Source organism: Paenibacillus sp. FSL E2-8871, assembly GCF_038000345.1.
Lineage (GTDB): Bacteria > Bacillota > Bacilli > Paenibacillales > Paenibacillaceae > Paenibacillus_AQ.
This window is the reverse complement of sequence record NZ_JBBOBV010000001.1, coordinates 3114256-3171508: the sequence shown is the minus strand read 5'-3', so window position 1 is coordinate 3171508 and position 57253 is coordinate 3114256. Positions and strand designations below refer to the sequence as shown.

General features: G+C 43.8%; 70 protein-coding genes (1 of these 70 cut by a window edge). 59 read left to right on the top strand and 11 right to left on the bottom strand.

From position 1 onward, the window contains the following. The first annotated feature begins 190 nt into the window (after window positions 1-190). The 6 genes from NYE25_RS14570 (at window position 191) to NYE25_RS14545 (ending at window position 7574) form a co-directional block, all read left to right on the top strand. Complete coding sequence (locus NYE25_RS14570) at window positions 191-1495, top strand: replication-associated recombination protein A (RefSeq protein WP_341146218.1); 1305 nt, start codon at window positions 191-193, stop codon at window positions 1493-1495. Window positions 1496-1868: 373 nt separating this feature from the next. Continuing rightward, complete coding sequence (locus NYE25_RS14565; RefSeq protein WP_341146217.1) at window positions 1869-2885, top strand: ABC transporter ATP-binding protein; 1017 nt, start codon at window positions 1869-1871, stop codon at window positions 2883-2885. Continuing rightward, window positions 2872-3807 (top strand): ABC transporter ATP-binding protein, encoded by a 936-nt coding sequence (locus NYE25_RS14560; RefSeq protein ID WP_076284832.1) that lies wholly within the window; start codon window positions 2872-2874, stop codon window positions 3805-3807. The genes NYE25_RS14565 and NYE25_RS14560 overlap by 14 nt, the downstream gene beginning before the upstream one ends. A 4-nt stretch (window positions 3808-3811) precedes the next feature. Then, window positions 3812-4774, top strand: coding sequence for an oligopeptide ABC transporter permease (gene opp4B, locus NYE25_RS14555; protein WP_076284831.1), 963 nt, complete (start codon window positions 3812-3814; stop codon window positions 4772-4774). Window positions 4775-4801: 27 nt separating this feature from the next. After that, a complete protein-coding gene (locus NYE25_RS14550) occupies window positions 4802-5707 on the top strand; it encodes an ABC transporter permease (protein ID WP_341146216.1) in 906 nt (301 codons plus the stop codon). 19 nt (window positions 5708-5726) lie between these two features. Continuing rightward, a complete protein-coding gene (locus NYE25_RS14545) occupies window positions 5727-7574 on the top strand; it encodes an oligopeptide ABC transporter substrate-binding protein (protein ID WP_076284829.1) in 1848 nt (615 codons plus the stop codon). A 340-nt stretch (window positions 7575-7914) separates the two neighbouring features. On the opposite strand, the gene mnmA is transcribed toward NYE25_RS14545, so the two are convergent. Beyond that, complete coding sequence (gene mnmA / locus NYE25_RS14540; protein ID WP_341060292.1) at window positions 7915-9036, bottom strand: tRNA 2-thiouridine(34) synthase MnmA; 1122 nt, start codon at window positions 9034-9036, stop codon at window positions 7915-7917. Window positions 9037-9328: 292 nt separating this feature from the next. Here mnmA and cymR point away from each other — a divergent pair, with 292 nt between their 5' ends. Beyond that, complete coding sequence (gene cymR / locus NYE25_RS14535; protein ID WP_042191066.1) at window positions 9329-9748, top strand: cysteine metabolism transcriptional regulator CymR; 420 nt, start codon at window positions 9329-9331, stop codon at window positions 9746-9748. Window positions 9749-9835: 87 nt separating this feature from the next. Here cymR and NYE25_RS14530 read toward each other — a convergent pair whose 3' ends face one another. The 4 genes from NYE25_RS14530 to NYE25_RS14515 form a co-directional block, all read right to left on the bottom strand. Further along, entirely contained in the window at window positions 9836-10591 is a 756-nt protein-coding gene (locus tag NYE25_RS14530; protein ID WP_341146215.1) for a tyrosine-type recombinase/integrase, read from the bottom strand. A gap of 72 nt (window positions 10592-10663) precedes the next feature. Further along, window positions 10664-11056, bottom strand: coding sequence for a hypothetical protein (locus tag NYE25_RS14525; RefSeq protein WP_341146214.1), 393 nt, complete (start codon window positions 11054-11056; stop codon window positions 10664-10666). A 78-nt stretch (window positions 11057-11134) separates the two neighbouring features. After that, window positions 11135-11545 carry an ImmA/IrrE family metallo-endopeptidase gene (locus NYE25_RS14520; RefSeq protein WP_341146213.1) on the bottom strand — a complete coding sequence of 137 codons (411 nt, stop codon included), beginning with the start codon at window positions 11543-11545 and terminating at the stop codon, window positions 11135-11137. 17 nt (window positions 11546-11562) lie between these two features. Then, window positions 11563-11997, bottom strand: coding sequence for a helix-turn-helix domain-containing protein (locus NYE25_RS14515; protein ID WP_341146212.1), 435 nt, complete (start codon window positions 11995-11997; stop codon window positions 11563-11565). 222 nt (window positions 11998-12219) lie between these two features. On the opposite strand from NYE25_RS14515, the gene NYE25_RS14510 reads away from it, so the two are divergent. The 46 genes from NYE25_RS14510 (at window position 12220) to NYE25_RS14285 (ending at window position 46305) form a co-directional block, all read left to right on the top strand. Next, window positions 12220-12429: a helix-turn-helix domain-containing protein gene (locus tag NYE25_RS14510; protein ID WP_341146211.1), complete on the top strand. Its 210-nt coding sequence runs from the start codon at window positions 12220-12222 to the stop codon at window positions 12427-12429. Beyond that, complete coding sequence (locus tag NYE25_RS14505) at window positions 12426-12614, top strand: helix-turn-helix domain-containing protein (protein WP_341146210.1); 189 nt, start codon at window positions 12426-12428, stop codon at window positions 12612-12614. The genes NYE25_RS14510 and NYE25_RS14505 overlap by 4 nt, the downstream gene beginning before the upstream one ends. Window positions 12615-12667: 53 nt before the next feature. Then, window positions 12668-12952 carry a hypothetical protein gene (locus NYE25_RS14500; RefSeq protein WP_341146209.1) on the top strand — a complete coding sequence of 95 codons (285 nt, stop codon included), beginning with the start codon at window positions 12668-12670 and terminating at the stop codon, window positions 12950-12952. Next, the gene (locus tag NYE25_RS14495; RefSeq protein ID WP_341146208.1) at window positions 12909-13130 is read left to right on the top strand and encodes a hypothetical protein; all 222 of its coding nucleotides are present in this window, start codon (window positions 12909-12911) and stop codon (window positions 13128-13130) included. The genes NYE25_RS14500 and NYE25_RS14495 overlap by 44 nt, the downstream gene beginning before the upstream one ends. Further along, a complete protein-coding gene (locus tag NYE25_RS14490; RefSeq protein WP_076106876.1) occupies window positions 13127-13531 on the top strand; it encodes a hypothetical protein in 405 nt (134 codons plus the stop codon). Before NYE25_RS14495 ends, NYE25_RS14490 begins: the two co-directional genes overlap by 4 nt. Continuing rightward, the gene (locus tag NYE25_RS14485; protein ID WP_076106874.1) at window positions 13524-13907 is read left to right on the top strand and encodes a hypothetical protein; all 384 of its coding nucleotides are present in this window, start codon (window positions 13524-13526) and stop codon (window positions 13905-13907) included. Before NYE25_RS14490 ends, NYE25_RS14485 begins: the two co-directional genes overlap by 8 nt. 117 nt (window positions 13908-14024) lie before the next feature. Continuing rightward, window positions 14025-15191: a hypothetical protein gene (locus NYE25_RS14480; protein ID WP_341146207.1), complete on the top strand. Its 1167-nt coding sequence runs from the start codon at window positions 14025-14027 to the stop codon at window positions 15189-15191. A gap of 281 nt (window positions 15192-15472) precedes the next feature. Further along, window positions 15473-15850, top strand: coding sequence for a hypothetical protein (locus tag NYE25_RS14475; RefSeq protein WP_341146206.1), 378 nt, complete (start codon window positions 15473-15475; stop codon window positions 15848-15850). 12 nt (window positions 15851-15862) lie between these two features. After that, entirely contained in the window at window positions 15863-17410 is a 1548-nt protein-coding gene (locus NYE25_RS14470) for a PcfJ domain-containing protein (protein ID WP_341146205.1), read from the top strand. Then, a complete protein-coding gene (locus tag NYE25_RS14465; protein ID WP_341146204.1) occupies window positions 17407-18408 on the top strand; it encodes a DUF3102 domain-containing protein in 1002 nt (333 codons plus the stop codon). The genes NYE25_RS14470 and NYE25_RS14465 overlap by 4 nt, the downstream gene beginning before the upstream one ends. Before the next feature lie 386 nt (window positions 18409-18794). After that, entirely contained in the window at window positions 18795-18989 is a 195-nt protein-coding gene (locus tag NYE25_RS14460; RefSeq protein WP_341146203.1) for a hypothetical protein, read from the top strand. After that, window positions 18986-19369: a hypothetical protein gene (locus NYE25_RS14455; RefSeq protein WP_341146202.1), complete on the top strand. Its 384-nt coding sequence runs from the start codon at window positions 18986-18988 to the stop codon at window positions 19367-19369. Before NYE25_RS14460 ends, NYE25_RS14455 begins: the two co-directional genes overlap by 4 nt. Continuing rightward, window positions 19359-19643, top strand: coding sequence for a hypothetical protein (locus tag NYE25_RS14450; protein ID WP_341146201.1), 285 nt, complete (start codon window positions 19359-19361; stop codon window positions 19641-19643). The genes NYE25_RS14455 and NYE25_RS14450 overlap by 11 nt, the downstream gene beginning before the upstream one ends. Then, window positions 19603-19944 carry a hypothetical protein gene (locus NYE25_RS14445; protein WP_341146200.1) on the top strand — a complete coding sequence of 114 codons (342 nt, stop codon included), beginning with the start codon at window positions 19603-19605 and terminating at the stop codon, window positions 19942-19944. Before NYE25_RS14450 ends, NYE25_RS14445 begins: the two co-directional genes overlap by 41 nt. A 189-nt stretch (window positions 19945-20133) precedes the next feature. Then, complete coding sequence (locus NYE25_RS14440) at window positions 20134-21381, top strand: PIN-like domain-containing protein (RefSeq protein ID WP_341146199.1); 1248 nt, start codon at window positions 20134-20136, stop codon at window positions 21379-21381. Window positions 21382-21810: 429 nt separating this feature from the next. Continuing rightward, on the top strand, window positions 21811-22113 hold the full coding sequence (locus NYE25_RS14435) for a DUF3467 domain-containing protein (RefSeq protein WP_341146198.1): 303 nt from the start codon (window positions 21811-21813) through the stop codon (window positions 22111-22113). Further along, the gene (locus tag NYE25_RS14430; RefSeq protein WP_341146197.1) at window positions 22106-22516 is read left to right on the top strand and encodes a hypothetical protein; all 411 of its coding nucleotides are present in this window, start codon (window positions 22106-22108) and stop codon (window positions 22514-22516) included. Before NYE25_RS14435 ends, NYE25_RS14430 begins: the two co-directional genes overlap by 8 nt. Further along, on the top strand, window positions 22503-22754 hold the full coding sequence (locus NYE25_RS14425; RefSeq protein WP_341146196.1) for a DUF2283 domain-containing protein: 252 nt from the start codon (window positions 22503-22505) through the stop codon (window positions 22752-22754). Before NYE25_RS14430 ends, NYE25_RS14425 begins: the two co-directional genes overlap by 14 nt. Window positions 22755-22826: 72 nt before the next feature. Beyond that, on the top strand, window positions 22827-23054 hold the full coding sequence (locus NYE25_RS14420) for a hypothetical protein (RefSeq protein ID WP_341146195.1): 228 nt from the start codon (window positions 22827-22829) through the stop codon (window positions 23052-23054). An 88-nt stretch (window positions 23055-23142) separates the two neighbouring features. Further along, window positions 23143-23676, top strand: a complete 534-nt coding sequence (locus tag NYE25_RS14415; RefSeq protein ID WP_341146194.1) for a hypothetical protein — start codon at window positions 23143-23145, stop codon at window positions 23674-23676. Then, complete coding sequence (locus tag NYE25_RS14410) at window positions 23654-25477, top strand: phage terminase large subunit family protein (protein ID WP_341146193.1); 1824 nt, start codon at window positions 23654-23656, stop codon at window positions 25475-25477. The genes NYE25_RS14415 and NYE25_RS14410 overlap by 23 nt, the downstream gene beginning before the upstream one ends. After that, the gene (locus tag NYE25_RS14405) at window positions 25468-25701 is read left to right on the top strand and encodes a hypothetical protein (RefSeq protein ID WP_341146192.1); all 234 of its coding nucleotides are present in this window, start codon (window positions 25468-25470) and stop codon (window positions 25699-25701) included. The genes NYE25_RS14410 and NYE25_RS14405 overlap by 10 nt, the downstream gene beginning before the upstream one ends. Then, complete coding sequence (locus tag NYE25_RS14400) at window positions 25698-27218, top strand: phage portal protein (RefSeq protein ID WP_341146191.1); 1521 nt, start codon at window positions 25698-25700, stop codon at window positions 27216-27218. The genes NYE25_RS14405 and NYE25_RS14400 overlap by 4 nt, the downstream gene beginning before the upstream one ends. Next, window positions 27166-29211 (top strand): prohead protease/major capsid protein fusion protein, encoded by a 2046-nt coding sequence (locus NYE25_RS14395; protein ID WP_341146190.1) that lies wholly within the window; start codon window positions 27166-27168, stop codon window positions 29209-29211. The genes NYE25_RS14400 and NYE25_RS14395 overlap by 53 nt, the downstream gene beginning before the upstream one ends. Further along, a complete protein-coding gene (locus NYE25_RS14390; RefSeq protein ID WP_341146189.1) occupies window positions 29211-29414 on the top strand; it encodes a hypothetical protein in 204 nt (67 codons plus the stop codon). The genes NYE25_RS14395 and NYE25_RS14390 overlap by 1 nt, the downstream gene beginning before the upstream one ends. Continuing rightward, complete coding sequence (locus tag NYE25_RS14385; protein WP_341146188.1) at window positions 29407-29721, top strand: head-tail joining protein; 315 nt, start codon at window positions 29407-29409, stop codon at window positions 29719-29721. Before NYE25_RS14390 ends, NYE25_RS14385 begins: the two co-directional genes overlap by 8 nt. Further along, complete coding sequence (locus tag NYE25_RS14380) at window positions 29718-30287, top strand: phage tail protein (RefSeq protein WP_341146187.1); 570 nt, start codon at window positions 29718-29720, stop codon at window positions 30285-30287. The genes NYE25_RS14385 and NYE25_RS14380 overlap by 4 nt, the downstream gene beginning before the upstream one ends. Further along, entirely contained in the window at window positions 30284-30718 is a 435-nt protein-coding gene (locus NYE25_RS14375) for a hypothetical protein (protein ID WP_341146186.1), read from the top strand. The genes NYE25_RS14380 and NYE25_RS14375 overlap by 4 nt, the downstream gene beginning before the upstream one ends. Continuing rightward, entirely contained in the window at window positions 30715-31119 is a 405-nt protein-coding gene (locus tag NYE25_RS14370) for a hypothetical protein (RefSeq protein WP_341146185.1), read from the top strand. Before NYE25_RS14375 ends, NYE25_RS14370 begins: the two co-directional genes overlap by 4 nt. Further along, the gene (locus NYE25_RS14365; protein WP_341146184.1) at window positions 31109-32557 is read left to right on the top strand and encodes a phage tail sheath family protein; all 1449 of its coding nucleotides are present in this window, start codon (window positions 31109-31111) and stop codon (window positions 32555-32557) included. Before NYE25_RS14370 ends, NYE25_RS14365 begins: the two co-directional genes overlap by 11 nt. 15 nt (window positions 32558-32572) lie before the next feature. Continuing rightward, a complete protein-coding gene (locus NYE25_RS14360; protein ID WP_341146183.1) occupies window positions 32573-33091 on the top strand; it encodes a phage major tail tube protein in 519 nt (172 codons plus the stop codon). A 43-nt stretch (window positions 33092-33134) separates the two neighbouring features. Further along, the gene (locus NYE25_RS14355) at window positions 33135-33443 is read left to right on the top strand and encodes a phage tail assembly protein (protein ID WP_341146182.1); all 309 of its coding nucleotides are present in this window, start codon (window positions 33135-33137) and stop codon (window positions 33441-33443) included. A gap of 152 nt (window positions 33444-33595) precedes the next feature. Next, window positions 33596-36544: a phage tail tape measure protein gene (locus NYE25_RS14350; protein ID WP_341146181.1), complete on the top strand. Its 2949-nt coding sequence runs from the start codon at window positions 33596-33598 to the stop codon at window positions 36542-36544. Next, on the top strand, window positions 36541-36753 hold the full coding sequence (locus tag NYE25_RS14345) for a phage tail protein (protein ID WP_341146180.1): 213 nt from the start codon (window positions 36541-36543) through the stop codon (window positions 36751-36753). Before NYE25_RS14350 ends, NYE25_RS14345 begins: the two co-directional genes overlap by 4 nt. A gap of 1 nt (window position 36754) precedes the next feature. After that, window positions 36755-37786, top strand: a complete 1032-nt coding sequence (locus NYE25_RS14340) for a phage late control D family protein (protein ID WP_341146179.1) — start codon at window positions 36755-36757, stop codon at window positions 37784-37786. Window position 37787: 1 nt separating this feature from the next. Then, window positions 37788-38174 carry a phage baseplate assembly protein V gene (locus NYE25_RS14335; protein WP_341146178.1) on the top strand — a complete coding sequence of 129 codons (387 nt, stop codon included), beginning with the start codon at window positions 37788-37790 and terminating at the stop codon, window positions 38172-38174. 3 nt (window positions 38175-38177) lie between these two features. Further along, window positions 38178-38597 (top strand): phage tail protein, encoded by a 420-nt coding sequence (locus NYE25_RS14330; protein WP_341146177.1) that lies wholly within the window; start codon window positions 38178-38180, stop codon window positions 38595-38597. Next, window positions 38594-38926 carry a GPW/gp25 family protein gene (locus tag NYE25_RS14325; RefSeq protein WP_341146176.1) on the top strand — a complete coding sequence of 111 codons (333 nt, stop codon included), beginning with the start codon at window positions 38594-38596 and terminating at the stop codon, window positions 38924-38926. The genes NYE25_RS14330 and NYE25_RS14325 overlap by 4 nt, the downstream gene beginning before the upstream one ends. A gap of 1 nt (window position 38927) precedes the next feature. Beyond that, a complete protein-coding gene (locus tag NYE25_RS14320; protein ID WP_341146175.1) occupies window positions 38928-40055 on the top strand; it encodes a baseplate assembly protein in 1128 nt (375 codons plus the stop codon). Beyond that, the gene (locus NYE25_RS14315) at window positions 40048-40599 is read left to right on the top strand and encodes a phage tail protein I (protein WP_341146174.1); all 552 of its coding nucleotides are present in this window, start codon (window positions 40048-40050) and stop codon (window positions 40597-40599) included. The genes NYE25_RS14320 and NYE25_RS14315 overlap by 8 nt, the downstream gene beginning before the upstream one ends. A gap of 12 nt (window positions 40600-40611) precedes the next feature. Beyond that, entirely contained in the window at window positions 40612-43614 is a 3003-nt protein-coding gene (locus tag NYE25_RS14310; protein ID WP_341146173.1) for a phage tail-collar fiber domain-containing protein, read from the top strand. A 5-nt stretch (window positions 43615-43619) separates the two neighbouring features. After that, entirely contained in the window at window positions 43620-44330 is a 711-nt protein-coding gene (locus tag NYE25_RS14305; protein ID WP_341146172.1) for a hypothetical protein, read from the top strand. A 122-nt stretch (window positions 44331-44452) separates the two neighbouring features. Further along, window positions 44453-44740 carry a hemolysin XhlA family protein gene (locus NYE25_RS14300; protein WP_340977260.1) on the top strand — a complete coding sequence of 96 codons (288 nt, stop codon included), beginning with the start codon at window positions 44453-44455 and terminating at the stop codon, window positions 44738-44740. A 1-nt stretch (window position 44741) separates the two neighbouring features. Next, window positions 44742-45659 (top strand): peptidoglycan recognition protein family protein, encoded by a 918-nt coding sequence (locus tag NYE25_RS14295; protein WP_341146171.1) that lies wholly within the window; start codon window positions 44742-44744, stop codon window positions 45657-45659. A gap of 13 nt (window positions 45660-45672) precedes the next feature. Next, window positions 45673-45951 (top strand): holin, encoded by a 279-nt coding sequence (locus tag NYE25_RS14290; RefSeq protein WP_341146170.1) that lies wholly within the window; start codon window positions 45673-45675, stop codon window positions 45949-45951. Between the two features lie 138 nt (window positions 45952-46089). Then, complete coding sequence (locus tag NYE25_RS14285) at window positions 46090-46305, top strand: hypothetical protein (RefSeq protein WP_341146169.1); 216 nt, start codon at window positions 46090-46092, stop codon at window positions 46303-46305. 53 nt (window positions 46306-46358) lie between these two features. On the opposite strand, the gene NYE25_RS14280 is transcribed toward NYE25_RS14285, so the two are convergent. Further along, the gene (locus NYE25_RS14280) at window positions 46359-47159 is read right to left on the bottom strand and encodes a hypothetical protein (RefSeq protein ID WP_341146168.1); all 801 of its coding nucleotides are present in this window, start codon (window positions 47157-47159) and stop codon (window positions 46359-46361) included. A 206-nt stretch (window positions 47160-47365) separates the two neighbouring features. Between NYE25_RS14280 and NYE25_RS14275 the strand changes: the two genes are divergently transcribed. Then, entirely contained in the window at window positions 47366-47674 is a 309-nt protein-coding gene (locus NYE25_RS14275; protein WP_341146167.1) for a hypothetical protein, read from the top strand. A 114-nt stretch (window positions 47675-47788) separates the two neighbouring features. Here the strand turns inward: NYE25_RS14275 and NYE25_RS14270 are convergent, their stop codons facing one another. From NYE25_RS14270 to NYE25_RS14255, 4 genes are all read right to left on the bottom strand, one after another. Then, window positions 47789-48751, bottom strand: coding sequence for a hypothetical protein (locus NYE25_RS14270; RefSeq protein WP_341146166.1), 963 nt, complete (start codon window positions 48749-48751; stop codon window positions 47789-47791). A 210-nt stretch (window positions 48752-48961) separates the two neighbouring features. Next, window positions 48962-49384, bottom strand: coding sequence for a type II toxin-antitoxin system HicB family antitoxin (locus NYE25_RS14265; RefSeq protein ID WP_341146165.1), 423 nt, complete (start codon window positions 49382-49384; stop codon window positions 48962-48964). A gap of 37 nt (window positions 49385-49421) precedes the next feature. Beyond that, complete coding sequence (locus NYE25_RS14260) at window positions 49422-49610, bottom strand: type II toxin-antitoxin system HicA family toxin (protein WP_341146164.1); 189 nt, start codon at window positions 49608-49610, stop codon at window positions 49422-49424. Between the two features lie 1007 nt (window positions 49611-50617). Beyond that, window positions 50618-51862 (bottom strand): sialidase family protein, encoded by a 1245-nt coding sequence (locus NYE25_RS14255; RefSeq protein ID WP_341146163.1) that lies wholly within the window; start codon window positions 51860-51862, stop codon window positions 50618-50620. Window positions 51863-52031: 169 nt separating this feature from the next. Here NYE25_RS14255 and NYE25_RS14250 point away from each other — a divergent pair, with 169 nt between their 5' ends. The 3 genes from NYE25_RS14250 (at window position 52032) to NYE25_RS14240 (ending at window position 54907) form a co-directional block, all read left to right on the top strand. Next, window positions 52032-52406 carry a hypothetical protein gene (locus NYE25_RS14250; protein ID WP_341128961.1) on the top strand — a complete coding sequence of 125 codons (375 nt, stop codon included), beginning with the start codon at window positions 52032-52034 and terminating at the stop codon, window positions 52404-52406. A 169-nt stretch (window positions 52407-52575) separates the two neighbouring features. Beyond that, window positions 52576-53784, top strand: coding sequence for a glycosyltransferase family 2 protein (locus NYE25_RS14245; RefSeq protein ID WP_341146162.1), 1209 nt, complete (start codon window positions 52576-52578; stop codon window positions 53782-53784). Window positions 53785-53809: 25 nt separating this feature from the next. Continuing rightward, a complete protein-coding gene (locus tag NYE25_RS14240) occupies window positions 53810-54907 on the top strand; it encodes a glycosyltransferase family 4 protein (RefSeq protein ID WP_341146161.1) in 1098 nt (365 codons plus the stop codon). 21 nt (window positions 54908-54928) lie between these two features. On the opposite strand, the gene NYE25_RS14235 is transcribed toward NYE25_RS14240, so the two are convergent. After that, window positions 54929-55609, bottom strand: coding sequence for an SOS response-associated peptidase (locus tag NYE25_RS14235; RefSeq protein WP_341146160.1), 681 nt, complete (start codon window positions 55607-55609; stop codon window positions 54929-54931). Between the two features lie 125 nt (window positions 55610-55734). Here NYE25_RS14235 and NYE25_RS14230 point away from each other — a divergent pair, with 125 nt between their 5' ends. After that, the gene (locus NYE25_RS14230; RefSeq protein ID WP_341129594.1) at window positions 55735-56184 is read left to right on the top strand and encodes a DUF523 domain-containing protein; all 450 of its coding nucleotides are present in this window, start codon (window positions 55735-55737) and stop codon (window positions 56182-56184) included. A gap of 230 nt (window positions 56185-56414) precedes the next feature. Further along, window positions 56415-57253 carry the 5' portion of a cysteine desulfurase family protein gene (locus NYE25_RS14225; RefSeq protein WP_341146159.1) on the top strand. The gene runs 307 nt beyond the window's last position, so only the first 839 of its 1146 coding nucleotides appear in the window; it begins with the start codon at window positions 56415-56417; its stop codon lies off the right edge, out of view.

Sequence of the window (57253 nt, the reverse complement as noted above, 5' to 3'; positions counted from 1 at the left end):
ATGCGAGAAATAATAAGGATAAAGTATAGCGTGGAACCTATACTTTCGTATATTTTGAAAAAAGAGCATGGCTCCCGCCTTTCTAAGACGAGATCATGCTCTTTTTATTTTTTTGTGAAAAATAAGTCTATGGTATGATAATGGGAGATGTACATTGGCTTTTATAAGAATATAGCAAGGAAGTGGAGTTATGGATTTATTTTCTATGGGAGAGGACAACGGGAGCGGACGGTTGCTTGCGGACCGAATGAGACCGGAGAATCTGGATGAATATATTGGTCAAGAACATATCATAGGCCGGGGAAAGCTGTTGCGAAGAGCGATCGAGGCAGACCAGGTCTCTTCGATTTTGCTCTATGGACCTCCTGGATGTGGCAAAACAACATTAGCTCATATCATTTCTCATCACACACAAGGTGAATTCGTACGCCTGAATGCGGTGGAGGCTTCTGTGAAGGATGTACGGGAGGTCATTGAACGAGCTCAAAATAATAAAAGACTTTACGGTTCTAAGACGATTCTTTTTCTGGACGAGGTGCATCGGTTTAACAGTTCACGTCAGGACGCGCTATTGCCAGCAGTAGAAAAAGGTACCATTACATTTATTGGCGCAACTACGGAGAATCCGTTCCATTACGTTAACGGAGCACTTATGAGCCGTTCTACCTTGTTTCAGCTAGAGGCGCTAACGAGTGAACACAGTCTGGTCGCGATGCGTAGAGCTTTAGCAGACAAGGATAGAGGGCTTGGATTTATGGAACTTCAGGTCGATGAAGAAGCATTACTGCATATTGCTACCATGGCTAATGGAGATATCAGGCGGGCTTTAAATGCTCTGGAACTAGCAGCGTTAACTACTGCTCCGGAGGTAGACGGGAGTGTGCATATCACGCTGGAGGTGGCGGAAGAGTCGATTCGGCGCCCCATTGTGAAGGCAGATGAATCGACGCAGTATGATGTTCTATCTGCTTTTCACAAAAGTATTCGAGGTTCTAGTGATGCTGCCTTGTTCTGGTTTCTGTATGCGGTAGAGAAATTGGGGATGGACCCGATGACTTTTATTCGTCGACTAATTGCAGCGAGCAGTGAGGATATTGGCTTAGCTAATCCCCAGGCTATGGTCCAAGCGGTGAGTGCGCTTGAAGCCTATAGAAATAACGGTTGGCCAGAAGCGAAGCTGAACATTGCGCAAGCCATTCTTTTCGCGGTGGAGAGTCCGAAGTCTAATGCCGTCTATACTGCTATTTCAAATGCAATGGCGAGTATGGATGAGATTAAATCCGCCGAGGTACCGCTACATTTACGTGATACACACTATAAAGGTGCTACAGCACTAGGGCATGAAGGGTATCAATATCCGCACAATTTTCCGGGGCATTATGTGAAGCAGGAGTATCTGCCTAAGGAGATTTCTCAGCGTGTCTTTTATCAAGCGACCGAGCAAGGAAATGAAATTAAAATCCGTCACAACCAACGACTCCGACGAGAACAATAGTCCACCAGTGACTGTAGTATCTTCCATTTTAATGCTAATAAGCAAATAAATTTAATGTAACACGAAAAAAAATTATTCAAAAAAAAGGCGGCCTAGAGCCGTTTTTTTGTTGTCTGCGTTACTTTTAATCACATGAACGAATTTTTTTTATAGGAAAAGATTGATAATTTACCATAAGTTAATTAAAATGAACTACAAAGTTACGGAGAAACAAGTTTTTATTCCGATGGAAGTACTTGTTCTATTCTTAATGGTGTTAATAATCATAACAGTCAATGTTTGATATCTTTCATGAAAAGAATGCTGTTATATCAAAATTTACATAATATTTCATTGGGTAAATTTTGAAACTTTTGCCGTTAGGGGGATTAATTTGAGCGAAGAATTACTAGAAATCAAGAATTTGTCCACATCGTTCAGAATCGTAGATGACTATTATGCTGCAGTAGACGATGTTACCCTGTCCGTTCGCAAAAATGAGATTCTTGCCATTGTTGGAGAATCCGGCTCAGGAAAAAGTGCGCTCGCCTTTTCAATTATGGGATTGCACACAAGGGCCAAAATAGACGGACAAATCAAATACAAAGGTCAGGATATCGTTACTATGTCTCCTGCTGCACTCAACAAGCTGCGCGGTCAAGAAATGTCTATGATTTTTCAAGATCCTTTATCCGCATTAAATCCACTCATGATTATCGGTTCACAGATTGAAGAAGTACTCATCCTACATGATTCCAAGCTTTCGAAGAAGCAAAGAAAAGAGAAGGTCATTGATCTTTTGACCAAGGTTGGAATCTCCCGTCCCGAACATACATATCAGCAGTATCCCCACGAATTATCTGGTGGAATGAGGCAGAGGGTTGTGATTGCTATTGCGATTGCCAACGGCCCCAAGCTTTTGATCGCCGATGAGCCGACTACGGCACTAGATGTAACCATCCAATTGCAAATTCTTGAACTTATAAAAAAATTAAAAAACGATATGCAAGCAGGCATTATCTTAATTACCCATGATCTAGGGGTTGTGAGTGAAATGGCTGACCGGGTTGCGGTAATGTACGCCGGGCAAATCGTAGAAATCGCAGATATTTATACATTAACGTCTAATCCAAAACATCCGTATACAAGATCCTTGTTGAACTCCATTCCAACCGTTAAAGAAGAGAAGTCTAGACTTCATGTGATTCAGGGAATTGTCCCACCATTACAGAAACTTCCGCGTAAAGGATGCCGTTTCGCGGCCCGAACACCTTGGATTCCGGAATGGGAGCATGAGGAAAATCCGCAGCTGCATGAAGTAGCCCCAGGGCATTTTGTTCGCTGCACCTGCCATAATAACTTTCATTTCCCGGATACTAACGAGGAGGCAATCTACAATGGGACTTCTTGAGGTTAAAAATTTAGCAGTTCATTTTCCAATCCACGGCGGCGTTTTTCGAAGGGAAATTGGCGTAGTCAAGGCAGTTGATAATGTTAGTTTTACTATTGAAGCAGGCAAAACTTACGGTTTGGTTGGTGAATCCGGATCAGGTAAGACGACTACTGGTCGTGGAATCATTGGACTCAATTCTATTACTAGCGGCAGTGTGATTTTTGAAGGACAGGATTTGGCTTCAAAGGGTGTACGTAAGCAAAAAAATATTCGCAAGGACATTCAGATGATCTTTCAGGATCCGTACTCTTCCTTGAATCCAAAGAAACGTGTGCTGGATATTATTGCTGAACCCTTACGTAATTTCGAAAAGATGTCTCCGGGCGAAGAAAAAAGACGTGTGCAGGAATTGCTTTTGCAGGTTGGATTAAGTCCTGAAAATATTCTTAAATATCCGCATGAATTCTCAGGCGGTCAGCGGCAGCGGATCGGTATTGCAAGAGCTATTGCGCTCAAACCGAAGTTGATTATTGCGGATGAACCTGTCTCTGCGCTGGATGTTTCCGTACAGGCACAGGTGCTCAATTTTATGCAGGATATTCAAAAAGAACTGAATCTTACGTTTCTGTTCATCAGTCATGATCTCGGAATCATTAGGCATATGTGTGATCACATTGGGATTATGTATAAAGGACGTCATGTGGAGCAAGGGACTGCTAAAGATATTTTTGACAATCCTCGCCATATTTATACCAAACGTCTAATTGCTGCCATTCCTGATATTGATCCTAAGCAAAGAGAGAAGCAGACGGAGTTTAGAAAATCAGTAAGTCTGGAATATGAACAAGCGCACCGGAATTATTTTGATGAACAAGGCATGCCTTATCCATTGAAATCCATTTCCGAGACTCATCTGGTAGCCTTGCCTGAGAAAGGTTGAGAATATGTGGAAGATTATTGTTCGTAGAATTCTTATTATGATTCCTCAAATATTTCTATTAAGTATTCTTGTTTTTCTAATGGCGAAGGCGATGCCGGGAGATGCGTTATCAGGGATGCTTGATCCAAATATTGATCCTGCGGCCATCGATGCGATGAGAGAAAAACTAGGCTTAAATGATCCGTGGTACATCCAGTACTGGGATTGGATCACTAAAGCGATTCAAGGTGATTTTGGTCAATCCTTCCGTTTCAAAATGCCTGTATCAGAGCTTATCGGTCAACGCCTCATGAATACACTTTGGCTGGCGATTGTCACGCTGATCCTTACATACCTTATTGCTATTCCACTTGGTATTACTAGTGGTCGTTATAACGATTCATGGCTGGATCGCCTCATTACTGGATACACCTATATTGGCTTTGCCGCACCATTGTTTATTTTCGCTCTCTTAATGGTATGGCTCTTCGGGTTTCATCTTCATTGGTTTCCTACTAGCGGCAGTGTTAGTCCTGGAGAAGTTCCGGGTACGCTAAGCCACTTCTGGAGTAAGTTATACCATTTGCTACTCCCTGCTTTATCAATGGCGCTGATTGCAACGGTAGGAACGGTACAGTATTTGCGAAATGAGATCATTGATACGAAACAAAAGGATTTCATCCTCACGGCAAGAGCCAAAGGCGCTTCAGAGTCTCGTGTATATAATCGCCATATTTTGCGTAATTCCTTACTGCCGATAGCTGCATTTTTCGGGTATGAGATTACTGGGCTCATTGGTGGTACGGTGTTCGTTGAAAGTATCTTCAGCTATCCGGGTATGGGTATGCTGTTCCTCAGCTCGATAACGATCCGGGATTTCAGCGTAGTAACGGCCCTAGTTCTTCTGTATGGGGTTGCTGCTATCGTCGGTGCGTTGTTATCAGACATTATCTTAAGTATTGTAGATCCTCGTATCCGGATTAAATAAGAAGATGAACACTTTGAGGTGAATGAAATGGCAAAAACAAGCGCAGAGATAGCTCTGCTGCAGGAAACAGATAAAAGTCCATCAGGCTTCAGAATTGTTTGGCGAGAGATTATCCGGGATAAATTGGCTTTGGTCTCATTGGTTTTCCTATTTACGATTATCGCCGCTGTTTATGGGATTTCCTTATTTTTAGATCAAAAAGAAATTGTTACGGTTGACTTGTTCGCCCTGTATGAGAAGCCTTCGGCTGTACACTGGCTGGGGACCGATTATGGAGGACGGGATGTATTCGGTCAATTAATTATAGGCACACGAAATTCCATGTCGATTGCTTTTATGGTTACTTTTTTTACGGGAGTCATCGGTATTCTAGTAGGTTTGATCTCAGGTTACTTTGGTGGAACGATAGATAATATTTCGATGCGTGTTGTAGATTTCTTCATGATTTTGCCTTTTATAATGATTGTTATAGCTTTTGTGAGTGCAGTTCCTAAATACAATACGTTAACCTTCTCGTTTATCATGACTGCCTTTCTATGGATGGGGATTGCCAGGTTAATTCGTTCCAAGACGTTACAAGAGAAGGAACTGGATTACGTTCAGGCATCTAAGACCCTAGGCTCCTCCAATCTGAAAATAATGTTCACACAAGTGCTGCCGAACTTAAGCTCAATCATTATCGTCACGATGACTTTAAATTTGGCAGCTAATATTGGATTGGAATCAGGCCTATCCTTTCTAGGTTTTGGTTTTCCAGAAAGTACACCCAGTCTGGGTACTCTTGTAAGCTATGCGAGAAATCCGCAAACGCTTGAGTTCAGATGGTGGATCTGGTTACCCGCATCACTGCTGATCTTGGTACTGATGTTGAGTATAAATAATGTGGGTCAAGCGCTCAAACGTGCGACCGACGCAAGACAAAGAAAAGGATAATAAGGGAGGAAATGATTAAATGAGAAAAGCCATTCGTTCAAAAGCTTTACTAGTTTCATTAATGTTAGTAATGTTGTTCGCTCTTGCGGCTTGCGGCTCCAAGAACAACAACGGAGCGGCTGAGTCAACAGCAGCACCAAGTGCCAGTGCTCCTGCGGAAACCGCAGAAGCGACGGCAGCACCTGAAGCAGAAGACGGACTTTATAACATTAAGGATTTCAGTAACATTAAGACTAATCAAGGTGAAGCTATTGATGGCGGAACAATTACTTTTGGACTCGTTTCCGACAGTCCGTTTGAAGGTACCTTGAACTTGAACTTCTATTCTGGAGCTCCAGATTCTGAAGTGCTGAATTGGTTCGATGAAGGCTTGTTAACTTGGGACAAAGACTATGTGTACACGAATGATGGTGCAGCAACTTATGAAGTAGCAGAAGATGGACGGACCTTTACCTTTACGATTCGCGACAATGTGAACTGGCAGGATGGAAAGCCAGTGACAGCAGAAGATTGGCTGTTCGCGCATGAGGTTATTGGTAATCCGAAATATGATGGTCCACGTTACGGCTCTGACTTTACGAATATTGAAGGTATGGAAGAATACCACTCCGGAAAAGCAAAGACCATTTCTGGTATTAAAGTTCTGGGTGAGAAGAAGCTGCAAATTACTTATCTTAAATCTTCCCCTTCCCTGTTAACGGGTGGCATATGGATTTATCCATTAGCTAAACATATCTTTGGTGGTATGGATGTTGCCAAAATCTCCTCATCCCCTGAAGTTCGTCAAAAGCCAATTGGCTTCGGAGCTTTTAAAGTGGAAAGTATCGTTCCTGGTGAGTCTGTAGTATTCGTTAAGAATGAAGATTACTGGCGCGGCGCACCTAAATTGGATAAAGTAATTTTGAAGGTAATCAACCCTACGACTGTTGTGCAAGAACTGAAGTCTGGTGGAGTTGACTTGGTGGATGCCTTCCCTATCGATCAATTCCCAGATAATGCAAAAATGTCAAATGTCGAGTATCTCGGTGCTGTTGACCGTGCATATACGTATATTGGATTTAAGCTAGGTAAATGGGATGCAGAGAAAAAAGTCGTTGCTACCGATCCTAAAGCTAAAATGGCGGATGTGAACCTGCGTAAAGCTATGTGGGCTGCTGTAGACAATGATACAGTGGGTAAGAAATTCTACAGTGGTCTTCGCTGGAATGCAACAACTTTAATTCCACCTTCCCATCCGGAATTCCATGATGCTTCTAATCCAGGTGTACCTTATGATCCAGAAGCTGCTAAGAAGATCTTGGATGACGCTGGTTACAAACTTAACGGTGAATTTAGAACGAATCCGGATGGCAGTGAGCTGAAGATTAATTTCATCTCGATGACAGGATCGGACATTGCAGAACCATTGGCTCAATATTATGTACAATCCTGGAAAGCGATTGGTCTGAATGTGAATTTGGAGATGGTAGAATTTAATACGTTCTATGATCGTGTTGGACAAAATGGTGAGGATGATCCTTCTGTGGATGTTTACCAAGGTGCTTGGACTGTAGGGATTGATGTTGACCCAACAGGTCTTTATGGTAAAGACGCGATCTTTAACTTCCCGCGTTACTCGAGTGCAGAGAATGATCGTTTGCTCACCGAAGGAGTCTCCGAGGATGCATTCGATGTAAATAAACGTAAAGAGATCTATAAAGAATGGCAACAGTTTATGGTTAACGAGATTCCTGTATTCCCTACGCTTTATCGTGCGGCCCTAGTTCCGGTCAACAACCGTATACTGAATTATGGAATTGGTGATGGAACTGGACTTTACTATAATGACATTGCAGTTTCTGCGGATAAAGCTGCAGTAGCTCAGTAAATAGAAACAACACAGAACAGCAGTTCAGGGAGAGTTTCCTGAACTGCTATTTGTTTGTTTCTATTTGAATCGCTCATTTGGTTATTATTCGCTTCAATGTCGGTTAGTTGTATTTCATGCAACTAAAACCTAAATTTTAGAGCTAAGAATGTAATATAACTGTACTTCATACATCTATTTTCCGGATGTGAAGATAAATAAGGGTTATCGGGTGATTTTAACTGTACATACTACAACTAAATCGAAAAGGGATTCTGAACACAAGAAATAGCTGTATAAAATACAGCTATTTCTTAGGTTCTCGTATATTAGAGTTAATGTTGTAAGTTATAGAATACACTTAAGCTTGCGCTGAAGGAACAACCTTCTCGGCATATTCTATCGTTCCGCCACCGAGACATTGCTCACCGAGATAGAAGACAACGGCTTGGCCAGGCGTTATCGCTTTTTGTGGAACATCAAATTCTACGTTTATCGTTCCGTCTTCCTGTGCTGTAAGGGTCACGCCTTGATCAGGCTGGCGATAGCGGAATTTGGCGGTGCATTTTAGCGGCTCAAGACCTAGCTCTTGCCCGTTAATCCAGTTTACACCGGAGGCAATCAGACTAGTGGAGTACAGGCTGTGGTGCTTGTCTCCTTGAACTACATAAAGAATGTTGCGGCTAAGGTCTTTTTCGGCTACAAACCAAGGTTCACCGTTACCGGAGCCACCAATGCCAAGGCCTTGGCGTTGACCCAATGTATAGTACATAAGTCCATCGTGGCGGCCTTTGATTTCTCCAGTTGTTATATCTACCATATCACCCGATTGTGCTGGAAGATACTGGCTGAGGAATTCACGGAAGTTACGCTCACCGATGAAGCAAACGCCTGTGCTATCTTTTTTCTTGGCAGTATAGAGTCCAGCTTCTTCGGCAATTCTCCGAACTTCCGGTTTCGGAAGATGACCAATCGGGAACATTGCTTTAGAGAGTTGATACTGTCCCAGCGCATTCAAGAAATAGGTCTGGTCTTTATTGTTGTCTACACCGCGGAGTAGCTTGTACACACCATCTTCTTCTATAACTCGTGCATAATGTCCAGTCGCTACATAATCGGCGCCAAGCTGAAGGGCTTTGTTCAGGAACTCTCCGAACTTGATCTCTCGGTTGCACATGACGTCTGGATTCGGCGTCCGGCCGGCCTTATATTCATCGAGGAAATAAGAAAATACTTTGTCGAAGTATTCCTTCTCGAAATTAACGGTATAGTAAGGAATATCAATCTGCTCGCATACGCGGCGAACATCCTCTGCATCGCTTTCGGCCGTACATACTCCGAATTCGTCGGTATCGTCCCAGTTTTTCATGAAGATGCCGATGACGTCATAGCCCTGCTGCTTGAGCAGAAGCGCCGTGACGGAGGAATCGACCCCTCCGGACATGCCGACGACGACACGGGTGTCTTGTTTTGCTTTTGTCATCGTAATCACCATTTCTGTACCCAAAATACCGGTCATTCATGGAACACCCGGCTCAAAATGTATTATAACATACCTGTCTACTGTAAAGCCTAAAATAAGAGGCTGAGAATAGAAAAATGTCCACCAGGGGTGAACATTCTTGCAAAATGTTTCGTTTGCCATTTCATTTGTGACTTCGAATATGATAACATAAACTAAGAGTAATCATCGGAATACCTTGATATGACAAACGCATGACTTACCGAATCAATAGTATACAATAACTAGACACTAAACCGAAAGAGGTGCCCCTTTGAAAATATCAACCAAAGGACGTTACGGACTAACAATTATGATGGAGCTTGCACTGAAATTTGGTGAAGGACCGACCTCACTTAAGAGTATCGCTGAGAAAAATGGACTTTCTGAACACTATCTGGAGCAGCTAATTGCTCCTCTGCGTAACGCAGGACTTGTAAAAAGTATTCGTGGTGCATACGGTGGATACATTCTATCACGTGAGGCTAGTGCGATCACAGCGGGTGACATCATTCGTGTACTAGAGGGTCCAATTTCTCCTGTGGATTTCACTGAAGAAGATGACGCCGCAAAACGCGATTTATGGCTGCGTATTCGTGACAGCATTGCCGATGTACTGGATTCCACAACGCTTCATGACTTGATTAATTATAAAGAAGAGAGCTTGGCAGATAACTATATGTTCTATATTTAACGGGTATCAGAAAACCCGCGTCTTTCAAGGCGATATTAAGCTTTTTCGCAAACCGTTACCCGCATATTACCCGTAACGTGTTTGTTTTTAATTATTTATTGCCCATTCAAAATCATCAGCGATTTCATATTGACGCTGTTTAGTAACGTGGAGATAGATCAGCTCTGTGACCTTAGAATTGCTCTTGTGTCCAATTCGAGCCTGAATTTCTGGCAGGCCTACCCGTGGATTGGACGCAAGGAGTGATACGTGAGTGTGACGAAGACTGTGCGGCGTTAGATTAGTCATTAGGTTTGCTTTCTCCAACACTTTGCTCATAATCTTGCCAACACTAGTGATTGAGATTGGGTAACCTGGTAAAGTTGGACACCAGAATACAAAATTATCATTCGGGTTAAAGTGTTTGGCGGACAATCTTTCTTCATTTTGCCATTCTTTCAATAGTTCAAGCGCTTTGACCACAGTTTCACCAAAGCTTACTAACCGTTCGCTTTGTTCGTTCTTAGGTGGAATGAAAGAGTAGTTCTGAACACTCGTACCGTAAAGCTGCTTGTTTACATCTATCGTTCTTTTCTTCATGTCGATGTCCTCCCACTGTAAGCCGGCAGCTTCACTGATTCTAAGGCCTGTATAAGCCAAAACTACGAACAATGCCCATATATTGGTGGTAAGAACAAATCTACATAATTGAAGAAATGCTTTTAACTCGTCCTTCTCAAGAAATTTGGGAAGGACTTGTCTTTTTTCTCCAGGTCTTCGTGCTTGCTGACGCTCTTTGGGAATTATAGCTTCTGCTGTAGGATCTGATTGAAGCAGTCCTCCTCTCTTAGCATGTTCGAACATCAAGCTTCCAGCAGTATGAGCAGTGGTGATGGTGCTACGACTAAGCCCTCTTTTCTTTAATTCGTACAAAAATTATTGATAGGCACTGGGTGTGACCTCAGAAATAAGAAATCCACCAAATTTCTCATTAATCATTTTTAATCCGTATTGTCTAGATTTAATTGTATTTCCTGTAGGCTCCCTTTCAAGCTTGTATTCTTCTATCCATACTTTCCCCCATGAACTCACGGTAATGTTATACCCAGAAGGGAGGCCTTTTTGTAACTTTCGAGCTTCTAGCAAAGTTCCAAAATCCTTAGCTTCCTGTAAAGTGTCAAATCGAGGAGATTCTGTTTCTTTACTGATTTTCTTTTCGACTCCATCTTCAATGACAGTGGTAGGAATGTAATAACGATAAGTGTACTTACCATTGCGCTCACGGATATTTTTCGGTAACTTTCTTTTGGTGTTCTGTTTCTTTATCATCCTTATTATTCCTTTCTCAGAACAGGTGTTCTGTTTTTTGATATATGTAAACAACCTTTCAGCTGTGAAGCATGGAGGTTAGTAGAAGATATGAAATTGTTCTGGAATTCCGCAACGCATTAAAAATTGATATTTTGTCTCGTTTTGTTCGGGGGTCAAGTCTCCAACTAATAGATGCAAGGCAAATTGATTGGCTTCCCTTTCTATCCTATCCACAGAGAATAGAGTATTTCCTCTTAGAAATGGTGTGTTTACACCATGATGGAGGAAATGATGACCTAATTCATGGGCAACTGCGAAAGGTTGATTGAACCCCTGAAGTAGAGAATTAACATGAATTATAGGTATTCTACAAATGCAAGTGTAATATCCCCATGTGTCTTTTCCAAGTTCTTCGTATAGAACCGCGATACTTCTCTCAGATGCAATTCTTGATGGGTTATTGGTTCCATGGGTTTGAATGAGTTCTCTAATTATGTGTTTTCCCATGCCTTTTCTCCCAGAACTTAATCTCTGAATTTTTTTGGAGTGAACTTTTTCTTTGCCATCTCCTTTGACATCCTTAGTGTGTTTTCGAGTGAGATTCTTAATAATTCACGATCCTCGTCATCCATAGGTTCTCCCATAAAAGCAAAAGAGGCATTGCTGTTGAGATCGTTCATCATCTTTTCCAATTCTTTGGCGATGTCACGCTCGTCTTTTTCTGATAATGCATAATAAGGCTTGTCCTCTTGCTGATCCTTACTTTCCTCTGATACTCCCATCAGGTAATTAACGGTTACTCCGAAATAATCGGCAATTTTTTGAAGCTTTTCACGTTTGGGAGTGTATTTTCCTTGTTTCCAACTAGTGAGCGTCGCTGTAGTGATCCCTGTATCTTTGGCTACTCGATATGCTGTAATGCCATGTTGATTTAAAAGATCCTCAAATTTTTCGTACATAGTTTTCCTCCGCACTTTATCTCACGAAAAATAAGTTAGAAAACAAAGCTATTTACCGTTGACCAGCTTAGAAAACTATGCTAATATACAAACATAGCTTAGATAACTGAGCTAAATAAAACGGGTGATAGCTTAGAAAACTTATTTAACTTAGGTGGTACTTTGATTATATAAGAAATCTTAGCTATCAGTCAATACTTTTATTGGAAGGAGATATATATTGTGTATGAAAAATTTTTTGAGTTGTTAAAGAAATCTGGTAAGACACCATATCAGGTTGCAAAAGATACAGGAGTTTCGACAGCAACTTTAACAAACTGGAAGCAAGGTAACTACAAACCAAAAACAGATAAGCTGAAAATATTAGCAGACTATTTTGATGTAACTGTTGACTTTTTCTTACAAGTAGATGAAACGGCGGTGAGAAAATGAACGCGACAGAGAATTTAAGACCTACGATTGATGTGCTCGAAGCTGCCGCTTACTTGAACGTAAGCATATATACCGTAATCAATCGCATTAAATCAGGTAAATTGAGGGCCTATAAACAGGGAAATCACTGGAAAATCAAACGAGAATGGCTTTTGCAATACGAGACTGAGCTCATTTCGAGCTAACATATATCCATCAAAACATCGTATAAACAATCTATTCATAGGAGGTATTACTTTTGAAACTTACGGTCAACATGCTACGAAATGTATGTGCTATGTACCTGACACTTCGCGATCAGGCAGAAGCAGAAGGATTAAGCCAAGCAGCTGAAAATGCCACAAAGGGATATCGTTTCTATCGAGAATTACTTAACCAGGTATACGAAAAACGGCCATCCGGGGTAGGAGCCGGACAGCCGTCACTTAGTTGGAAAATAACAATTAAGACAAGAATACCACTGCCAGGAGGTGTTGGCAATGGCAAAGAGAGTGCGATCTGTAGATCGGACGGAACTTCGTAAGGAGCTTCGTAATCTTTATCTCGATCAATCGGATTATCTTTTGAATCATAGTAAACCATCTACGGCGATCAATTATAAGATCGACAAAGCAAAAGCCGCACTAGCCAAGGTGGACTGTGCATCTATTCATAAAGATACTCCACAGCGTCCAGGGGTTCGGAAAGCGAGGAAGCTATGAAGGATGAAGAATTAGACTGGCACATCGAACAAAGCAATAAACTGCGGGATCAGGCGAAGGCATACGACGAAGACGCACCAGGTGCAATGGTTGAGATCGTTCGCCTCTTAACGGCAGCTTATGATCTTATGGGTCGGATCTCCGCACAGATGGACGGAGACTATGAAAAAGTCTATACCCTGCGGCAGAACACATTCACGCTAGCCAAATCTCAGGCAAAAAAGGGCGATAAAATCTTGACGGCTGAACTGGCCACAATGGAGCTTCGTAATCTTGAGGCTGAGGCCTACGAACAGAAAATGTTCTGGCGTAACGAAAGGGAATCCGTAAAAGAAAAAATATACGAACTTAGAATGCGTGTCCGAATTGATATGCAAACAGGAGGTATGGCTAATGGGTAGCTTTGATTTTCGCCCGGTTCCCAAACCGGAACATAAGCGTGCTAAGCGTAAGCAGGGCCAGGAGACAGCCATTACAGCTAAGGTAGACAAAGAGATATACCGTCGGGCAAGCGAGGAAGGGTATACCGTCTGTGAGCATTGCGGCTGCAGCGTACCGAGATTTCGGTTTGAGAGGTGTCACATGCTCAATGCCTCCCAATATGGGACAGGCCGGGCTCCCTGGAACGTGGTTATCTTGTGTGGTCCCCGTAATGACAACGGGAGTTGCCATCATTGGGCAGATGAGACCATTGAAGGGCGAGACTGGAAGGCACGGAAGCAAGCAGAGCTTTACCTTTACTACACGGCTGGAGAAGGTCAGCAATATTGGAAATAAGGGCATGCATTGTGTCCGGCGGATGTCCTATGGAAATCCATCGGATAACAACCGGACAACGCGCGGACGTCCGTAGTATGTCCAGGCATTGTCCGTGCAGGAGGCGGTGAATAGCAATTGAGTGAGTCAACAGAAGCCCAAAGGTTATGGATCAAGAGCTATCAAGCGACGGATCGAGACCCCATTACACGACGATTTTGTCGTTCAACTGGTCTTAGTACCCCCGCCGCAGTAGGCACACTACACATGCTCTGGTGGTGGGTGTTGGACTGGGCGCAGGACGGAGATATCAGCAAATATCACGACATCGATATCGCTGATGCAGTTAGTTTCGAAGGTGAACCAGAAGCACTCATGAGAGCTTTGATAGATGCGGGGTATGTCGTTGAAAACCAGTCTGGGCGCGAGATTGCGAACTGGTTCAAAATCGGTGGACAGATCATTGAGTCCAAGAAAAAGGATGCTGAACGCAAGGCCGAAGCTCGGGAAAAGAAGCGGTTAAAGAAGGAGGGGCTTTTGGATGTCCAAGGGACGTCCACCGGACATCCACCGGACAGCACAGGGACATCCAATGGAGTTCCACCAGAAGTCCGCTCTATAGATAAAGAATTAGATTTAGATTTAGAACTAGATATAAATAAAGATTTAAATATAAACGGTGATGCAGATCAAAATCAAAATTCAGATCAAGATCCGAATCAAAAGTCAGAAACGAAGTCCAAACAGACCGCCGACGAATTGAAAGCGACGAACGAGGCGGCTACAAGCGGGAAAAATGGTTCAAAAGGGCGGCAAAAACCCGTCTACGAACCGGACAGCCCGTATATGAAAATGGCCATGTACTTCAAAAGTAAGCTTGACGAGCTGGCAAAAGTTTTAGAAGTAGATGATCTGGCACCGAAAGCGAACATGCAGACGTGGGCGGACGATTTCCGGAAGTTGGTAGAGCTGGACAAGCAATCTGACAAGCGTCTGATCATGGATGTAATGGACTGGCTGCCAAAACATGATTTTTGGCGCAAAAATGTGTTAAGTGCAAGTACATTTCGGGATAAATGGACGACGTTGCTTGTTGAAATGCGCTCTGGTAAAACATCCACGTCCAATAAGGGTTCCGGCGGCGGGGGCCGAGGTTACGGCAATCAAAAGCAAGTGATTCCGATTTCACAAGATGATGGAACGGCCGGAACGCCTACAACATCGGAATTTGATGCCATGATGAAGAAGGCAGCGGACCTGAAGGCTTCAAAAAATCGGGAAAAGGAGGCATTCAATAACCGATGAGCTACCTTTCACGCGCTCCTGGGATGCACCGCTGCATCTGTGGCTGGGAAGGTAAGCCCCAGCGGGATAAGAAGGCTAAAAACCCCGTTGATAAATGTCCGCAATGTTCCGAGAAAACTGTACTTATACCTTTACGGGAGATACCCGGATTCTGCTTCTGTTGTGCTTCCACAAACGGGAAGCTGCAAATTATAGATCATACGATGGTCCGCGAATGCCGCATATGTGGCGCAAAACTCAATTTACACACGGTAAAGCCGTGGATATGGGAGGTCAAAGGGATGGTACAAGCAGTAAATAAGCTTAGAACGGAAATGGAAGCGTCGAAGAATCCCTATGTGAAAGTAGTTGGAGAACATCTACTCAAGGTGTTGGAGATCAATCCTGCTGCAGCTGAGAAGGTACTGGCTGAGGGTAAGACCATTGCGGGAGCGTTAACTGCAATGAAAACTGAAGCTTCCAAGAACAAATTTGATGGCATGGCAATGCTGACGGATGAAGAGGGTTATGCCATTGCGTTGAAGTATTTCGGATTTACCGGAACAATTCCCACTCCTGCAGTAGCACCGGCTCAGGCAGCTCCTGAGCCGCCACCCGCTCCGGTGACTTCACCGCCAACGTTTGGCATTTCTGTTGATGATTTGTTTGGCGATCTGTAAAGGGGGAGCGGGATGGAATACAACGAGTTCAAAGCTCACTTTCCAGCAGGTGAGAGCAAAAAAATGGAAAAGTTTGTAGTCGATATTGTGATGAAGGATAGCAGATATCTATTTTTTAAGCAGAAAAACGGCATTCAATTGGCTTACTGCTCCCATTGCAAACAAACTCACGTCCCTGTCGTGAAGCTCCGGCACAAATCTATTGAACGGATGGTTTGCCCCAAATGTAAATCGAAATGCCGAGTGATAGCTGACTGGATGGGGCGGAAATACATGTCAGACAGAGCGGCTTTCGTGTGGTATGAACGATCGATTGTCGATCCTAATTCTATAACTGCCAAGGTTTACTCTGTCTATTGGGATTTCAGTGGAGAGTTAGGAGCAATCAAGAGAAGCTGTTGCTCCAGTGATGAATATCTCTTCTCTCCCGGAAAGAGTTTGTATTTCCGTTCACCTTCTGGACCAAAAGCAGGAGTTCACAGCGCATTTGATAGGTACTACTCTGGATTTGGAAGCTATCAGAAATTTATGAGTAAGGAGAACATTAAGCGTGCGGTTAGAGGTACGCCGTTTCAATATTCAACATGGGAGCAGTACACACGGTATGAAAATAGAAATTATGTTTCTGATATGACTGAGTTTTTTGATCTGGCTGCAAGGTACCCTTGCATTGAGTATCTGACCAAAAGCGGATTTGGTAGTTTTGTGTGGGCCAAGCTTTACAAAAGTAACACCTGGGGAGCTATAAGCTGGACAGCAAGCACTTTGCCTAAGGTTCTGCGCTTATCAAAATCCGAACTAAAGGAAGTCCGCGCACTCGGTAAGGAGATTACGACGAAGCAATTGAGATTCTATCAGCTTCAGCGTAAAGCGGGGCGGAAAATAACAATTTCCGAAGCGGTTATATTGTCTGAAGTCAGCGATGGTTATTACGAGGGGATATTTAACTCGTTTGTGAACTCGTCAGACGAAACGACTGTCTTGCGATACATCATGAAGCAAATCCGTAATGACCATTTCTCTACAGCTACCTCAATGCTTACTGACTGGAGGGACTACCGGGAGGAATGTAAGCAGTTACGTATGGATTTTAATAAAGAGCAATACATGTACCCAAGTAACCTGAGAGCGGCACATGCTGAGACATCGAAGAAAGTTAAATATAAGCATGATAAGAAAATGGACCAGAGGATAAGAAAACGGGTTCCAGATCTAGAGGAGACTTACGGCTTTGAATCTGCCGATTTGATTCTACGGCCAGCGCAGTCTTCGGAGGAATTGTTTAACGAAGGTGCATATCAAAGTATTTGTATCGGAGGTTATACAGACCGCTACGCTACAGGAACGATCGACCTTTTCTTTATTCGTCGAAAGAAAGAACTGGACAAACCATTTTACGCTGTTGAGATTGTCGATGGAGTGGTACGGCAATGCCGAGGTAAAGGGAACTGTTCTGCTACGAAAGAGGTCGAAGCTTTCATGGAATCATTCAAGCGGGAGAGGCTTTCCAAGAAACGGAATTCTAACAAATCCAATAAAATCCAGGGGGTAGCAGTATGACGCAATTATCTATGAGAACACCAGAAGTTATTGCCATTGAGATAAACAGTATTCGGGACCAGGCACAGCGGATTCTCCTTTCCGCCAGTGTAGAGATCGGCAGAAGGCTGACAGAAGCTAAGGCAATGCTTCCGCATGGAGAGTGGGGCAATTGGCTTGCTGATTCGGTTGATTACAAGCAGAGTACAGCCAACAACCTTATGAACATCTTTGAAAAATATGGCTCTGATCAGCTCAGCCTTTTCGGTGACAACACAAATTCCCAAGCGTTTGCGAATTTGACCTATACACAGGCAGTCGCATTACTCGGTGTTTCGGACGATGAGCGGGAGTCATTTGTCATTGAAAACAATGTTTCTGAAATGACAACCCGAGATCTGCAGGCGGCAATTAAGGAAAAGCAGAAGGCAGAGAAGGAGCGTGCAGCAGCTGAAAAGGCCAAGGAAAAGGCTGAGAAAGACGCCGAGAAGGAACGGAAGGCCCGCGAAAAGCTGGAGAAACAACAAGAGGACCACGCGTCTATTGTGCAGCAGCTGCAGGAACAACTTGACGCTGCACAAGCCGCTTCTGCCGCTGGCGATGATGGTGCAGCTGCCGAAGCAGAAGAAGCCGCTGAACAGCTCCGGGCAAGCTTGTCCAAGTCAGATGAACAATTGATTGAATCTCAGAAGCGTGTCAAGGAGCTAGAAGAGGCTCTGAAGGCGAAGCCTGTAGAGGTAGCTACAGCAACGGAGACGGTATTCGAAACCTCACCGGAAGTACTTGCAGAATTGGAAGCACTCCGGAAGAAAGCCGCTTCAGCTACAGGTGAAGATACTGCAATGTTCAAGGTACATGTCAAGAGCCTACAGGATAGCTTTAACGCAGTTATCGGGGTCATTACAACGTTGAAGGGAAAGGACACTGAGGTTTCAGATAAGTGCGGGACTATCCTAGTCGGAGCAATCGAGCGGATGCAAAAGATGCTGGTTGTCGTTACGCAGAAAGCGTCTGAATAATGTTATTTTTCTTTAGCATCAATGATCCTGAGGTAACCGACATTGAAAACCTCTTAGGCGAGAGCATTCAGATAATGAGGCAATACCATTGCTATCAAACACATGTAGGGCAAATAGCTCATTATTACGCACTGACTGCTAATTCACTGTATGACTTATCCATTGCTGAGGATTCGAATTATAGCCGTATATTTGCTCGTTATGATCGTTCCATCATGGAGCGGGACAATGATTATTTCTGTGGGGCTAAAAACCCGCTCATGAATCGCATATTTCGGAGAGAAGTTTAAGAAAGGGTGAATAACCAGTGGGTAAATGGATGTGGTAGATAGAACGATTCTCCGTCCATTACCTCTGGAAACTAAATGACTCAAGGGGGACATTTCATGAATGACTGGCACTTTGCGAATAAGGATAAGGAAGCAGAGAGGGCAGCAGGTGGACAGGGAGAGATCCGTTGCTCTCAACTCACACCAGAGGAGCTAGAGGTGATCCGAGTGAAGTATCCAGCTCCTACCGGTGTAAATGCTAAAAAGCCAATTCCAATATATGAATTCAAGCCACGGAAGGAGCTTTTATGATTGCTAATGAAATTACGATATCGGAACTGGATATACCCAAGACCTTAAAGACCATAACGCATTTGTTCGAACAATACCGAATAAGAAAGTTCGTAGTTGGTCAGGAGAGGGAAGATGAATTTATCAGTTGTATTGTTCAAACAGTAAACCGATTGCCAGAAGAAGAACGTGTACTAATCGAAGAACGGTATATGAGAAATGACTATATTAAAGATTGCCAAGTATATAATTGTAAGCTGGATTATCCAATAAGCAAGGACACATATGTTAAGCGGCGGAATAGAGCAATCCTGAAGTTAATCCTTGTCTTCTGCGATACCGGGTTTGTAAGGATTGATGAACTACTGAAAAATAGAGAAGGTGATTTTCTTGAAGGTTAAGGAAGTTCAGAAAGCATTAAAGACCGGTAAGCGATTTTTCAAAGATTGGAAGTTTGAAGATCCTGTTGAAGTGATAGCCTGGGGGAATGCATGGGTCAGATATACATCGCCTATCATGACCCACTGGATTTCAACCAACATACGAACGTTCGCTATGGGCTTAGATGGAGTATATAAGCAAGAAGGGGAGTGTTCTTCTGGGGGCGGTGGTACAAATGGAGTTATTCCCAAGGGTGACGAAAGCGGACAGAGAGGCTACCAAAGCTTTACTTAGGGATTACCCCCGGTTATGCCGGACAATCACAGTGTACCAAGCCAAGGAGTCGCTGACGAAGCTGGAGGTGCAAGTGCTCTTGGAATCAAAGAAACAGGTTGAGGAAATGAACGCAGCCTTTGAGCTTATTTTGGATGAGGAGGTTAAGGACATCATCAAGCATCGATATGTGAAGGCTCGTAAGCATAAGCTGACAATAGCAACTTATCGTGCAACATCCAGCGAGGCGACCATTAACAGGCGGATAGACGTTGGCGTGGAATCCATAGCTGAATGTCTCAAACTAGCCGGTATTATCTAACACTAAATAGGATAAGGGACATGGAGCAATAATTGCACTATGTCCTTTTTTTTGTAAAAATACTTAAAGCGTTTTAACTCATAAACTATGTCTATTTGTAGATTGTTTACATCTTTTAGAGGTATTACCTAAGATGTTATTGAATTATATGATTGGTGAAATTGGTGAATATGAAAGGAGCAAACGATAGTGAGGAAAAATTTTGAAATATTCTATGTGGCAAGTGAGGAAAATATAAAGACTCTTTGGGATAATGCTGTTTTTGTTTTAGATGCTAATGTTTTACTGAATTTATATAGGTATTCTTCTGACACTTCACAAACCATCATGAAACTTCTAGAGAATATATCAGACAGACTGTGGATACCACACCAAGTTGCTTTAGAGTATAACTTTAATAGAGTAAAGGTGATTAATGAGCAAATCGCTGCATATAGGAAGGTTCAAAATTCAATTGAAACTGCTTCAAACCAAATGATCGGTTCGATAAGTAAGGACTTGAATACATATAAGAAAAGACATCCGGTTATTAACGTAAGTGCAATTACGGAGAAAATTGAATTGTCTATAAAAGCAATAAAGGATGAGCTGTTAGATCAAGAAAAAACACATCCGGATTTCCTTTATAAAGATGATATTCGTAATTTTTTAGACAAACATTTTGAGGATAAGGTAGGAGGAGCTTATAATCAAGCTCAATTGGATTTAATCTTTAGTGAAGGTGAAGAACGATACAAACAGGAATTCCCACCAGGATACAAAGATTTAGAAGATAAGTTAGGTAAATTCAAACATCATGGGGATATTGTTATTAAGAGTGAGTATGGTGATCTAATTGTTTGGAAGCAAATTATTGATTTTGCAAGAGATCAAGAAAAATCAATAATATTTGTAACAGATGATGCAAAAGAAGATTGGTGGTTAAGAGATCACGGAAGAACCGTAGGCCCAAGAATTGAACTGTTAAATGAGTTTCACCATGAGACTGGGAAACAATTCTACATGTATGAATCTCATCGATTTATAGAATATGGACAAAACTACTTAAACCAGCAGGTCAACAAAGCTGCTGTTGAGGAAATAAAAGAGTTCACAGATATATTTTACGAAGGAAAATCAAAGAAATTAAAAGAGGGAAATCACAGAGGATTTGTTGAGAAGGAGATTCCTTTACATAAAGGGGATAAAAATTCCAAATTAATTCATTATATAACTCTTCTCAATGAAGAAGAAGAAAAGAAACATATTAAATATGGGGATATCGTCAAACATGACGGTTTTGGTATTGGGATAGTCAACTCTATTGATTATGAATATGTATCTAAACAAACAGGCCGTGTAAGAGCAAGAGCAGAAATAATATTTGGTGAGGGTAAAGGCGTAAAAAGGATATTTGTTGACAGGCTTAGAAAAATTGAATTAGATGATGCTGAATAAGTACCACGAATATTGTATAGGCTGATTTTGAGACTAAGCTGAGACTAAAATGAGACAAGAACAGACTTACAGTAGGGACATAGGACGGAACAACGTCCGGGTGTCCCTGCTGCCCCTTATCGCTGCAGGACTCGTCAGAGCTGAGCAGTGATGATGCCCGTTGCAATAGCAACAGATACCAAAGGGGCAGAACTGATAGCACTTGTAGCTAGTAGATGTTGCGGCGGTCTGATGCGGGGGACGAGGGTTTAACAACTACTCTCAACACGCTAAGCCCGAGCGTGAAAAAATACGGGTATTTTTGTAACAATTTAATCATAAGAGTATAAAATAGTAAGATAAAACCGACGATACTAATAATATAGTGTTTATATAATATTCATATTGGTGTAATATGGGTAATATTATAGTGATAAGGAGATTTTAACAATGAATGAAAATTCACAATCACAATCACAATTACCTATTTACACCAACTCAGTATCTGTGAGAATTTCAATGTATGATTTCACTCTAGATGTAGGATATACAGATGATGGGACAACTCAGGATATGCTAACACGTATAGCAATGAGCCCTCAACACTTTAAAGCTATGGTAAAAATGCTTGGAGCAAATTTGCAGGCTTATGAAAGGGTTTATGGTGAAATCAGTACAGCAGAAAATACGGATGTTTTAAAAATGATGGAGCAGGCATATGAAGCGGAGAAAGGCACGTTAATAAATGGATGAGCATGAACGTGAAATTCCAGCTGAGAAAAAGTCATTAAACAATAGCACAGCTGAGGCTCCAATACTGGTATTTTCAACTACCGATCCATTAGGTAATACTGTGCAATTAAAAACATCAACTTGGAATATGCATGTTCTTGATGGGGATCATTACAGACCAGAGTTCATTGGACAAGAGGAAGTTATAAAACGTGTTATTGAGGATCCTCAGTTTATTATTCCAGATGTTAAGGAAAATAGACAACGATATTATGGTCTTGTACATCTGACCACAAATAATAAAATAAAACCTGTTAAGGTTGTAGTTGATCATTCTACTTCTCCTAGTGATATTTGTACCGTTTTTTCAATGTCAAAGATGACTGAAACAGGAGAAAGAGGTATTACATATGCCCGAAAATAAAATAAGATATGATGACGAACATGACGTTATGTATGTCTTTTTCGGCAGACCGCAAATGGGATCTGAGGAAGAAGTTGCACCCGGTATTTATCTGAGAATTTCTGATGAAACAGAAGAAATTATCGGCATTGTGATTACTGACTTCAAATCAAGGACCAAAAAAGATTATTTGGCACTACCATTTTCTATTGACTTGACTTCGATTTTTCCAGAAAACAATAGCAAACACATACAATAAGAGATAAAGAACAAAAAGGGGCGCTGAAAAGCGCCTTTTTTTGTTGTACACCAATAGGAAAGGATGATCTTGGTGGATAAAGCAGCTGTACTTAAAATTGTTTTGAAAACTACATCGGTTGGCCGCACGGAACTTTCTCATCCTATGAAAATTCGTGGTGAACACAACCTAGATGCGTGGGTATATCAAATGAATCTGGATGCAGTCATGCGTGATGCCGTCTCTGTCTTCAGAATCCCTGAGGAATTACTCAAAAGCAATCAAATCCAGCACTTTGGGTCCTTCCCAGGGCCGGGGTAGGGTGCGGGTGCGTGTGAGCCCGATTCCTGGCTATTTTTGATGAAAAAAAATCACTGTGCACTGTGCATTTTGAGGGGGTGTTTATGGCTTGGAAAACGACGTGAAAATGATCGAAGAAACCTTATGTATCAGTGCTTCATACGCTTCTGAGCTATTCGGCGTCCACCGCAACACACTTGCACAGTGGACCAAGCTCGGAATGCCCAAAATGAAAAGTGGTTGGTATCCGTTGAAGGACTGCTATGATTGGGTGATCGATTACAAGTTGGGAGGCGATGACGACGAAGGTGAAGAAGGAGAGCCGAAGACCGATGCAGCCAAAAAACTGAAGCATGAAGCCCGATTGAAGGAGCAGCAGGCGGAAGCTGCCACGTTCAAAAATGCTGTGATCCGAGGGGAATATGTCCGTAGGGATGCAGTGATCAGCGAACTGCAACGTTTTTTCACTTCGCTGAAGCGGTCCATGAGTGGTTATAGCCGGTCGGTCGCCATGGAAGTCGCTCCGTATATTGATCCTGAGCTTGTTCGTCAGATCGAACAGAACATCAGTGATAAGACAAATGCGGTGCTGCTGCAAATGTCTGTCAGGGGTGTGTATCATGCCAAAAAAGGTCGGAAGTAAATGGGCTGATTGGCTGACAGAAGCCCTTGCTGTGTTGAAGCCCCCTGAAAAGCTCACGGTTTCTGAATGGGCCGATAAATACCGGGTTTTAGATAGCAAAACGTCAGCAGAGCCGGGTTTGTGGTCCACGGACCGAACGCCTTATTTACGTGGGATCATGGATTCCTTTACTGATCCAATTGTTGAAGAGGTTGTTTTTCTAAAGCCGACACAGGTCGGGGGAACCGAGTGCTTGAATAATATGCTTGGGTACGTAATATCTCAGGACCCCAACCCTGTAATGGTTGTTTATCCGAATGAAAAACTTGCTCAATTCACTTCTGAAAACCGACTGCAGCCGATGGTGAAATTGAGTCCAGCACTGGAAAGTCGATTTCATGAGAATCAAAGCAAGGATCTGGAGCTCCAGTTTGATGGGATGTATGTTGTTATCGCAGGGGCGGCAAGCCCTGCCGGACTATCAAGTTTGCCAGCTCGATATCTGTTCATGGATGAGGTAGACAAGTATCCGGCGGCAGCGGGGAAGGAAGCTGATCCGCGCTCACTTGCTCGTGAACGTACAAACACCTTTCCGACAAACAAAAAAATCATGCAGACATCGACACCAACGCTTCGGACTGGCCCGATCTGGACCGCGTGGGAATCAGCGCATGTTCAAATGGAATATTACGTGCCATGTCCGCATTGTGGTGAGTATCAAACGTTGACTTTTAAGCGTGTGATTTTTGATTCAAAGCTTGATCCGGAAATCATTCGTTCTGTATCTCATTATGAATGTGTTTTCTGTAATGGGGCTATCCGTGATGCGCACAAGCCAGCAATGATGCGTGCCGGCGAATGGAGAGACAAGAACGGGAAGACGGCGAGAAAAAGAATAACCGGATATTGGTTGAATGCATTATACAGTCCATGGATTCGATTTGGTGACGCTGCTGTTAAGTTCCTGAGCTCCAAGAAAGCCGGAAATGAAGAACTTCAGAACTTTATCAATTCATGGTTGGCTGAACCGTGGGAAAACACACAAATCAAACTGAACAGTGACAAAGTGCTTGAAAAATCGAGCGGTTATGAAGAAGGGGTTGTTCCGGATCGGACAATCATACTGACTGCTGGTGTTGACGTGCAGAAGGATCGAATGTATTACACTATCAGGGCGTGGGGCGAAGATATGACCAGTCATAACATTCGTCATGGTGTAGTGGAAACATGGCCACAAATTGAAGATGTGATGAACATATCTTATCTTTCGCGCGACGGAACGGAATTTTTCGTTAATCTATGCGCCGTGGACTCTGGTTACAATGCAGATGATACATACGACTTCTGCGCCAAAAATGCTGAATGGGCTGTAGCTATTAAAGGTTCTAACAATCCTATGCCTGCCAAGTACAAATTGACCAAGATAGATCGCGAGGACCGCGGTCTTTTTGGTATTTCGCTATATATGGTGGATGGGGGATATTACAAAGACTTCATTGCGGGGCGCTTGGATCGAAAGTCGAATGAACCAGGCGGTTGGTTTGTTTACGAAGACTGTGACGAAGATTATGCCGAACAAGTGACGGCGGAACAGAAAGTTTCTGAGAAGCGGGCCGGTCGCGAAATCGAGGTGTGGCGTCCCAAAACGTCTCATGCGGACAACCATTATCTGGATTGCGAAGTGTATGCTGCTTTTGCTGCCGACTGTGTGGGTATCCGGTACATGCGATATGAACAACCAGGAGAGCCACCGAAGCCACCAGAAGATAAACCAGTAGAGAATAAAAAATATTGGTTGCAAGGAGGTAATTCGTGGTTATGACACCGGAAGAACGTTTAGCACGGTATCGAGAACAATTAGTTGAAGTGGAAAAGGCAATTAGTGCGATCTTGGGCGGCGCTCAAGAATATCGTATTGGCAGTCGTAGTATTAAGCGGCCAGACCTAGGGAAATTGTACGAGGAGCGTAACCGATTGGAACAGGAAATCAGGTCCATTGAAGACGGCGGCGGCATGTTTCGGCTTGCCTATTTCGAAGGGAGGTGAAGAAACTGAACTGGTTAGATAAATCTATTGCAGCAGTCAGTCCGCGTTGGGCATACAAGCGTTTAGCCTGGCGTAATGGTATGGGCGTCTTTGATGCTGGTAGTAGGGGCAGGCTAAATCAAGGGTGGAATCCCTCCTCTGCTCCAAATGAGCAGCGCAAGCAGGCAGAGAGAACCTTGATTCGTGCTCGGGCGCAGGACTTGGAACACAATAGTGATATAGCGGCCGGGATTTTGCAGGCGTTCGATCGTAATGTGGCGGGTACAGGGATAATGTTACAAGCTAAAATTTCTCATGATACTCCTGGCAATCAGGCGGGTGAGATGAATCAGCGAATCGAAACTCTTTGGAAAGAGTATTGTAAAGCCGAAAACATTGATATTACAACGACCCAATCGCTAGAAGAGATCACAGAAATGATTATTCGGCGTTACATTGTGGATGGTGGAATACTCATTGTTAAAGTATATGTACCTAATAGTGAATTCCCGTTCAAACTACAGGTGCGTTCCGTGGATGAACTGAATACTTTGGTTCAGCCTGGTGAGGGAACGCGGATCGTAGAGGGAGTTGAGCTGGACGAGTATAATCGACCAGTAGCGTATCATTTCAAAAAGACAACGGATGGATATTTATTAAATCCGGCCGAAACTGTCCGAATTCCTGCCAAAGACGTTATATACCTGTTTAAAAAGACGAGCCCACAGCAGGTCCGGGAAGTCTCGCAGTTGGTTACAGCGTTGCCACGTATCAAAGATGCTAATCAATTTATTGAAGCTGTGAGCATCAAGGAGCGGGTCTTGGCTTGTATGGCAGTGTTTATCAAAAAAGATATTCCTCAAGGCGGTGTGGGGCGTGGTGTTCGCGGTGGCGGAGATAACACCCAAATTGATTACAGTGGTGTATCTTTGGCTCCTGGTATGATCGGGGAACTTAATCCTGGTGACGAGGTTCAAACGGTTATTCCCGCAGGTCAAGCATCCAATACCAAGGAATTTATTACGACATTAGTTCGTATGATTGCTGCTGGTCTAGGTCTTAGCTATGAGGCTGTATCCCGTGATCTATCACAAGTGAATTACTCGTCAGCCCGTCAAGGATTGATTGAGGATCGTAAGTTGTATAAAAAGCTTCAGAAAATGATCGTTGAACGCGTCCTACGTCCGGTGTACTTGGAATTTTTAGAATCCATGTACCTAAAGGGAAAGCTTGAACTGCCTGGATATTTGCAAGACCGTAACCGTTACACTGCTCATGTATGGGTACCGCCTGGGAGTACATGGATTGATCCTAAAAAGGAAGCAGACGCTAATAAAACGGCATTGGAATCAAACCAGGATACGCTCGCCCGTATTTGTGCAGAGCGAGGTGAGGATTGGCGGGATGTGGTGGTACAGCGTGCCGCAGAGATTAATCTTATTAATGAGCTGATCGGGGAACGGTCAGGAAAGGAGGATCAACCTAATGAGAAAGAGAGCCATGAGGATGAAGAAGAGTCTTCCGACGACGCTGCATAGAGCTGCGGGACCACCTGAGAATCAGTTATCTCGTACGCTGACCTTCAGCAAAGATAGCATTAATGAAGAAGATCGTACTGCTGAGCTTTCGTTTTCGTCGGAAGCACCGTATGAACGCTATTTCGGTAGTGAGATTTTAAGCCATGACCCCGGAGCGATTGACCTACAAAGGTTAACCGACGTCGGGGTTTTGTTATTTGCACATGGTCGAAATTCCAGATACGGTAATATGCCGATTGGTGTTATTCAAAAGGTATGGGTGGACGACAACGAACGTAAGGCAAGGGCATTAGTCCAGTTTGATGATGATGAGGACAGTGACAAGGTATTCCAGAAGGTGAAAAAAGGAATCATCAAGGGAGTATCTGTAGGGTACGAAGTGTCTTCATGGGAGGAAGTTAAAGCCGGAAAAGTGTCTGCCAATGGCCGCCATGCTGGGCCTGCTTACGTGGCACTTAAGTGGCAACCATTTGAAATCAGTATTGAACCAACTCCGGCAGATCCATCCGTTGGTGTTGGGCGTAGTTATAACCAAAATGAGAGCGAGGATGAAAGAATGAAGGGACTTAAAATGTTGGCTTTGGCCGCACAGGGTTTAATGCATGCGCAGGATAATGGAGCAGGAATTGGCGGCGGCGCTGGGACGCCTACACCACCAGAGGGGGATGGGCAACGAGCAGCCGCACCGCCTGGAATTGATCCAGCAATATCTGCACAACAAGGGGCGACAGCAGAACGATCCCGGGTCACAGAAATTAATTCTCTATGTCGTAACTTTGGTATGGACGCAACACCATATATTGAAGACGGCAGCACCGTGGACAAAGTGAAGGATGCAATTCTTCAGAAACAGATCGCGGACAAGGCGCCACAACGGTCAGCCATTCAGGTAGGAGCGGAAGATCAGGACAAGTTCCGAGCAGCCGCAACGGATGCGTTGCTGTTGCGGGCGGCGCGTACAGTTTCAAAACCAGCAGCGGGGGCAATGGAGCTACGTGGTTTGCGCTTGCGTGACCTGGCCGTCGAATGCTTGATTCGTGCTGGTGAATCTGGAGCACATCTGCTGCGTGATGAAGAACTGCTGAAGCGTGCACTGAGCCCAGATACTACTTTCCAAGGCATTATCTCCAATGCCGCCAATAAAACGCTGTCTCAGTCGTACCAAGAAGCCCCAACCACATTCCAGTATTGGACCGGGAAGGGTAGCAACTCCGATTTCAAGGCAGCAGAACATTACCGCATTTCCGAAGCTGGGAACTTGGAGCTGACATCGCAAAATGGAGTTATCCCTTATGATACAGCGATGAAAGACGAAAAGGTCACAAAAGCAGTGCTGACATACTCCAAACGGTGGGGCTTTACCCGGGAAGCGTTTATTAATGATGATTTGAGCATGTTGTCCCGGGTGCCTGCTGCTTACGTAATTGCGGCTAAGCGTGGTGTAAACAAACTTGTTTATCAGCTATTGGCATCCAATCCACTGATTTTTGATAACAAGAACCTATTCCATGCAGATCATAATAACTTGGGGACGGCAAGCGTGATTAATACTGTCTCTATGAGTGAAGCCCGCAGAAAAATGCGTACACAGAAGGATCAGCGGGGCATTTCTACACTCAATATCGCTCCAAAGTATTTACTTTCTCCAGCAGAGTTGGAGACTGCAGCCGTACAATACTTGCGTTCTGAAGCTGATCCGGCGGGAGCTCATAGCGGTGTGGTTAACGTATTCCGGAATTCGTATGAGGTGATTGTGGATGCGGAGCTGGATCAATACTCTTCTACCGCCTGGTATCTAGCTGCTGATGCGAACATTGCGGATACTGTGGAGGTAACTTATCTACGTGGTCAAGAGGAACCGACCCTAGAAACAGACATTCCTTTTGATCGGTTGGGTATGGATTTCCGTATCTATTTTGATTACGGTGTAACGCTACTGGATTCACGAGGTTTGTTTAAAAATGCTGGCGTAGCACCAGGAGGTGGAGAATAATGTTGATTTTAAAGGAACCACTAAACTATGGGGGCAGATTGTTTGAGGTAGGTGAAAATGTTAGGGGACGTTTACCTTTGGAGCTCACTCAGCAGCTACAAGAAATGGGGCATCTGGAAGAGCGGGAGGAAGAAAAATCGGAGGACGAAGTAGATACTTTGTCTGAAGATTCAAAATCACAGCGCGGGTCTAAACGTGGTTAGCTTCAAAGATTTCGTTTCCCAAGATATCGGCGTGTTCCTTAACGATGAAGAATTTGCAGACAAATTTGTAATCGACAAAAAAGAAGTTACTGCTGTGCTTGATCAAGTCATCGACAGCGATCACCCCCTGGCCTATGCCGAGGGGGTATCTTTGGTTACTCATGTGCTACATGTGAGTGAGGCAGAATTAGGGTACGCTCCCAAGCCTAACGAGATGATGGTTATTAACGGACAGCGGTACCGCGTGGACCGCGTAGGAGACGATATGGGCCTGCTTACGATCTCATTGGAGGCGAACATCACATGATAGATGTCCAGGCAGAGGCAAGAGGTATCCGAGAGGCGCTAAGACGGGTGGGGTCATTGGATGCGGATGTACGCAAGTCCTTTTATTCGGCGCTCAACCGGACCTCTCAACGTCTAAAAACTGAGTCTGGTCGCAAAGCAAAGGAAACGTACATCGTGAAGTCCAAGGCGGTTACAGATCAGGTGGTGCTCAAGCGGGGCAGCGTCAGTAATCTATCCAGCGAACTCCGCTGGAAAGGCGGTAACATTCCTCTGATGCAGTTCAAAACAAATCCCAAGGCACTTTCCTCCAAACGTCCGCGTGCCTTAAAAGCTGCGGTTAAGCGTGCAGGAGGTAACAAGAAAGTGGATGGTGCATTTCTCACTCGTATGAGTAATGGGCATATCGGAGTCTTTCGACGCAGCGCACGTCGCCGCCTACCCGTGGAGGAATTATATGGACCAGCGGTACCAGTCATGCTCAATAATTTAGAAGTCACCGAGCACCTGGAGAATGTGGCCATTGAAGAAATGGACAAGCGACTGGAACATGAGCTTAACCGCCGTTTAGGAGGTGGAACGTCATGACGTCAGTTATGTTGATGATGGCAATCAAGGAATTTTTAAAAAAAGAACTGGCCGACGATGCAGCGACGATTCCAGCGGTGCATCTTGGTGCATTGCCGAGCAAGACTGCAGAAAACCGGAATGATCCAGTTTTCCCTCTTATTATTGTTCGTCCCATGGATGGTGATAGTGACGATAAAGAAAGCCGAGCTCAAGTTAAATTATTGTTTGGGACACAATCCGATGATGATTCCGGTTTTATTGATGTGCTGAATCTCATGGAGCGGGTACGTATTTTGCTGATGAGGCAACGGATCATAGATAAAAAATTCCGGATTGAATCGAATTGGAAGTGGCAGTTTTTAGAGGACCAGCCGGAACCGCAATGGATTTGTCAGGCGATAACGACCTGGACACTTCCGCAAATTAGACAGGAGGTTAAGCATATATGACACGAAAAAAAGAAGATCAAATCCAAGTTTTGAGTGAAGGTGTTCAACAAAATACGGATGAATCCACTTCTGATCCGACCCTGACAATAAACCCGTCAGAGAAAGGGGGAGTAGATGTATTCACGGAACAAATAGAATCAGTGAAAGAAAAGGAAACGAACTCCCTTATCTATCTGGGCCCAAACCTACCAGGCGGACGTTTGCTTCAGTCCACAGTATTTCGTGAGGGGATTCCAGCCTACTTGGAACCCTTGCTTACTGAAAGACCAGAAGTCAAAGAACTGATTTTTCAGCTAAATGAAATGATCAACGCTCAGAAGCTGATCCTCCAAACTGGCACCGCGCAGTATGTAGCATATCAAGCCCTAATGAAAGGAGAAGTGAATAATAGTGGCATTTAAACATGGTGTAAGCATTATTGAACAAGCAACATCTGTACTCGCTCCAACACAGGCGAGCAGTGGTATTCCGTTTGCAGTAGGTACAGCACCGGTAAACATGGCATCAGCAGCAGTGCCGGTGAATACTCCAGTGTTGGTTCATACGTACGCGGAAGCAGTATCTGCGCTTGGTTACTCAGACAATTGGAAGGATTACACGTTATGCGAACTTGTTTACTCGCATTTTGCGTTGTATGCCATGGCTCCGATGATTTTGGTTAACGTGCTTGACCCATCCACGCATAAGACAAAGGTGGATCCGGCTGCATTGACTGTTACAAACCGAGTGGCTACATTAGCTGTCAGCGGTGTAATACTTCCAACTCTGACTGTTAAGTCCTCGGACGGGACTACACCCTACGTTAAAGATAAAGACTATACAGCTGCTTTTGACGATGATGGTCATGTAGTTATTACAACTAAGGCCAGTGGCGCTATTGGGGCAGCAACTGCATCACTTCAAGTGGGATATGACAAACTCAACCCTGCAGCTGTTGATGAGGATGACGTTATTGGTGGGGTAACTCTGGAAGGTGCATATACTGGTTTTGAATTAGTGAATCAGGTTTACCCGCGTTTTGGTATTCTCCCTGACTTGCTGGTGGCTCCGGGCTGGTCACATAAACCAACGGTGGCAGCAGTGATGAAGGCAAAGGCTGGGAATATCAATGGTAATTTCAAGGCAATGCCTTTGACTGACATTGATCCAGCACAGCCGTACACTGACGCAGGAGTCTGGAAGTCGGACAACAATTATACTGGTTCATTACAAATTGCAACCTATCCTCTACTTACACTGGGAGATAAGGTGTTTCACTATTCTACTCAACTTGCCGGACTAATTACGGCGACGGACGCGGCAAATGGTGGTATTCCGTTTGCCTCTCCCTCTAATAAATCACTTCAAGCGGATGGAACGGCACTAGCTAGTGGAAAAGACATTTTTCTGGGGATTGATCAAGCTAGTTATCTTAACAGTCTAGGCATAATGACTGCCTTGAATCTTGGAGTAAACGGCTGGAAGTCTTGGGGGAACTATACCGGAGCGTTTCCAGGCGTGACGGATCCGAAGGATAGTATCATCCCGATTCGCCGCATGTTTAATTGGGTTGGAAATAGCCTGATTTTGACTTACATGCAGAAGGTCGATGATCCTATGAATAAACGTTTGATCGCCGCTGTTACGGATTCCGTTAATATTTGGCTAAACGGTCTTACGGCATCTGGGGCGTTACTAGGTGGACGCGTGGAATTCTTAGAATCCGAGAATCCTGTAACAAGCCTGATGTCCGGAAAAATCGCTTTTCATGTATATATCACGCCGCCAGGACCAGCACAGGAAATTGATTTCTTGCTTGAATACGACACAACTTACCTAGCTGCAATGTACGCGGCGTAGAAAGGAGAAGCACACATGCCAAAAAGATCTGAACGGGTTATAGACTATTCCGTATTTTTGAGCGGAACGGAATACTTGGGGACAGCTACGGCTGACCTTCCTGAAATTGCGTTCCTGTCTGAAACGATAAAGGGAGTCGGAATTTCGGGGGAAATCGACGCCCCATCCCCAGGACAGACAAGCGCAATGACGCTTACGCTGAACTGGAATGTCGTGGAGAGAGCTTCTTTAAAACTCTTAGCTCCGGTCGTTCATGCTCTTGACCTTCGAGCCTCCATTCAACAATTCGATACTGCCACGAATGAGTATAAGGAATCGGCACTTAAAATTACTGTTCGCGGACGTCCGTTGAGTGGTGGATTAGGGGGGCTTGAAGCTGCAACGGCTATGAGTTCAACAACCGCGTTCTCCATTAGTTATCTTAAAGTTTTGATTGATGGCGAGGAAGTACTTGAAGTCGATAAATTAAATTACATCTTCAAGGTGCTGGGACGAGATTATCAGGCCCAAACACGAGCCAATCTTGCGTTGTAAAATATAAATCCCAAACGCTTGGGAATTTGAGGAGGAAAATGGAATGTCAGAAGAAACACAAGGTGCAGCAGAGGTATATACCTTTGCCAAGCCTTTTACATTTGAAGGGCAAGAGATTAAGGAGCTTACACTAAATTTCGATGATTTATCAGGAGAAGACATTATCGCCTGTGATCGGCTGTATCGCGCGGAACAGAGAGGTGGAATATCCCTTGCTCCTGAAATGGATAAAGCATACCAGGCATATGTAGTTGCCAAAGCGGCAGGAGTGCACGTTGGATTGATTCGTGCAGCCAAGGCTAAAGACTTTACTTCATTGACATTGAGGGCTAGAAATTTTTTGCTGCTGTAGGCTGTGGAGACGGTGAGGGAATTAAAGACCTCGCTGTCTCTTTAGCCATGATTACCTATACACCAGTCTCTTACTATTTGAGCTTACCTCTTGAAGAACTCAGGGAAGCTGTGGAGCGGGTGAATCGATTGCGGAAGAGGGGGACGTAGAACGTGGCGGGAAGAAGTAGAGAATATGATATTGCCTTTCGGTTAAATGGGCTCATGGATCCCTCGTTCCGTCAATCCATGGGCAACGCGGAACGTCATATAGAGGAATTAGAACGTGCATTGAGAGAAATGTCTAGACGCGGAGATTTGGACGATGTACGGCGTGACGCAGACCGTACAGATGATTCACTCCGTAATCTGAGGGACAGTGCTGGCGGCTTTGGCGATACACTGCGACAAGTAGCAGAATATACTGGGGCTTTTGCTTTAATCCAAGGTGCTGCTGGTGGTATGCAAAATATCGTAGGTGTTATCGCTGATCAGTCCGATGCTATGGCTCAACTACAGGCCGCAACAGGTGTAACTGCCGAAGAAATGCTTGCGATGAGGGACAGCGCTGAATCCCTATATAATGACCGTCTTGGCGAGGATTTCAATGACCTAGGCTCTGCACTGGCGACAGTTCGGCAGGTATCGCAGGCTTCTGGTGCTGAACTTGAGAAAATGACTAAAAACGCCATAGTATTCCGTGACGTGTTTGGAGAAGACATCACTCAATCAATCAAGGCTTCGGATACAATGATGAGAAATTTCAGGATTACATCCGAGCAATCATATAACCTGCTTGCTCAAGGTGCTCAAAAAGGCCTTAACAAGTCAGATGAGTTGATTGATACAGCCAATGAATACAGTGTCTACTTTGATACTCTCGGATATTCAGCAGAGGAAATGTTCAACCAATTTAGCGCCGGGCTGGATGCAGGCGCTTTTAATTTGGATAAAGTAGGTGATGCGGTAAAAGAATTCGGTATCCGGATTAAAGATGGCAGTGCAAGTACACAAACCGCTATGGCCATGTTGTTTGCACCGGATGATATCGAAGAATTTACACAAAAGCTAACAAAAGGTTCTTCTAAATCTGCTGAGTACATGGAATTACTGAAACACGTATCCAAAGATACTGCTGCTGAATTAGTCAAGAACTTAAAATCAGGTGGAACTAAATCAGCAAAAGCATATGAAGCCTTGCAGGGTATCATGGGTAAAGGTAATGATATCTTAGGCGGTCTAGCTGACGGATCTGTTAAGGGCAAGGACGCCATGCAACAAATCATCGATAAGCTGGGTGAAATTCAAGATCCAATCCAAAAAAGTACGATCGGTGTTGCTCTATTTGGTACTCAGTTTGAGGATATGGAATCTGGTGTTATTGCCGCTTTAGGCACTGCGCGTGAGCAGTTTGATATGACCAAAGCGACGATGGAAGAGGTAGCCAAGGTCAAATACGATACCTTGAGTAAAGATTTCCAGGCAGTAGGGCGGCAGCTCATGACCGAGCTTGTGATCCCGATTGGTGAGGACTTAATGCCAGCGCTTCAAAATTTTGCTGACTGGATGGGTGATAATACCGAAATATTAAAAGCTATTGCACTTGCAGCACCAGCGGCGTTGATTGGTAAATCTGTAACCAAAATCGTTAAGGGGTTTGGGACGATTACGACAGCGGCTGACGGAGCTGGAGGGGCTGCAGGCGGCTTCACAAAAGCGTTGGCGCTATTAACTAATCCTGTTGGACTTGCTGTCACTGGTGTAGCCGCCCTTACTTTGGGAGTTATGGCTTATAAGAAGCATCAGGAAGATGCGAGACAAGAACTGATTCACATGGGAGATGAGTTAAAAGAGTCATCCAAGCAGTATGAGGAAGCTTCTAGCAAAGCAAAACTTACTAATAACTTATTGTGGGAGTATGACCAACTTAGTAAAAAAATTGCGGATAGTGCCTCTAGCTCCGAAGATTTAGCAGGTAGTTCCGCAGAGTTGACGGCACAACAGGAGCGGCTGAAAGAAATTACCCAGCAGTTACAAGATATGTTCCCTGAGACTATAAGCCAACACGATATAGAGATTGGGAAACTTCGTGAAAAGGCTGGTCTTGCGAAGGAAATGGCAAGTGCTGATGAAAAAATAGCAAAATTACAACTCGAAAAAAATGTTACAGAAGGTAAGCAAAAGTTACCTGAAACTGTAGCAGAAATTCAGAGGCTTCAGGAACAAACGGAGGCTACTCAAGCTCAAAAAGATGCGTTGGATGTTGCTATTCCCGCCTTAAAAGAATATGCAGCTGAATTTGAGAATCTTAAAAACGCTGATCCTTCTGATGAATTAAGCACCCGACTTACTGAACTTGTCCAAAAAGTCAATGAAGTAGGCTCTACTGTAGGATATAACTTTGCAGGGGCCTTTCAACTCGACGGATTGGATAAAGCAATTGAAGATTTGACTAACAGACAAATTGATTCAATAGACACTCAAATTACAAAGCTTGGTGATCTTGACGCAGCCCAGCAAACTTACCAGGAACTTTATGAGCAACAATTAAAACTCATTGAGTTAAATCTTGGCGGTACTCTAGAAGTGCAATCCAAGAAGTTCATTGATCTATCCGACGAAGAAAAGAAACGTTTCGGAGCGTCTTTGGCCGATGTACAGGAGCTAAATGAACAAATGCTGCTGTTACCTACAGAAAAACAAATCAATATTGAGTTGCTTTATTCTCAAACCGGTCTTTATACACCAAAGGCACCTAATACTGTAACAGAAATAACGAACTCACTATTGCCGAAACAATTTCGAATGGATCAATATGCAGACGGTGGCATAGCAACAAAGCCCTCTATCTTTGGTGAAGCTGGTCCAGAGATTGCAATCCCAATTAACAATAAGCCTCGATCTCGATCCTTACTCGACATGGCTAATGACATGATGGGTTACACCAAAAACGAGAACCGTGAAGGGGATATTATAATCCATAATGCACCTGTTATTACGCTTCCAGGGGCAGATCCTTCCGTTATGAAATTAGTGAAAGAGGCTTTAAAGCAGTCAGAAGATAATTTAGAGCGCAAGCTTAAGGCGATAGTTGAACAACAAAGGCGGGTGAGTTTTCAATGACAACATCCTCATATAGAACTCTACAAGGCGATACCTGGGATGGTATCGCCTTTAAGTTGTACAAGAGTGAGCATTTGATGACATTGCTTATTAACGCGAACCCAGACCATGTAAGAACCGTTGTATTTTCTGGAAATGTAATTCTAATTGTACCAGAGAAGCCTGTAGATGCCTCTGAGACGCTTCCGCCATGGCGAAGGGAGCAATAATATGGAGCTAATGCAAGACGCTCGCAGAGCGGTGCTAGTGTTATCATACAACGGCAAAGACGTCACAAAGGATATCGCTGAAGCATTAACGGATTTCCAATTTAATGACGCAGCCCCAGGGACACTTGATAATCTCTCTATTACTTTGGAAGACGGGGAGCGGAACTGGCAAGGCCCTTGGTCACCGACAGAAGGAGATCGGATTAAAGGAGAGATTCGCACTATTAATTGGGATGGACCAGGAGAGATTAAAAAGCTACCCCTTGGCTCATTTGAAGTTGACTCATTTGATTTTAATGGACCACCGGATACAGTAGCTATTAAAGCTATATCATTGCCTGTAAGATCTGATATTCGACAGGAAAGACGCTCAAAGTCTTGGGAAAAGGTGACCCTTAAAACGGTAGCTGGGGAAATCGCCAAACGTGGGAGTTTAAAATTACTATATGAAGCGACAGACAATCCTTCCTATGATCGCCTTGAACAGTCTCAACTTTCTGATCTTGCTTTTCTGCTGGAAACAGCAACCAAGGAAGGTGTTGCTATAAAAGTATCAAACGGATCTCTCGTACTCTTCGACGAGTCTGTTTATGAGAAAAAACCAGTTATTGCAACGATTACACGTGGAGAAGATAACGTAAAAGGTTATGGATTCTCCTGGGGAACAGCTTATACAGCCTATCGAGCATGTGAAGTGTCTTATACAAACAATAAAACGAAAAAGACTGTAAAGGTGACCTATACACCGCCGGGAGCTCCCAAAAGTGGACCTATACTAAAAATTAACGAGCAGGCAGATTCTCAGGCAGCGGCACTTAAACTAGGCCGAAAAAGACTGCGAGAGAAGAACAAGGAGGCGGGTAGAGGGACATTAAGCCTTATGGGTGATATTCGCATGGCTGCGGGACTGACGATTAATATAAAGGGTTGGGGACGATTTGATGGTAAATATATTATCGTCTCTGCCAATCACGCTATAGGAGGTAGCGGGTTTGCGACTGACTTAGAAATTAGAAGGGTATTGGGGTGGTAGTATGATTGTAATTGGTCAAGTTTCAACGTCAAATAAAGTAACAGGTAGTGTGCGGGTCGCCTTTCCAGATCGTGATGATTTGGTATCTGGTGAGCTACCTGTTATTACGCAGGGAGGCTGGGGGAAAGAGAACGCCGTGCTACAGCCTGGAGAAACTGTGCTATGTGTCTTTTTGGATAACAGTCGTAGTTCAGGCTATTGTCTAGGTACTTATTACGGTTCAGAGGATAAGATGCCCGGAACAGCTGATCAGCGTGGTATATGGTTCGAGGATGGTAGCTATGTCTATTATGATCGCGCTACTAAGACTATTAACCTCAAAGCGGCCAGCGGCGTACAGATTGATGGCAATCTAAACGTAACTGGCAAGATAACGAGCGGAGGGTAAGAGATGGGAAACCAAAATTATGTTATGTCTAAGATTGGTAGCCTTGGGCCAGTGACTTTCGTCGTTTCAGAAGGAGCTACGCGAACGATTGACGAGTTCACTCGTAATACTGCTGGACGTTGGGCACAGCATGATATCATCGGTAAAAAGCCTAAAAAGGAGTGGCTAGGACCGGGAATTGACTCGGTGTCGTTTTCGGTGCAGTTAGATGCGCGGCTCGGACTGAATCCCCGAAAAGAGCTGGACCGACTTACTGAGTTGGAGAGGGCAGGCAAGGCACTACCGTTGATTATTGGACGTAAGGGTGTAGGAACTGGGCTCTGGATAATCACAGACATGTCTCAAGCTTGGGAGACCATGGACAACATTGGGAATGTTCTCACATCAAAAGTGAACATTACACTGGAGGAGTATGTTAAATGATCTATACCGTTGATATGACTCAGCCATCGACAATCAATTTTGCACCAATGAATAAAGCCGAGGAAGTGGCTCAGAACATTAGAACAATATTAACTACTCCTCTCGGCAGTTCGCCACTTGCCCGCGACATCGGGATAGATTACTCCATTATTGATGAACCAGGACCGATTGCTGAGGCTAGAACTGCAGCAGAGGTAACGACAGCAATAGTTATGCAAGAGCCACGAGCGCAAGTAGTACAAGTATCATTTAATGGAACGTTGTCTGATGCTCTGACAGGACACTTAAAGCCTGTGATTAAGTTTTCACTGGCAGAAGGAGTGGAGTAACTTGGAATATGTTGATTTGCCAGAAATACAGTTTGTTCCAGAGGATACGGCGGGAATACAACAAAACATCATAACTGTATACGAGGGATTAACCTCACGTACACTACAGCCTGCTGATCCGGTAAGGCTTTTTTTGTCTTCCCTGGCTTCGGTAATCGTGCAGCAGCGCGTTATGATCAACCGGACAGCCAAGGGTAATTTGCTGCGTTATGCTTCCTCCGTTGTATTGGACCACATGGCGGCGTTTCAGGGATCCGAGCGGTTGGATGCAGCACCGGCTATTACATCAGTTAAATTCACGTTATCGATGCCGTTGCCTTCAGCGACATTGATCCCAGCTGGGACGCGTGTCGGTGCTCAGGGTGGGGACGGGTCAATTTATTTTGCTACTACTCAGGTACTGGAAATTCCAGCCGGAGAAGTTGTTGGATCTGTGTTGGCTGCGTGTAGTAATCCTGGTCCTGCTGGGAATGGTTTTCTGCCTGGGCAGGTCAATGTGTTAATGGACCCCTTGCCCTTTGTGATCTCAGCCATTAATCAGACTGAGAGCGGTGGCGGTGCAGCTGCAGAAACAGATGATGCGTTTAAGGAGCGAATCAGGACAGCGCCAGAGTCGTACAGCACGGCGGGTCCGCGTGGGGCTTACGAGTTTTGGGCAAAATCAGCATCATCAGCCATATTGGATGTCTATGCGTACTCTCCAGCAGATGGAGAGGTGACGGTGCTGCCTCTCTTGACTGGCGGTCAAATCCCCAGTGCAGATACCATAGAAGCGGTAGCGGCAGTATTTGAGAATCGTGGAGTTCGTCCGCTGACAGATAAAGTGACGGTTAAACCTCCCCAAGCTGTTAGCTACAATACTGGACTAACTTATTACATTAGCCGCAGTAGAGCAATTGAAGCACCAGCAATTCAGGCGGCTGTAGCTGCAGCAGTAAGCGCCTATCAGCTATGGCAAAGGTCTCGTCTTGGCAGAGACATTAATCCATCTGAGTTGATATCGCGTGTAATGGCTGCTGGTGCTCTTAGGTTATCTGTTACAGCACCGACCTACACACCTATTGAGGCGACCCAAGTAGCGCACGAAGGTTCCACGACAATCACCTATGGAGGTTTGGTAGATGATTGATCTTAAAAGCATCAGTTTACGAGATATTCTGCCGCCAAATTTAGCTAGAGACCCAGCAATAGCAGCAGCAGCTACCGCATTGGATTTTGAATTACAGCAGACGGCCATTCTCATCGAGCGATTAGACATCTTTGGCAGAGCAAACGAATGGACTGAAGAAGAGGTTATAGAGCTGGCGTGGCAGTTCAAGCCGCCTTATTATGATCCTGATTTACCTATCGAGCAGCGTCGCGAGCTGGTGCGCACTGCGATTCCATTCTATCGTCGAAAGGGTACACCAGGAGCGGTTGAAGATCTGATTGCGCTACTCTTTGGTGAAGGCAGGGTTGAAGAATGGTGGGAATACGGCGGAGATCCATATCACTTTCGTGTCCTCACAAATAACGCTGATGTGACCACCACGCGGGCGCACGAATTTATCCGGGCAGTAGATGCGGTAAAGCGCCTGTCTGCTGTGCTGGATAGTGTGACAATTACACAGTCTGAGCCGTTGCAGCTCTATTTTGGTGGCGTGATTCACTTCGGCGAAACGATACGAATTTAAGGAGGGTTTGCATTGGCTGTTTTTGGAGGCATGACAATTACAATAAAAGGCTTGGCTCTACAAGGTAAGGCGCAGGCAGGCGCAAAGCTTGAATATACCCGGGTAGCAATTGGGGATGGATCGCTTAACGGTCAGTCCATGCCTGCGCTTAATGGATTGATATCACAGAAAATGGTTCTGCCTATTACACGTATCCGGGCGCAGCCGCCGAATAAGGCTACAATTGGATCAGTGTTAGATAACTCTGGCGTCACATCAGGCTTCTATTTTCGAGAAATAGGCTTGTTTGCTACTGATCCGGACATCGGAGAAATCCTATATGCTTATGCGAACTCAGGTGTGACTGCTGATTACATCCCACCGGGTGGCGGCTCAGATATTATTGAGAAGGTTTTTGATATTGATGTTGTTATAGGTACAGCCGCAAATATCTCAGCTAAGATCGACGATTCGCTTGTCTTCACTCAAAAGAAAGAATTTCTTGCTCATGTAGACAACGCTACAGCTCACATCACAGCTGCAGAGCGTACTGCGTGGAATACATCTATTCCTAGAGCAGAAAAGGGTGCTGTAAGTGGTGTTGCTTCACTAGACGCGAACGCCGACGTTTACGACGAGCAGATTCCTCCTAACATTGCACGTAAGGCCACTGAGATTACCAAAAGTGCTACAGACCTTAATACTATTACCACAGAGGGAGAATACCTTTGCACCAGTAATGCACTAGCAGTGACGTTCCTTAATATGCCGCCTACTAAAACGGCGTTCCATTTGAAAGTCTCCAAACACGCCGGATTTAATCAGACGTTTACCACATTCAATACTGTGGCAACTGGCGGTGATCGGCTTAGAATGTATACCCGTAACTTCTATGGCTCCACTTGGGGAGAATGGGTAGAGATTGAGAACACCAATAGTAAGAACGTTGCTAACGGATATGCGGGTGTAGATGCCAATGTCAAAGTACCAAGAGCAAACACATACAACTCCTTAGGTGGTATCTCTGCATTGTCTAACTTAGACACAGCGTACACAGCGGGTACTTACAGCGTAAATGCAAATGCCACTGGTACTCCTTCTTCTGGAGAATATGGACAAGTAATGATCAATGTAAGCCAAGGAGAGACACATAATGACGTTAACTGGATATGGCAGATGTTCTTCGGGACAGCAGGAAATACTTTTGTACGCCGTAAGGTAAACAACGGTGCTTGGTTCCCGTGGGTTCCTACATGGACAGGGAATAATGATTCCGTGTTACTCATGACGAAAAGTGCACTTACTAGTGGCACAGACTTTAATACACTAACAGCAAACGGAATTTATTCCATGAGTACCTATACTGGACTTGTAAATGCACCGTCTAATATAGAGTATGGTGTATTAATCGTAATGAAAACGGACGGAGCCAGTCCCTACGTAAAACAGGAAGCAACAAATGTAGTAACTGGTGTTACACAAACACGATTCAGAACTGGATCACTTACTTGGTCTGCATGGAAAACCAATGAGACAACCAATAATAAGAACGTAGCTGGTGGGTATGTGGGACTAGACTCAGTAGGAGCAATTAACGTAGACAAGGTAGTAGCACCTAAAGTTAGAACGGGGAGCTTCTTTAGAAAGTATCTTGGCTCTTTCACTACAACACCGGATGTAGGTAACGAGAAGCTGGACATTATCTTCCCTGATGTTCTGTCTGGATATGTAGACGTGGTACTATCCAGCAACTACGGGTACCAGCCAGCCTTTGGGCAATTGCGTAAAAGGTTTAGTTTCCACGCTGGAGACATAAACACGGGGACAATACATTTTCAAGAAACTATGTATGTAGAGACAATTGGTGCAATAAGTACAGCTTATGCTATGTCTGACCTTTTCTATGACTCTGCGTCTAAAACATTCCGTATCAGAATCTCTAAGCTACAAGTAAGTAATGGTAACCCAATTCAAGTCTACATTGAGGGAATGGGTGGAACCAATACCTTTGCTGACAACTTCGATAAAGCAACACTTAATAGTAATGTAATTACGACAGACTCTACCGTATATCCGTTACCAGTTCGAACCTTTGTTAAACCTACAACGTTTAAAGACCCAGTTACAACAGAGACAGGTTCTGTAAGGAATTATGCGGGAATTCAGTACAAGTACCATAATGTCGTCGGATATTCTACCACTGGTGGACTTACTGGTACAGTTAAAATAACGATGCCGAAGACATGGAGCAGTACCATGCTGAGGATCAAGATTAACGGGTATGATTACACTGCTGGAAAGGGTGCATGGGAGCTTACAATCGGTGCTTATAACTACGTTAGTACACCAGCGTGGACAAGTGCGAATGCATTTGCAGAGGGGAACCTACCTTTCACTTCTGTTCGTTTAGCACACGACGGTACTAATAACTGCATACTATTGGGTGGACTAACTACGGTATGGGGAATAACTTCTCTAGAGGTTTCAGAGGTATTAGCGTCATTTGGTGGGCTTACCGGATGGGAAAAGGGATGGCAAGCGGCACTTATAACGTCAGAGACTGGAATTACAAACGTTCTTTCACCTGCTATATCTTATGGTAACGCCAATACTCTAAATGGGTACACAACATCAACCACAGCTACCCCTAATACAGTAGCACTACGTGATTCTAAAGGAGAACTTGCGGGAGTAAGTAGTACATTAGTGAAAGCCAACGATATGCCTATAGAGTACTCTGCTAGTGGAATTACAGTGCTTGAGTATAATGTTACTGCAACGGATCAGACGCTCACGGTATCTGTGTACTTGACCCTACTAAAAGCTTCGAATATTACAATATACCTCCAGTACACCGATCCAAGACTAGGTATGTACGACTATGAAATTTGTCCGTCTAAACTTTTAGCTAGGGACGCGCATGTGTTTGTCCCCGCTTTCATAAGAGCAAAGTCGGGCACAACGGTTAGGCTTTATGTAGTGCATAGTGAAGAGACTAATCCAGCATATGTAACAGCTTCTATCGGAAAGGGGTAAACATAATGACACAGTTAGTTTTGCCGGGGACTGCTAAGGCTTCCCAAGTTCTTGAAGGGCTTGGATTCAGTGCTGGCTCCATTTACAACGGAAAAGGAACCATGAAAAACATGGGTGACCAAGAAATGAGCGCCGTGGGCGCTTATATGCAAGAAGGGTATCTGTCCTTGTCAGTCGGCGGAATTGGGGGAAACAACTATCAAGCTGTGAATGACGGCACACAGCTAACATACGTTGACCCTGTGCATTGCTCCGCTAAGAACATCATCATGGGGGTTGAAATGTTAGGGCTGGACGGAACAGCAACCTCAGACGCTACCGCAACAGCGGCGGATATCGCGGTGGGTAAAATAGCATACAGCCAAGGAGTTAAACTTACAGGTACCAACAACGCTTCGCCACCTATAGTAGACAGCGTATACCCTTGCTATAAAAACACCGTGTATAATTACCCTCCGGCCATACTGGCAGCAATCAATAACTTGGGTTTATGGCAGTCGCTATATATACAGCTCACTGAGAGCTACTTCGGGTCTTCGCCAGATTTTATTGTTTTTGTAAAGACAACAACTGGTGTGGCACCTCTCAGTTTTATAACTAACCAGGCGACCTGGTTAACAATATTATCGGCTTCTACATTTCAGCGAACCTCTGCTGCCGGGCTGAATAACAACAGAGTTTCTTTTAGGGCTTATCTAATTAATGGGTCTGCATAACAGCCACGAGCGACGAGAATTACCTTAACTAATCGAAAAAATATTCCAATTTATTACGCCCATATAGGCGTTTTTATTTTGCCCTCGGATCACCGGGGGCTATTTATATTGAGGGGGGAACGATGATGTCGGGAGGTGGCGGGGTTATGGGTACCGAGGATAAATTAGTAGAAATTCAAATTCAGTTGGCCAGAATTGAAAAAACGCTTGAAGTAGTACCGACATTGGCATCGACAATTGAAGCCACGCGAGATTTAGCGCGTGAAGCTATGCAATCTACTAAATCAGCGCACCACAGGCTGGATCGAATCGAGGATGCACAACGTTGGCTTTGGCGAACAGTTGGAGGGGCAATCATTACAGTTATTATAGGGGCCATTGTCGTGGCGATCAGAATGGGAGGAAACTAAGTTGATTAGAGATAAATACACGATCGAACGGCGTTATATCAACAAGCGCCAAAATGTACGGCCCGGCACCCGTTTAACATCGCGAACACCGGGCTTTTTAGTTGCTCATGATACAGGTAATCCAGGAGCAACCGCTGATAACCACTATACTTATTTTCAAAACCTCAAGGACCGCTCAGCCTCAGCTCAGACATTCATTGACGATAAAAAAATCCTAGAGATCATCCCAGCAGGTACTGGCTCAGATCCAGCAGAAAAGGCTTGGCATGTCCTCTACAGTGTTACAACAGACAATAAGCTTTATGGAGATGATGCTAATGATATCGCTCTAGGTGTGGAGTTATGTTATGGCGGAAAGATAAATACCATTGAAGCATACAAGCGCTTTGTATGGTATATGGCTTATTGCTGTGACAAGTGGGGTCTGAACCCACTGACACACATCCCGAGTCATAAGCAATTAGATCCTGCTCGTAAAAGTGATATTGATCAGGCGTTGGCTACAGTTGGTAAAACACTTAAGGATCTACTTTATGACGTGGTAGCTGAGATTAAAGAGCAACCAGTGACGATTGCACCGCCAGTCGCAGTGCAAATGCCTGCCAGTGTAGCTCAAAGGCTAATCGATGATTATGTATCCCCAGCATGGTTTGTGGCTCATAAGGAAAAGGATCAGGTGGGTTTATCGCATTTTCACAACCTTGCTGATAATCTTAGAATGGCTTCGGGTATCCCCTTACAGCCAGGTTCAACAGCGCCATTTAAGCTATTGCATAAAAGTAATGCCCAAGAAATTATTTTCCGTTGGCTCTCGCCTGAATGGTATACTGCCAAGTCTAATGGGGATAAATCGGGGATGGTTCTCTTTAATAATTTTGCAAATCACTTGCGTAGAGCAGCTGGCATGCCAGTAGAATAAGGGGGATTTATATATGGGAAATCAAAACTTAACAGATGTTCTAGCGTTCGCCTCGGTGATCGCTGTTTTTGTATTAGCAGGGGTGCAGTTTGTAAAGAAAACTTTTAATGTTCCTAACAACGTGCTTCCTGCAATCGGTTTAGTCATTGGTTTGTTGATCGGGGTTGTAGCTTATCCATTTACGGACTTATCTTTAGTGTTACGTTTATGGTCTGGTGGCCTTGCGGGATTGTCAGCTACTGGGTTGTTTGAACTTGCATTTAGTAAACGAGATGGGACTACAAAGGAGTAAACCAATTCACCCACTGGCTTCGGCTGGTGGGCTTTTTGTCGTTTACAGATTATTTCAGCATCGAGTAATATAGAGGCATCCGAAGCACCGTGTCCTGCCAGCATTAGAGGGATACATTAGTACATAGGGGTGATCGTGTTGAGCGATATATATAAAGTCTTGAAGACGGATGCAGAATTTCTAACAGCGGCCTTAAAACAGTCTCAAGTGGATATAATTGAACGCCGTGGGGATCTGGCTGGGTGTACAGTGGATTGTTGTGGTCCAGTCCGAAAATGGAGTCCTGTGAGTGTAAAGATAGATGGATCGTATTATATGAGAAGTGAATTTGAGTTTAGGATGGTTTTGGCATAATTGGTATAATAAATACCCCGTCAACCTTAAGTGGTTGGCGGGGCTATTTTTGTTTATTGTGCTGTATACTCACTTACTTCAAAGGTCAGAATCTTATCGTGAACTACGTATTCAGTGCGTTTGCTGAATGGGCCTTTATTGTTGTCATGCTTGTCGATTCCGTATCGAGTTGATCCGGTAGCTGTGTCAAACCAGCCAAGGAATGTATTGACTTCAGACATTGGGAGATCAAATTCTTTTTCGATCCCTGTTGTTAGAGTGACAGTTAGTATTGCTCGATCACCAGATGGTAGTTCAGGTGTTGGTGTTGGTTCTGGTGTTGGTTCTGGTGTCGGTGATGGCGTTGGTTGTGTGGATAAGTAACCATAAACATTGATCTCATAAACTTTTAGATCATAATCTGCTTTACCTAAAAAGATATAGGACACATTGTCAATATCCACGGTTAGCTCTTGTTCAGTTAATATTTGACCGCCAAAGACACGTTGCCCTATTTTAGAACCTTGTTCGTTATAGAAATAAGCGGAAAACCCTTGATTTCCGGGGTTTTCAAATTTTACTTTAAGTTTAGATATGTAGTTCGCTTCAGATAACTTTATCCAAAATCCTGTAAGTGAAGCTTTATAGTTTCCGACTTTTTCGAATGTAACCAGACTACCATCTGTTAATTTATCAGTAGTTGTGTTTCCTGTATTAATATCATTTCCGATCGTAAATAATTTGCCAAAAACAATATCCGTAGCTGTTGGTGTAGATTTAATATTTGGTGTCGTTGTCGCATTAGCACTTAGGGAAGAAATAGGGATGATAGCTAAAACAAGCAAGAATATTAATAATATCTTAATCTTTTTCATTTGATACACTCCTCATTATGTTTATGAATTTTTACTTTACAAAATAAAACAAGGGTTGTCCAAATAAAAATGTCTATATATGTAATAAAGTGAGCGAATATGATTAAATAGTTTTATATCCCAATTGGTGAATAAGTTACTTGTTATTTTGGGAACGTTTGTTCGATTATAATACAAACAAACGTTCTTATTTTTGGAGGATGAATATGCTTAGCGATACTGCACGTAAATTATTAATGATCATGACCCACTCAGCAAATCATCACGCGCATATGCCAAGTTTACCGGAGTTAGAACGGCTAAGTGGACGTATGCCAGTCCCTATAAAAGCAGCTTTACGGGAACTGGTTAAGGAAAATTACATCGAGTGGAATCCAAACACACCGCCTGAGACAGCGATCATAATAGAGGGATGGGAACGCCCTGACCCACGGTTTAAAAGACACGAGTCAGTGCCACAGGATATCCAGTGGGGCATTAATGGTAGCAACATCGAATACTGGACTAAGTACTAGGAGGGTTACGACTGGATTAAAATAGAGGATGTAGTAGATCTGAGCACATAGTAAATTACCAAGCGTTTGGGAATATGAAAGCCCTACTAACCTATATGGTCGGTAGGGCTTTTTTTATTTGATGTCAACACTCCATTGTCCGTCTGATTTTATCGTAAGAGGGTAAGGTCCTTTTTCTTTAATTGACAAGGCTTTTGACCCTGAGTAATTACCGTTCTCTACGCCCAACAATCTCCCATCCAGTTCAGCCATGAACATTTTTGTTCCCTTGTTTTCGAGATTAAATGTTCTATTACCTGTTTCTAAATTCACGAAAAAAACGTCATCTCCTGATCCTGAAATGGAAGCGGGAGAAGAGTATGTTTTCCCTGCGTAGCTTTGAGTCACATTCACGGACCAGGTTCCGTCGGCTGTTATGTTTATTAGGTAAGAGCCATGTTCAGAGATTTCCTTATATATCCTGCCCGTATATTTCCCGTGATTTGCGACAAGTAACATTTCATCACCTGAAGGACTTAACAAATTCGCGTAGAAATTGGCGTCTCCTGTATAATCAATTTCAAATATGGCATAGCCTGACTCAAGATCGAAAGCGTCAGTGGCTTTTGTACCTGTACCTTTTAAGTGAATAGAAGGAGTTTGTACGTGTGATGAGGTGGCATTTTCCGCGAGGTTATCGATTTCTGGCTCTGTAGTGTAAACGGGAGCGCTGGAGAGTGTCCCACTTGACTCTGGAATGCTGAATGAAGTAACATCCCCTCCAATATCTTCATAAATATTCTTAACCTCTTTTGCGTTCCCCTCTTCTATTGCTTTGGCAATCAAAGAAAAACTATCTGTATTTGGCCCTTCATAATATGACATGATCGAATTAATACCATTGACGGCACTTTCCTTTTCTTCGGAAGTTATTCCCCAAACGCTACTGGCTTGAATTAAGTAAAGTTCTGTTTGTTTCATTAATGCGGTGTTGTCTTTTGTCCAGGAGTGATCATCTTTTTTTCCACAACTCGACAACAGAAGAGCTATTAAAACACCGCCGATCACAAGTTTAGGAATAGATCGGTTTTTGCTCATTTCCATCCTCCAATCCAATAAATATAGATAGTTTATCAGAATTGGATTAATTTTACTATGTTTGTATTTAACAAAGAACATTATATGTAACGGTTAGCTTTGCAAAGCTAGCTCGTAGCGGGTTCCCGCGACCATCCTGCGCTGTAGCGCAAAATGGTTTCGGCCAGTTCCCTTCCGGCCATCATCAGGCGAGATGTACTTTCTTTGGCATTAAAAGCGTTTGTTGTCGATTCCAAGACTTCGTTTCAATCCCTCTTGCAATACTTGGCTAAAGTTCAGATGCTGTTTTTCTGCCTCATCGTTTAACCACTTCGGCACCGTCAGTGTTTTTTTTACAGCCTTGGCTTCCATTGCATCCCTAACAGTTGGCATATAGACTTGGACTTCACAGGCGGCCTCTGTCGGATCTGCTTGCTTCAAGATATCACCGAGCACAGATGGTGAAGGAATAGGGTCATTGTCTTGCTCCATCACATACATAAACCCCTCAAGAGCTTCACGTGCTGCGGTGTGTGCTTCTTCAGCTGTATCACCGGAAGTCAGACATCCGGGCAGATCGGGAAAACGAACAGAGATTCCTTCGTCTGCCGTGTCTAGCAACGCCCAGTAGCGATAAACATCTTTCTTACTCATTTATATTAACCTCCTTGGGGAAGAGGGGCTTGCGCCCCTACAACCCTGCTGATTTTAGGATACTCTTTTGTGTCTTAGGAGGAAAGCTACTTCTAGGATGCGGGACTGTTATTTTCCCTGCCTTCGTTGGATGTTTGAAGTAATGGTGGCTACCATGTACTCCAACTATGTACCAACCGTCTTCTTCGATAATTTTTATGATTTCCCTTGAACTATACGACTTCATCTCAACCCTCCTTATACTTTTTATTATACACGTATATATAATACGTGTCAACGTGTAAATAACACGTGCTATATAAATGGTGCCTCTTTTGTAATGACATAAGATTGATTTGAATACTACTCGAAAAGTAGCGCCATAGGGTTAACTTGGACGGATCCTTTGATGTTTTTCGTTACCCGTAAACTACCCGCAGGCGGCCATGTAAGTTGTACTTTTTGCTTGTAGATTAATGTAGGTGCTAAATTGAAAAGATCCTTGTACAGCACGGGTTTAAACTGTTTATTCTAATCTCTTGTAGATACCCTTAAATATATGTTTTATATCTAACAGGAATCAGAAAACCAGCACGACGAAGTCTGCCTGCTGATTTAATAAAAGCATTCTTAAAAAGTCCTTCCCAAGTTTCTTGGAAAGGACTTTTTTTGAGGTTTACGGGCTGGTTAATAATCTTTGGGATACTGCGTTGGGGTGCTACGGATAGAATGTTTATTCTTTGAATAAATGATGAATGCGGCAGGGGGAATTCAATTGTTTTTAAGTTAGAAGGTCTGACATGTATCCGAAGATTTAATGTTAGGGTTTATTGAATACATTACTGAATGTCACAGTGTTGTCTTTGCTATCGATTATCGGCACATGGGTTGGGACGAAACAAATAAGCTTAGAGCCGCTTAAAAACTTTCTTCACATCTGGCTTAGAAACCTTGGTATTACTTTTTGGATTGAACTGTTGAGATTTGAAGTGAAAGCATTACAGGCAAGACAGGATCGTAAAACAGAAACTGTGAACACATAGCTAGCTGTAACGGTGTAGATGAATAAATAAATTTAGGGAACATCCATGGGGGCGTTCTTTTCTGTTGCAACTCGGACGATACTCTCAATTGCTTGCCTGCGGTATTTGGTATTAGGAGATCATTTCAAAAGACTATGCGTTGTTGGAATATAATACTCATATCATTTTCTCAAGTTGATAAGGTAAACATTATAGAGAATAAGATCTCCGATCAAGTAATAACGATATCAGAGTACCCTGCAAATATTGTCTGCGTACCAGGGCTAGTGTCCGTCCACACGCCGATATATCCTCCCGGCGGAACGGAAGTAATATCAATATAATCTCCAATTAAGGTAACCGGGGTAACACTGCCGGCATTCGGATCAAAGGAAACGTTCGTTATTCTTGTGTTCGTAAATGTCTGACCACCGTTGATAGACCGTGCGACATATACATCTAGTAAGAATCCGTTAACTTGGTTACTGTAATAGATCACATTTACTACACCAGTCAAAGGATCAACATCGATCGCAGGGAAGAAGTTCTGGGATCCTGCGGGTGCACCGGTAATGCTTACAGGGCTGGTCCAAGATATTCCGAGGTCATCTGAGGTCGACATGAATACATCGGAATACCCTTGTCGGAAATCTTGCCAGATGGCATAGGCACGGTTGGTATTAGGACCAACCGAGCGATCCGTTGAAATATTCGCAAACGTCAAGACACGGAAAGCATAACCAGGAACGGGCAGAACTATGGGTACAGGCACGATTAAGGACACGAGGACAGGTGCACCAAACGTTGTTCCACCATCCAGAGAGGTCCTGATCACAAATCGGAATTCTGGATTTGTTGTAATCCATGCGCCGTACACCGTGCCTACCAAATCCACCGCAACATCGGGACGTTCTACCTGATTAGCTTCACTGGATAGTAGAATTGGTGTATCCCATGTCGCTCCATTATCTCGGGACCGGCTTAGGAATGCTGTTGAATTACCGCCGTTGGCTACATTGAACTGATGATTGTAGGAAACATAGATATTTCCTAAATATGGGCTGGATTGCCCTACATCGATTGTGATATTCGTTTCATCATTATTAATGTAGGTTCCATATCCCATATTCACTATTACTGGACTACTGAAGGTAGTGCCGTTGTCGGTAGAAATATAGAATACAGTCGTTCCATCAGAAGCGCCGGGAAATACATGTGCAGCAATGGCAAATGTATTGGGAAAGGAATAGGCAACAGCAGGCGCTTCCGCTCCTGTAAATCCTGGTGGCAGAGGTAGTAAACTTTGCGACCAGTTTGCACCTCCATCTAGAGAGCGATACATCCCTATTAATGGAACTCCGGTCGTAGTGTCGACAGCTACTGCGATCATAATTCCTGGAATAAGCAGATTCACAGCAATATAAGGTTCGAACTTTGGCGGCAAACCTGTTGTGACCTGAAAATTGAAGTTTGTCATTGTCACCTCTCCTTTTTCCTCTTTCATTCTATGTTATGTGATATGGGGAAAGTGAACTGTGTACATGTCTAATTAGCTATTTATCCACGCTTTTCCCATTCCTCTTGCCTCACAACTTCCAAATTATTCCTGAATATATTGATAGAAAATGAGGGAAGGAGTGATGGAAATGCCTTATACCACTGGTCTTATTACGAATACAAGAGCAACAGGAACTGCAGCAAGTTATGTGGCTGTTAGTGTTCGTAATACTAGTAATGCGAACGCAATGATCATCGTCGAAATCTTCGGTGTTCCGTATTCAACGCTTGTACTAACACCGCTTTATGTCACAGGATATTATGTTCCAGCAATGAGTTCTGATATCAGAGAGTTCTTCATTGCGGGGAATGTATCCTACGAGGTTCAGATAAGTACCCCTTTTCCATTAGCAAATGTAGTATGCTCTACGTACGGTTTGGATGAGTTCGGAAATCTTGTTACCGATCAGAGAGTGCTTCAATCGGAATTAACGGAGATTACCGCCCTTTCTATACCTGTATAGAGTAATTGTTTAGACAATCATGCAGTAATCAAGAAGCAACCACCGATAGAAACAGGGTGGTTGCTTCTTTTTTTAGGCGCAATAAATCTCATAAAGGCATTCACACAGGCACAAAGGTGGAATTTAAATATACTAATTTTATACTCCAATGTAGAAAGAGGTAAAAATCATGACGGATGTAGGAGTAGTTATGCCTTTGTATACCCAAAAACCGGAATTCCTCCGGCAAGCTCTGGAGTCTGTTCTGCGCCAAACCTTCACCGAATTTCGACTGATCATTGTAATTGATGGTGCGCCAGATATGGAACCGCTTGTGAGATCAATAATTGCCGAGGATCCAAGGGTAACTATTATCTCTTATGTACAGAACAGGGGTATTGCACATGCGCTGAATACGGGCTTTGATCTTTTATTTAGCGAACCCAGTATTCAGTATTTGAGCTGGGTCTCCAGCGATAATGTTTATGAACCCCGTTTTCTCGAAATCCTTCGAGGGGCACTAGTGAAGGGGCCGCAGGAGCTAGGAATCGTGTACAGTTCTTTTCAAAGTATAGATAACGAGGGAAACCTACTTCATAACGAGCATCAGCTAGCTACTCAGCGAAATTACCAGTCACAGCCCAAAGAGAGATTGCTGGATTACTCGCTTATTGGTGTTTCTTTCATGTACAAATCGCAGGTTGCGAAGCTTGTTGGGGGGTACGGAATGGAGCCGGTGGAGGATTATGATTACTGGCTGAGACTTGCTGAACATTGTGATATTCGCTTTATCCCCGTGGAGCTGGTGAATTATCGTGTGGACTCTACCTTTAGTGTATCTGTACAGTTACATTCCACTGAAAATCATCGGAGATGGAGATATACGTACCACTTGACCCGCCATCAGGCGCGATTCCGTAGAGGGATTCGTCCTATGATTACCGTTTTATTTCCTGTAGTAAATGCTGGTGCGGAGGAAATAGCGAGGATAGAGAATTTGTATGAACAGACGTATAGCAATTATGAGTGTCGGGTGCTGGATTTATCACTTACGGGTCAACCATCTGTACTAATAGGTTCAATCCCTCATCCTGCAACAGAGTTTGTTTACATGCCAGGGGTTGTGGAGTCGCACGCGATTTGTGGAGCGCTAGAGCACTTGTCCACTCCCTACACGATAGTTTTAGGTCCCAAGATTTTCATCGGAACACTCGATATTGAATACATGCTGGAGGCTTTGATTACTACCGGTGGAGATACGATCTCCAATTATTATACGGATGATCATAGCTTGATTGGATTCCGGCATAGACATGTCCCATCGACTAAAAATCACTACTATAATGAGCTGTTTCGAAGCACAGATTTGTATGATTTGTTGAAGATCTATTTTTCCTAAAATAATATGTGAATGAGTGATCGTAATGAAGATTTTGTTCACCTTCTTCAACCCGAGCGGCGGCATGCAGACCCTGAACCGAGTTCGCTGCCAAGCATTACATGATCGCGGTGTAGAGTGTCATTTGTTGTACACACACCCTGGAAAAGGGCAGCAAAATATCCCTAATATTCAAACCTATATTACCAATAATGATGAGGAGATCAGGGGACTGCTCACTCGGGAAGCTTTTGACTTGATTGTAGTGTGTACGGATATTTACTTAGCGGAGCGGTTCAGAGGGTTTGGTTACAAGGGGCCGCTTGTTTTTGAGGTGCAGGGATTGGGGACCTTAGATGAAGCGGAGCAAGTTATTAGTAATTTTAATGAGCGGATTCACAAGCTAACCGATGCACTGCTCTATCCAGAAACCACTCATTTGCAGACGCTTTTTAAAGGTGGATTTCCATCTATTCCTCAATATTGCTTTGACAATCCGATCGATTGCGATCAGTTTGGATATACCAATTATCCCGCAAAAAGCTTTCCCATCCTCGGCTGGGTGGGACGAATTCAAACGAATAAGAACTGGAGAGAATTTCTACAAATCGGACAACGGCTGCTGGTGATCCATCCAGAGCTTTATTTATGGATTTTTCAGGACGATACTTTGTTTGAGCCGGAGCAAAAAGAGAGCTTCGAACAATTTGTAGCCGAGACAGGGATTTCCTCACGTTTGATTTCGCATTCCAATGTTCCTCACGGGCAAATGGCAGATTATATGAGCATTATTGGTGACTCGGGAGGATTGCTCTGTTCTACTTCTATTCTCGAGGGATTTGGGTATGCGGTAGCAGAGGCGATGTTGTGTCGTTGTCCTGTACTTACTACGGATTCGGATGGCATTCGGAGACTTGTCATTAATAATCATACTGGAAAAATATACACAAGAGGGCAGCTGGATGAAGCTGTGAATGCTGCTTTATCTTTAATGCATGATCCAGCACTGCGGGACAGAATTAGGATGAATGGCGAATGGCATATCCGAAACAATCTTTCCTCCGGGCTGTATGCGGATAGATTTCTCCAGATGTCTCATCAATTGGTGAGACGCCGGTCTAAGATCGAGCGCCGATGGTCTTAACTCTGCGGTTAAGCCGCAGGGTTAAGATGTTTTCTGTGCCTTTTCAATTAATTCCTTTGCATCATTCCTAACATTTCCGACAGCCATGGAAACTGGATAGGCTCGCATTAGTTGTTGATCATACGGTTTCAGGAGTCTTATTAGAGAGGTAGTGTCCTGATTGCCCCGATCCAGCCACTCTGTCTCATCCTCAGGCTTTAAAATAACCGGCATGCGATTATGGATTTCAGCCATAAGCTCGTTCGGAGTAGTCGTTATAATCGTGCAGGTACTTAGTTTATTACCCTCAGGGTCCATCCAAATATCATATAATCCGGCCATAGAGAAAATACCTCCATCGCGCATCACGATCCGCATGGGTTGTTTGCTGCTGCCCCGCACCTTCCATTCGTAGAAGCCGTCAGATGGGATGATGCAGCGGCGTGAGCTTACTAAGCGCTTGAAAGAAGGTTTCTCCAGCAGCGACTCTGCCCGGGCATTGATCATTTTGCTGCCGATTTTGTCATCCTTTGCCCATGAAGGAACCAGGCCCCAACGCAGTTCCCCAAGCTTATTGCTGGAACCTGTATGAATGACTGCCGGAATTTGCTGCATGGGCGCGGCGTTATATTTAGGGGCATAGTGGATAATGGTTGAATCATTCGCAAAATATCTGACCATCAACTCTTCCATAGTGACGGTTATTGTATAGCGTCCGCACATTATTTACACTCCCCAGTCAGTAGATTAGAAGTTCACTCCGTTTACAGCTTAATTTCATCATGTTATGCTCGGAATATTTCTTATTATAAACGAAGCGGAATGAATGAAGAAAGAGGTGCTCATTGGTGATTTTGGTAAGCTCTTGTCTAGCTGGCATGAAGGTGAGATATAATGGTACGGATTGTTTGGATGAGAAAATTCAGAAGCTTTTAAATGAGAATCAAGCGATTGCTGTGTGTCCAGAGTTGCTAGGAGGATTCTCAACGCCTAGAGAACCAGCCGAAATCATTGGTGGGAATGGCGAGGATGTGCTGGCAGGGACGGCTAAAGTAGTAGATCGATCAGGTACAGATGTTACAGATATGTATTTAGAGGGTGCTTATATTACGCTTGCAAAAGCCCAAGAGGTATCAGCTACGATGGTAGTGCTTAAAGAAAACAGTCCTTCTTGCGGCAGCAGTATGATTTATAATGGGGAATTCAAAGGGAAGAAAATAGCCGGAAATGGCGTTACTACAGCTTTACTTAGAAAAAATGGCATTGAGGTAACCTCTGAAGAGAACTGGCTACTATAATCCTAGCTTTCATAGGGAAATGATTACAATATTGTGTTCTTTCGCTTGTGGAAAACTCACTTCTCGCGCGGTATAATTTAATAGTTCCAAGTATAAACGTCTTCTTCGTCCTTTTTAGGACGGTCAGCGTTTAAGCGAGAAATATAAGGATAATGTATAATGTGAAACTTATACCTTCTTATATTTTTAGAAGAACTAGTTTCCTATACTCTAGAAGCGGAGAAATGAATATGAAATCCATCTATTTGGACCACGCCGCATCAACCCCGGTTCATCCCGAGGTGGCTAAGGTCATGCTGAATATAATGACAGAACAATACGGAAATGCATCGAGTGTACATCAGTTCGGGCGTTCAGCTAAAAGAATATTGAACGGGGCGCGCGATAATATCGCCGCCTTTTTGGGCTGTTCCCCTGACGAGTGGGTGTTCACTGGAGGCGGCACCGAGAGCGACAATTTAGCGCTCTATGGAGCAGCAACTGCAGTTTCCCATAAAGGAAAACATATTATCACCACCCAGATCGAGCATCATGCAGTGTTACATACCTGCGAAGAGCTAGAGAAGGAAGGCTTCAAAGTTACCTATCTCCCTGTGGATTCGACGGGCAGGGTATCTGCTACAGACGTAGAGGCTGCATTGCAGGAAGACACGGTGTTGATCAGCGTAATGTATGCCAATAATGAAGTAGGCACCGTTCAGCCTATTCAGGAGATTGGTCAGCTTGCTAGAGAACGGGGAATTCTGTTCCATGTAGATGCTGTACAAGCTCTAGGTGCACTCCCTATTACACTCCGAGAGCTTCCAGTAGATTACATGAGCTTTACTGCTCATAAGATCAATGGGCCTCAAGGGATCGGTGGTTTATACGTTCGAAGCGGAGCGCCACTGCATCCAAGACTTCATGGTGGCCTTCAGGAGCGCGGCAGACGTGCCGGAACAGAGAATCTAGCCGGAGCAGCTGGGTTTGCCAAAGCCGTTGAAATAGCGGTTAAGGGGCTGTCAGAACGTCAACAGAATATGAAGCTCCTACGCAGTAGACTGCTCGAGGAGCTGGATACTCTGATTGG

Coding starts and splice junctions, on each gene's coding strand:
- NYE25_RS14290 (WP_341146170.1), top strand. CDS start 45,673: ATGGGAAATCAAAACTTAACAGATGTTCTAGCGTTCGCCTCGGTGATC.
- NYE25_RS14470 (WP_341146205.1), top strand. CDS start 15,863: ATGGAATACAACGAGTTCAAAGCTCACTTTCCAGCAGGTGAGAGCAAA.
- NYE25_RS14520 (WP_341146213.1), bottom strand. CDS start 11,545: ATGGGAAAACACATAATTAGAGAACTCATTCAAACCCATGGAACCAAT.
- NYE25_RS14460 (WP_341146203.1), top strand. CDS start 18,795: ATGAATGACTGGCACTTTGCGAATAAGGATAAGGAAGCAGAGAGGGCA.
- NYE25_RS14380 (WP_341146187.1), top strand. CDS start 29,718: ATGATAGATGTCCAGGCAGAGGCAAGAGGTATCCGAGAGGCGCTAAGA.
- NYE25_RS14340 (WP_341146179.1), top strand. CDS start 36,755: ATGGAGCTAATGCAAGACGCTCGCAGAGCGGTGCTAGTGTTATCATAC.
- NYE25_RS14335 (WP_341146178.1), top strand. CDS start 37,788: ATGATTGTAATTGGTCAAGTTTCAACGTCAAATAAAGTAACAGGTAGT.
- NYE25_RS14570 (WP_341146218.1), top strand. CDS start 191: ATGGATTTATTTTCTATGGGAGAGGACAACGGGAGCGGACGGTTGCTT.
- NYE25_RS14530 (WP_341146215.1), bottom strand. CDS start 10,591: ATGTTCGAACATGCTAAGAGAGGAGGACTGCTTCAATCAGATCCTACA.
- opp4B (WP_076284831.1), top strand. CDS start 3,812: ATGTGGAAGATTATTGTTCGTAGAATTCTTATTATGATTCCTCAAATA.
- NYE25_RS14455 (WP_341146202.1), top strand. CDS start 18,986: ATGATTGCTAATGAAATTACGATATCGGAACTGGATATACCCAAGACC.
- NYE25_RS14255 (WP_341146163.1), bottom strand. CDS start 51,862: ATGACAAACTTCAATTTTCAGGTCACAACAGGTTTGCCGCCAAAGTTC.
- NYE25_RS14505 (WP_341146210.1), top strand. CDS start 12,426: ATGAACGCGACAGAGAATTTAAGACCTACGATTGATGTGCTCGAAGCT.
- NYE25_RS14475 (WP_341146206.1), top strand. CDS start 15,473: ATGGTACAAGCAGTAAATAAGCTTAGAACGGAAATGGAAGCGTCGAAG.
- NYE25_RS14395 (WP_341146190.1), top strand. CDS start 27,166: ATGAGAAAGAGAGCCATGAGGATGAAGAAGAGTCTTCCGACGACGCTG.
- NYE25_RS14430 (WP_341146197.1), top strand. CDS start 22,106: ATGGATGAGCATGAACGTGAAATTCCAGCTGAGAAAAAGTCATTAAAC.
- NYE25_RS14325 (WP_341146176.1), top strand. CDS start 38,594: ATGATCTATACCGTTGATATGACTCAGCCATCGACAATCAATTTTGCA.
- NYE25_RS14370 (WP_341146185.1), top strand. CDS start 30,715: ATGACACGAAAAAAAGAAGATCAAATCCAAGTTTTGAGTGAAGGTGTT.
- NYE25_RS14465 (WP_341146204.1), top strand. CDS start 17,407: ATGACGCAATTATCTATGAGAACACCAGAAGTTATTGCCATTGAGATA.
- NYE25_RS14280 (WP_341146168.1), bottom strand. CDS start 47,159: ATGAAAAAGATTAAGATATTATTAATATTCTTGCTTGTTTTAGCTATC.
- NYE25_RS14560 (WP_076284832.1), top strand. CDS start 2,872: ATGGGACTTCTTGAGGTTAAAAATTTAGCAGTTCATTTTCCAATCCAC.
- NYE25_RS14360 (WP_341146183.1), top strand. CDS start 32,573: ATGCCAAAAAGATCTGAACGGGTTATAGACTATTCCGTATTTTTGAGC.
- NYE25_RS14495 (WP_341146208.1), top strand. CDS start 12,909: ATGGCAAAGAGAGTGCGATCTGTAGATCGGACGGAACTTCGTAAGGAG.
- NYE25_RS14435 (WP_341146198.1), top strand. CDS start 21,811: ATGAATGAAAATTCACAATCACAATCACAATTACCTATTTACACCAAC.
- NYE25_RS14270 (WP_341146166.1), bottom strand. CDS start 48,751: ATGAGCAAAAACCGATCTATTCCTAAACTTGTGATCGGCGGTGTTTTA.
- NYE25_RS14545 (WP_076284829.1), top strand. CDS start 5,727: ATGAGAAAAGCCATTCGTTCAAAAGCTTTACTAGTTTCATTAATGTTA.
- NYE25_RS14265 (WP_341146165.1), bottom strand. CDS start 49,384: ATGAGTAAGAAAGATGTTTATCGCTACTGGGCGTTGCTAGACACGGCA.
- NYE25_RS14240 (WP_341146161.1), top strand. CDS start 53,810: ATGAAGATTTTGTTCACCTTCTTCAACCCGAGCGGCGGCATGCAGACC.
- NYE25_RS14305 (WP_341146172.1), top strand. CDS start 43,620: ATGACACAGTTAGTTTTGCCGGGGACTGCTAAGGCTTCCCAAGTTCTT.
- NYE25_RS14425 (WP_341146196.1), top strand. CDS start 22,503: ATGCCCGAAAATAAAATAAGATATGATGACGAACATGACGTTATGTAT.
- NYE25_RS14300 (WP_340977260.1), top strand. CDS start 44,453: ATGATGTCGGGAGGTGGCGGGGTTATGGGTACCGAGGATAAATTAGTA.
- NYE25_RS14515 (WP_341146212.1), bottom strand. CDS start 11,997: ATGTACGAAAAATTTGAGGATCTTTTAAATCAACATGGCATTACAGCA.
- NYE25_RS14355 (WP_341146182.1), top strand. CDS start 33,135: ATGTCAGAAGAAACACAAGGTGCAGCAGAGGTATATACCTTTGCCAAG.
- NYE25_RS14245 (WP_341146162.1), top strand. CDS start 52,576: ATGACGGATGTAGGAGTAGTTATGCCTTTGTATACCCAAAAACCGGAA.
- NYE25_RS14315 (WP_341146174.1), top strand. CDS start 40,048: ATGATTGATCTTAAAAGCATCAGTTTACGAGATATTCTGCCGCCAAAT.
- NYE25_RS14275 (WP_341146167.1), top strand. CDS start 47,366: ATGCTTAGCGATACTGCACGTAAATTATTAATGATCATGACCCACTCA.
- NYE25_RS14330 (WP_341146177.1), top strand. CDS start 38,178: ATGGGAAACCAAAATTATGTTATGTCTAAGATTGGTAGCCTTGGGCCA.
- NYE25_RS14235 (WP_341146160.1), bottom strand. CDS start 55,609: ATGTGCGGACGCTATACAATAACCGTCACTATGGAAGAGTTGATGGTC.
- NYE25_RS14525 (WP_341146214.1), bottom strand. CDS start 11,056: ATGATAAAGAAACAGAACACCAAAAGAAAGTTACCGAAAAATATCCGT.
- NYE25_RS14490 (WP_076106876.1), top strand. CDS start 13,127: ATGAAGGATGAAGAATTAGACTGGCACATCGAACAAAGCAATAAACTG.
- NYE25_RS14410 (WP_341146193.1), top strand. CDS start 23,654: ATGCCAAAAAAGGTCGGAAGTAAATGGGCTGATTGGCTGACAGAAGCC.
- NYE25_RS14250 (WP_341128961.1), top strand. CDS start 52,032: ATGCCTTATACCACTGGTCTTATTACGAATACAAGAGCAACAGGAACT.
- NYE25_RS14260 (WP_341146164.1), bottom strand. CDS start 49,610: ATGAAGTCGTATAGTTCAAGGGAAATCATAAAAATTATCGAAGAAGAC.
- mnmA (WP_341060292.1), bottom strand. CDS start 9,036: ATGACAAAAGCAAAACAAGACACCCGTGTCGTCGTCGGCATGTCCGGA.
- NYE25_RS14390 (WP_341146189.1), top strand. CDS start 29,211: ATGTTGATTTTAAAGGAACCACTAAACTATGGGGGCAGATTGTTTGAG.
- NYE25_RS14485 (WP_076106874.1), top strand. CDS start 13,524: ATGGGTAGCTTTGATTTTCGCCCGGTTCCCAAACCGGAACATAAGCGT.
- NYE25_RS14550 (WP_341146216.1), top strand. CDS start 4,802: ATGGCAAAAACAAGCGCAGAGATAGCTCTGCTGCAGGAAACAGATAAA.
- NYE25_RS14375 (WP_341146186.1), top strand. CDS start 30,284: ATGACGTCAGTTATGTTGATGATGGCAATCAAGGAATTTTTAAAAAAA.
- NYE25_RS14345 (WP_341146180.1), top strand. CDS start 36,541: ATGACAACATCCTCATATAGAACTCTACAAGGCGATACCTGGGATGGT.